Origin of the sequence: Streptomyces niveiscabiei (assembly GCF_033794345.1) — a bacterium.
GTDB lineage: Bacteria > Actinomycetota > Actinomycetes > Streptomycetales > Streptomycetaceae > Streptomyces > Streptomyces niveiscabiei.
On sequence record NZ_JARAYJ010000047.1, the window covers coordinates 1 to 57,671 of the forward strand.

A 57,671-nucleotide genomic window follows, 5' to 3' on the forward strand; every position below is an offset into this window, starting at 1 on the left:
GGACCGTGTCCGTGCCGCACCCCCACACCCTGCGCCGTCTGCTCGTCCAGCTCGACGGCAACGCCCTGGACCGGGCCATCGGCGCCTTCCTCACCGCCCGCGCCACCCCGGCCGGCCCCGGACTGCGGGCGATCGCTGTTGGCGGCAAGGCCCTGCGTGGCTCGCGCACCCACGTCACCGGGCACGTCACCCTGCTCGCAGCGCTGGACCACGCCGGTCACGTCCTGGCCCAGCGCCAGGTCGCCGACAAGAGCAACGCGATCCCCGCCTTCCGGCCCTGCCGGCAGCGTCGACCTGACCGACACGGTCATCACCGCCGACGCGCTGCACACCCAGCACGCTCACGGCACCTTCCTGCGCGAGCGCGGTGCCCACCACATCGCGCAGGCCAAGGCCAACCATCCCGGCCTCTTCGACCGCGTCCGCCGTCTGCCCTGGCGCGAGATCACGCTCGACCACGCGAAGGCCCTGCGGTAGGCGGCGTCTTGACTTCGGATGCCGCCGACCGAGGCTCGCCCGGCACCAGTTACGGACGGTCGGAATGATGGCCGTGCTCCAGATAGAAGCGCCCCGCGTCGGTGATCTTCGCCTGCCACCTCCCCTCCTTCCGGGGCATGGTCACCAGGCCCGGTCCTTGAGCGCGCGAGCCGTGAGGGCGAGCTCGGGGCTGTCTGACGTGACGGGGCCGGTTCCGTCCCCGACTCGGGTGAGGAGTGAGAGTTGCCGATCGTTCAACGGAGATCACCGATGCATGACGATCGTCGTACCGTCTGCGGACTCCCTACGACAAGCCTTGGGTAGACCTCTGGCCCGGAGCCACAGGGAGTCGGGGTCTGAAGATCCCCCTACGTCGGCTCCCAAAACGGGTCCGCACAACAAGTTAGGCCTGTGCTGATCTCTCAGCACAGGCCTAACCTGGTCAAACACTGTCGGGGTGGCGGGATTTGAACCCACGACCTCTTCGTCCCGAACGAAGCGCGCTGCCAAGCTGCGCTACACCCCGATGTCGCTGCGAACCTTCTTGCTGCGGCGACGTCGTTAACTTTAGCCCACGGGCGGCTGGAGACGAAATCCGGTTTTGGGGTGGGGGCGGATGGGGTTGGGGCGGGTGTGGTCGAGGGCGGTGAGGAGGAGGGAGAGGGCGTAGATGGCGAGGCCGAGGAGGAGGGCGTTGGCGAGGGTGTGCCGGTAGCCGTCGGCCGCCGCGTCGAGGAAGGGGTAGAGGTAGCGGCCGGGAGAGCCGGCCGCGAGGAGGTGGCCCCGGGCCAGCGTGAAGCCCAGGTACAGCAGCGGATACACCAGCCACGACGCCGCCTGCCGCAACCGCAGCCGCGCCGGCGGCGTCAGCAGCAGCCAGTCGAGGACGGCCGCGGCCGGGATCGCCGTGTGCAGGAGGTGGGACGCGACCGCGTGCCACCCGCCCGTGCCGCCGGTCAGCGGCGTGGCCTGCGCGTTGTGCGCGAGCAGCAGGTGGTACGTCAGCGCGCCGGTCACCGTGTAGAGGAGCGCCGCCCCCGTCACGGCCCCCGGCAGCGGACGCCGCGCCGTCCACGCGCGCCGCGCCGACAGCGCCGTCACCAGCGCCAGCACCAACGTGCTCTGTACGGAGAACCGGCTCAGTACGGTCAAGGGGTCGCCCAGCGCGACCGCCATCCCCACGCTCCCCGCCGCCGCCCCGGCCAGCAGCAGCCGCAGCACCGCGGCGAGGGGCCGCCGTACCGGCGCGACCACGGCAGCCGCCGGGACGTGCGAGACGTACGAGGGGAAGAGCGCGTGCGTACGGGGGATCGCCGGCAGGTCGGGGATGTCCCGGGGTATCGGAGCGGTCATGCCCCCAAGCTAGGGAAACCGGGCATACGGGGCGATCGGGGTGGGCCGAGTGAGGGACACGGTACGACGAGATGCTGTACGAAAATATGCCAAGCCTTCTCGAAGCCGAAGCCGAAGCCGAAGCCGAAGCCGAAGCCGAAGCCGAAGCCGAAGCCGAAGCCGAAGCCGAAGCCGCCCCCCGCCCCAGAGCCCCCTACTCCCGCCCCACCAACGTCAACAACGTGACCTCCGGCGGACAAGCAAACCTCACCGGCGTATACCGATTAGTCCCACACCCCGCCGACACATGCATGTACGCCGTCCGCTCCCCGACCGTATGCGTCGACAACCCCTTCACCCGCCCCGCATCCAGATCACAGTTGGTCACCAGCGCCCCGTAGAACGGCACGCACAACTGCCCCCCATGCGTATGCCCCGCGAGGATCAGCGGATAGTCATCGGCGGTGAAGGAATCCAGCACCCGCAGATACGGCGCATGCACCACCCCCATCGAGAAGTCCGCGGAGCCGGACGGCCCCCCGGCGACCCGCTCGTACCGGTCCCGCCGGATGTGCGGATCGTCGAGCCCGGTCAGCTCGATGGAGACCCCGTCGATCTTCAGGACGCCCCGCGTGTTCGTGAGGTCGAGCCACCCGGCCCCGTCGAACCCGTCCCGCAGGCTCTCCCAGTCGATGTGGACGACGTCGACGGCGGGCGCGTTGCCGTTCAGCCCGTGCCGGCCGCTGGCCTTCTCGAAGAGGTACTTCGCGGGATTGCGCAGCCGGGGCCCGTAGTAGTCGTTGGACCCGAAGACGTAGGCGCCCGGGAACTCCATCAGCGGCCCGAGCGCGTCCAGCGTCTCGGGGATGCCGTCGGGGTCGGAGAGGTTGTCGCCGGTGTTGATGACGAAGTCGGGCCGCAGCCCGGCGAGCGACCGCAGCCACCGCTGCTTCTTGCGCTGCCCGCCGACCATGTGGATGTCGGAGACCTGGAGCACCCGCAGGGGCCGCATCCCCGGCGGCAGCACCGGTACGGTCACCCGTCGCAGCCGGAACGAACGGGCCTCGAACCCGGCGGAGTAGGCCAGTCCGGCGGCGCCAACCGCCGCGATTCCCAAGGGGACTCCATAACGCGCGCGCATACCCCCATCGTGTCAGACCCGACCGTGACCCTTGACCACACGCCCCCCGCGTAATAGGGAAGCCCCTTTCTTCCCGCACCTGCCACAATCGACGTCATGACCACGCTCAAGTCCAAGCTCCAGGAAGACCTCAACACCGCGATCAAGGCCCGCGACGAGCTGCGCTCCTCGACGCTGCGCCTCACGCTCACCGCGATCACGAAGGAGGAGGTCGCGGGTACGGAGAAGCGCGAGCTCTCCGACGACGAGGTCCTCACGGTGCTCGCCCGCGAGGCGAAGAAGCGCCGGGAGGCGGCGGAGGCGTTCGCGCAGGGCGGCCGGGCGGAGCAGGCGGCGCGGGAGAAGGAGGAGGGCGAGGTCCTCGCCGAGTACCTCCCCAAGCAGCTGAGCGACGAGGAGCTGACGGAGATCGTCACGGCGGCGGTCGCCGAGGCCAAGGCGTCCGGCGCGGAGGGCCCCCGCGCGATGGGCGCGGTCATGAAGCTCGTCAACCCGAAGGTCGCGGGCCTCGCGGAGGGCGGCCGGGTCGCGGCGACGGTCAAGAAGCTCCTGGCAAGCTGACCGACCCCGGCCGCGTTCCAGGGCCGGCACCGGCCGAAACCCCGGCCGCGTTCCCGAGCCGGCACCAGCCGAAACCCCGGCGACCTCACGACAAAGGGCGCCCTCATCCCCGTACCGATCCGTACGCGGATGAGGGCGCCCTTTCGCAGGTCAGTGGCCCGGTGTCAGTTCCTGCCCCCGTTGCCGTTGCCGTTGTTGCCGCGGAACAGGCCCTCGGGGAGGCCCGTGATCGTCGGCGTCGGGAAGTCGCCGTTCGAGCCGCCGTTGTTGGAGCCGCCGGACGCCCCGCCGGCCGAGGTGTTCGCGCCGGTCGTGCCGCCGCCGATCAGGCCGCCGAGGAAACCGCCGTCGTTGTCGCCGTTGTTGTTGTCGTTGCCCCGGCCGTTCCCGTTGCCCCGGCCCTTGCCGCCGTTGTTGCCCCGGTCGAGGCCGCTGCCCGGGATGGTGACCGTCTTGAAGTCGGGGGAGTCCTTGCCGGAGAGGGCGCCGGTCATGGCGTCCTTCCAGATCGGGCCGGGGGTGTCGCCGCCGTAGACGAGGGAGTGGTACTCGCCGCCGATCCAGATGCGCTCCATCTCGACCTTCTGGGTGGCGCTGCCGACCCAGACCGCGCCGGAGAGGTTCGGGGTGTAGCCGACGAACCAGGCGTTCTTGCGGGAGTCGGTGGTACCGGTCTTGCCCGCGTTGGCGCGGTCCTTGAGGCCGGCCGTCTTACCGGTACCGGAGTCGACCACCCCGCTGAGCAGCGTGTTGATCGTGTCGGCGGTCTTCTCGCTCATCGCCCGCGAGCAGGTGGACTTCGGCACGTCGAGGGACTTCTTCGTGTTCCCGACGGTCTGCGTGATCGACTCGATGGCGACCGGCGTGCAGTACATCCCGCGCGAGGCGAACGCGGCGTACGCGCTGGCCATGGTCAGCGGGGAGAGACCGGTGGAACCGAGGGTCATGGACGACGGCACCTCGGGAACCTTGTCGCCGTTGCCCTGCACCACTCCGAGGCCGTCGATCATCTTGGACACCGGGCACATGCCGACGTCCTCCAGCATCTGCACGAAGTACGTGTTGACGGAGAGCTCCATCGCCTTGCGCAGGTCGTACGGGCCGACCTCGGACTCGCTCTCGTTCTCCACCGTGTCGTCCCCGGTGTTGCGCCAGTCCTTGCCGCTGCACGTGGAGACCCGCTCCGGGTACGGCATGTCGAACGGCGCCGGGTACACCTGGTTCGCCGGCTTGCCGTCCTCCAGCGCCGCCGCCGCGAGGAACGGCTTGAACGTCGAACCCGTCGGCCAGCCGAAGTTGGAGCCGCCGTACGCCGAGTCGACCGAGTAGTTGTACTCCGTCTCGTTCTTGCCGTAGCCGTACGGCTTCGACTGGCCCATGCCGAGGATCTTGCCGGTGCCGGGCTCGACGAGGGTGACGGCCGTCGCGACCTTGTCGGACTGGTAGACGTGGTCCTTGATCGAGTCCTGCACGGACTCCTGGGCCTGCGGGTCCAGGGTCGTACGGATCGTCAGGCCGCCCTGGTTCCAGACCTTCGCGCGGTCCTCCTTGGTCTTGCCGAAGACCGGGTCGGTGAGGAAGACCTTCTCGACGTACTTGCAGAAGAACCCGGCGCCCTTGACGGCGGTGATGCAGCCGTTCTTCGGCTGGGTGACCTTCAGGCCCAGCGGCGCGGCCTTCGCCTTGTCGGCGTCCGCCTGTGAGACGTCGCCGAGCTGGGCCATGCGCTGGATCACGACGTTGCGGCGCAGGGTCGCCTGCTTCTCGTCGTTGATCGGGTCGTACAGGCTCGGCGACTGGACGATGCCCGCGAGCAGCGCCGACTCCTGGAGGTTCAGGTCCTTCGCGTGCTTGGAGAAGTACCGCTGGGAGGCGGCCTCCACGCCGTACGCCTGCTGGCCGAAGAACGTGATGTTGAGGTAGTTCTCCAGGATCTTCTTCTTGCCCAGCTCCTCCTCGACCTGGATCGCGTACTTCAGCTCGCGGATCTTGCGGCCGATCGTCTGCTGGGTGGCCTCGGCGACCTTGGTCGGGTCGTCGCCGGCCTCCTCGACGAAGACGTTCTTCACGTACTGCTGGGTCAGCGTCGAGGCGCCCTCCGAGACGCCGCCGCTCTGCGCGTTCTTGTTCAGCGCGCGCAGGATGCCCTTCAGGTCGACCGCGCCGTGCTGGTAGAAGCGCGAGTCCTCGATCGCGACGATCGCCTTCTGCATGTACGGCGAGATGTCCTTGAGGTCGACGACCGTGCGGTCGCGCGAGTACACGGACGCGATCCGGTTGCCCTCGGCGTCCAGGATCGAGGTGCGCTGGCTGAGCGGGGGCGTCTTCAGGTTGGCCGGGAGCTCGTCGAACGACTCCACCGACCCCTTCGCGGCGAGGCCCAGCGCGCCGACGGCCGGCAGGGCGATCCCCGCCAGGACCGCGCCCGACAGGACACTGACACCGAGGAACTTGGCGGCCTGCTGCGTCGTGGACAGACCACCGCCCGAGCGCTTCTTTGGCATGCACGCCAGCCTAATCCGTCGTTCCGGGGCTTCCGGCGGTGCGGGCGGGGGTGAGGCTGTTCGGGGCGGGATTGTGACATGGGGGTGTGACGGCGACGTGTGGTGGTCGTGGGGGGCGCACGACCGGCTCACTCATTCTCCGGACACGCGCGCAGGCATTGGCCTAAGCTGTTCTCACGAGTCACGGCGACAGGGCCTCGTATCAATACGTCCAGCGACCCCGAATCGTTCTGGAAATCCCGGAGTTTTTCTCCGGGGGCGTGCCCGAATCCGCCTCGTGTGTCACGCGGCGTCCGTTGTGACACCAGTGAACCGCCCCCATTCGCCGGGAAAGTCACGTATGTCGCGGGCTCACTCGCTCGGGTGATCTGCCGGATGCGCATAGTCCGTTCGGGCCATTCAAGATTGGGCCCGAAGGGGGTGTTGCGCTGTGCCCACCTTCCGTAACGTCCTCAACTGGCGGCGGTGAATATGCCGCTGCCGCCGTGGGGGAGCCTCGATTCGGGAGAGGACGGCGCCGGTATGGGCTGGGTAACCGACTGGAGTGCGCAGGCTGCCTGCCGCACTACTGATCCGGATGAACTGTTCGTTCAGGGAGCAGCGCAGAACAGGGCCAAGGCGGTGTGCACCGGTTGCCCGGTACGCACGGAATGCCTGGCCGACGCGCTCGACAACCGCGTGGAGTTCGGCGTGTGGGGAGGGATGACGGAGCGTGAACGGCGGGCCCTGCTGCGCCGCCGGCCGACCGTCACCTCCTGGCGCAGGCTCCTGGAGACCGCACGCTCGGAGTACGAGCGCGGCACGCCGGGCGTCGTGAGCGTCGCCGGGGTCGTCGCACTCGACGACGACCGGGTGTACGAGAGCTACGCGGCGGTGGGATAGCCGCCGGAGTACGTGGCCGGAGTACGTGAGCCGGGGGTTCTCGTGGGCCCTGCGGTGAGCGTTCCCCGGTGCGTGGACCTCGCGGTCCGCCTGCCGTTGTCGTCGATGTGCTCTGACGTGCGGTGACGTGCGCTGAATTCCTTCCGAGCCGAGTCGGGGGTTCGATTCTCGGCTCGGGGTTTTCAGCTTTCGCGCGCCGGCTGTGCACGGAGCCGGCGCGACGCCGGTGCCCGCGCCCGGGTACGGGGCCCGCGCCCCGCTGCGCGCCGACGCCCGCGCGTCCGCCCGCCTCAGCCCACGGAGTGCTCCGTGTCCTCCGGCAGCTCCGGGCGGTTCGCCGCGAGGCGTACGCCGATGTCGCGCAGGCCCGCCAGGTCGTGGACGTCACCGGGGAGCGCGGCGACCTCGGCGACCGCGACCTCGGGGTGGAGCGCGGTGAAGCGGTCACGCGTGCGCTGCTCGCGGGAGAGCAGGTGCATACGGTTCGCGTGCAGGCGCAGCAGGCCTGCGGTGAGCCGGTCGATGGAACGCTCCGCGTCGACGCCGGTGGGGGAACCGTCGTCGGAGGCCGGGGCGTCGCCGGAGGCGGTGACGGGATCTGGAGCCGTGGCTGTGGCTGTGGCGTCGGACACGGGGGAATCCGAACTGCCGCGTGGGTCGGGAGAGTTACGTAGGTCAGCCTTCCCGGGGTCCTGATCCACAATGCGGGCGGGGCCAAGATTTTCCGCGCCGGGTTCGGGTGAGCGGAGGGTGTTCGACGGGTCGGCGGCCTGGGGGAGCGCGGCGTCGGTGCCGGTGTCCTGGGGCAGGCCCGCCTCCAGGACCTCCGCCGCGCTCAGCGCCCGCTCCGCCGAGAGGTGGGCCGCGCCGCTGCCGTGCACCCGGTTGAGGACGAGGCCGGCCAGCGGCATGTCCTCGGCGGCGAGGCGCTCGACGAAGTACGCGGCCTCCCGCAGGGCGTCCCGCTCGGGCGCGGCGACGACCAGGAACGCCGTACCGGGGGCCTGGAGGAGTTTGTACGTCGCGTCCGCGCGCGTACGGAAGCCGCCGAACATGGAGTCCATCGCGGCGACGAACGTCTGGACGTCCTTGAGGAGCTGCCCGCCGAGGAGCTTGCCCAGCGCGCCGGTCATCATCGACATGCCGACGTTCAGGAACTTCATCCCCGCGCGTCCGCCGACCTTCGCGGGCGCCAGCAGCACCCGGATCAGCTTGCCGTCCAGGAACGACCCGAGCCGCTTGGGGGCGTCGAGGAAATCCAGCGCGGACCGCGAGGGCGGCGTGTCGACGACGATGAGGTCCCACTCGTCCCGCGAGCGCAGCTGCCCCAGCTTCTCCATCGCCATGTACTCCTGCGTACCGGCGAACCCCGCGGACAGCGACTGGTAGAAGGGGTTCCCCAGGATCGCGGCGGCCCGCTCGGGGTCCGCGTGCGCCTCGACGATCTCGTCGAACGTGCGCTTCATGTCGAGCATCATGGCGTGCAGTTCGCCGCCCCCCTCGACGCCCTTCACCCGCCGGGGGGTGTTGTCGAGGGAGTCGATGCCCATCGACTGCGCGAGCCTGCGCGCGGGGTCGATGGTCAGCACGACCACCTTCCGCCCCCGCTCGGCGGCCCGCAGCCCGAGCGCGGCGGCGGTCGTGGTCTTCCCGACCCCGCCGGAACCGCAGCACACGACGATGCGGGTCTTCGGATCGTCGAGCAGGGGGTCGACGTCCAGGACGCGGACGGAGGAGATCCGGCGGGGGGCGTCGTGGGCGGCGCGGTCGGCCGGTCCGCCCTCGGCGCTCGCCGTACCGCTCGCGGCGCGGTCGGCCGGGTGCGTGCTCATGCGATCCCCTGCTTCCGCAGCTCGGTGGCGAGTTCGTAGAGGCCCGCCAGGTCCATGCCCTCGGAGAGGAGCGGGAGTTCGTGGGCCGGGAGGCCCAGGTCCGCGAGGACCGTGCGCTGGTCCTGCTCCAGGCGGTGGCGCTCCGCGTACTCCGCGGCCTGCGCCAGGAGGGGGGTGACGAGCTTCTCCGCGTTGCCCCCTCGGCGCGCTCCGCCCAGGCCCGCCGAGGACAGGGACCGCGCGACGGAGGAACGCGCGGCGCCGTCCACGAGTTCCAGGCCGGCGGCGTCCAGCACCTCCGGCCGGACCATGTTGACGACGACCCGGCCGACCGGCAGCCGCGCGGCGCGCAGCTCGGCGATGCCGTCGGCGGTCTCCTGGACCGGCATCTCCTCCAGGAGCGTCACCAGATGCACGGCGGTCTCCGGGGACTTCAGCACCCGCATGACGGCCTGCGCCTGATTGTGTATCGGCCCGATCCGCGCGAGCCCGGCGACCTCGTCGTTCACGTTCAGGAACCGCGTCACCCGCCCGGTCGGCGGCGCGTCCATGACGACGTAGTCGTACGCGAACCGCCCGAACTTGTCCTTGCGCCGCACCGCCTCGCACGCTTTGCCGGTCAGCAGGACGTCCCGCAGACCCGGCGCGACCGTCGTCGCGAAGTCGATCGCGCCGAGCTTCTTCAGCGCCCGCCCCGCGCTGCCGAGCTTGTAGAACATCTGGAGGTAGTCCAGCAGGGCCAGTTCGGGGTCGATGGCCAGCGCGTACACCTCCCCGCCCCCGGGCGCGACGGCGATCTTCCGCTCCTCGTACGGAAGCGCCTCCGTCTCGAAGAGCTGCGCGATGCCCTGCCGGCCCTCGACCTCGACGAGAAGCGTCCGCTTCCCTTCCCTCGCGAGGGCCAGCGCGAGGGCCGCGGCGACCGTCGTCTTTCCGGTCCCGCCCTTGCCGCTGACGACCTGGAGCCTGCTCACGTCTTCGAGCGTAACCACTCGGCGCCCGGACCAATCAGCAGGCTGTGGATAACCGGTACGACAGTCGCATGAACCGCTCGTCCCCAGCCTGTGGACAACCCCCTCCCCGCATGCGGATACAGTCGCCCCATGACCAAGTGGGAATACGCGACCGTGCCCCTTCTCGTGCACGCGACCAAGCAGATTCTGGACACCTGGGGCGAGGACGGCTGGGAGCTGGTCCAGGTCGTGCCCGGACCCAACCCCGAGCAGCTGGTGGCCTACCTGAAGCGGGCCAAGGCGTGAGCGCCGTAGAGGACCGGATCGCCGAACTGGGCCTGGCCCTCCCGGACGTCGTCCCGCCGCTCGCCGCCTACCAGCCCGCCGTGCGCACGGGCGCGTACGTCTTCACCTCCGGCCAGCTCCCCCTGGTCGACGGCAAGCTGCCCGTCACCGGCAAGGTCGGCGCCGAGGTCACCGCCGAGGAGGCCAAGGAGCTCGCCGCGCGCTGCGCGCTGAACGGCCTGGCCGCCGTCAAGTCCGTGATCGGCGACCTGGACCGGATCGTCCGCGTCGTGAAGGTCGTCGGGTTCGTCGCCTCAGCCCCGGACTTCACCGGCCAGCCCGGTGTGATCAACGGCACGAGCGAACTGCTCGGCGAGATCCTCGGCGACAAGGGCGTGCACGCGCGCAGCGCGGTCGGCGTCGCGGTGCTCCCGCTGGACGCGCCGGTCGAGGTCGAGTTCCTGGTCGAGGTCCGCGACTGACACCCCACGGCCGGCGGACACCTCCCGGCCGACGGACCCCCCGCGCGCGAGCCGGGGGGTTTGCGCATGTCCGGCGCCCGCCGCCCGCCTCCCTGGCCCCTCTCGAACATTCGCTCCCCACCGGATAGCCTCCGCCCATGGCGAATGGGCAGTGGTTCCCACCGGACTGGCCGGACCGCATCCGCGCGCTCGCGGACGGCACGCTCACCCCGGTCGCCCCCAGACGCGCGGCCACCGTCATGCTCCTCAAGGACACCCCCGCCGGCCCCGCCGTCCACATGCTGCGCCGCCGTACGTCGATGGCGTTCGCCGCGGGCGCGTACGCGTACCCCGGCGGCGGCGTCGACCCCCGGGACGACGACCGCACGGTCCGCTGGGCGGGCCCTTCGCGCGCGTGGTGGGCCGAGCGGCTCGGCACGGACGGGGCGACGGCCCAGGCGATCGTCTGCGCGGCCGTGCGCGAGACGTACGAGGAGGCCGGCGTCCTGCTCGCGGGCCCGGCCGCCGGAACGGTGATCGAGGACACCACCGGCGACGACTGGGAGGCCGACAGAGCGGCCCTGGTGGCCCGTGAGCTGTCGTTCGCGGAGTTCCTGGACAACAGGGGCCTCGTGCTGCGCTCGGACCTCCTGGGGGCCTGGACGCGGTGGATCACCCCCGAGTTCGAACCCCGGCGCTACGACACGTGGTTCTTCGTCGCCGCCCTCCCCAAGGGCCAGCGCACCCGCAACGCCTCCACGGAGGCCGACCGCACGGTCTGGATCCGCCCGGCCGAGGCAGCCGCGTCGTACGACAAGGGCGAGCTGGTGATGATGCCGCCGACCATCGCGACCCTGCGTCAGCTCGCGCCCCACGCGCGCGCCTGCGACGCCCTCGACGCCGCACGCGCGCGCGACCTCACGCCGGTCCTCGCGACCGCCCGCCTCACCGACGGCGAGATCGTCCTGTCCTGGCCGGGCCACGAGGAGTTCACGAAGCGCATCCCGATCCCTGGAGCCCCCGCATGACCCACGCAGGCGCCCTGCCCGGACAGCCGCGCGCAGCGGTCCTCTCCGGGGAGGCCACCCCGCGCGCGGTCAACGTCCTCGCGCCGAACGCCTCCGCGATGACGCTGGACGGCACCAACACGTGGATCGTCGCCGAGCCCGGCTCCGACCTCGCCGTCGTCATCGACCCCGGCCCGCTGGACGACGGCCACCTGCGCGCGGTCATCGACACCGCCGAGCGCGCGGGCCGCCGCATCGCCCTCACCCTCCTCACCCACGGCCACCCCGACCACGCGGAGGGCGCCGCCCGGTTCGCCGAGCTCACGCGTACGCGCGTCCGCGCGCTGGACCCCGCCCTGCGCCTCGGTGACGAGGGCCTCGCGGCCGGCGACGTCATCACGACCGGCGGCCTGGAACTGCGGGTCGTCCCGACGCCCGGCCACACCGCCGACTCCCTCTGCTTCCACCTCCCCGCCGACGGCGCGGTCCTCACCGGCGACACGGTCCTCGGCCGCGGCACGACCGTCGTGGCGCACCCCGACGGCCGCCTCGGCGACTACCTGGACTCCCTGCGCCGCCTCAGATCCCTCACGGTCGACGACGGCGTCCACACCGTCCTCCCCGGTCACGGCCCCGTCCTGGAGGACGCCCAGGGTGCCGTGGAGTTCTACCTGGCCCACCGCGCCCACCGCCTCGCCCAGGTCGAGACAGCCGTCGAGAACGGCCACCGCACCCCCGAGGAGGTCGTCGCCCACGTCTACGCGGACGTCGACCGCTCCCTGTGGCCGGCGGCGCAACTGTCGGTGCGCGCACAGCTGGAGTACCTGCGGGACCACGGACTGATCTAGGGACGCGGGGACTTCACCCCGTGCACGCGCGCGTACTCCTGCGCCAGCCACGGCCCCAGATCGTCCGTGTACTGCGCGAGCGCCTCCGGCGAGTCCGTCGGCTCGTACCCGCGTACGGCCGCCGCCCGGACCTGGTCCCCGCGCGCGGGGTAGTACTCGGCGAACGCCTCCGCCATCTCGTGCAGGTCGCTCGTCCAGCCGTTCCAGCGGGGCATGACGAGGGTGAAGGCGGTGCGGACGAGGTGGCGGGACTGGTGGCGGACCAGGCGCACGCGGGCGCCGGGATCGGTGGCTTCCTCCGCGCGTGTGCGCCAGTGGGGGAGCAGCGTCCCCAGGTCGCCGTTGGTCTCGCGGGCGAGCCGGGAGTCGGGCCGGTAGCCCGGGAGGTACTCGGCGAGGTCGTCGCCCAGGAGCGGGGTGCACAGACAGGCGACGAAGAACCCCATGTCGTAGGTCTCGGCGTCGCTCAGCAGGCGGTCGCGGCCGTACAGGAGAGCACCGGCCCCGTCGATCTCCGGGAACTGCTCATCGAGCCGCTCCCCGAGGTCCCGTACGGCGTCCCAGTCGGCCGGTGACGGGTCCGCGCGCGGGACGATCAGGAGATCCAGGTCGCTGCGTCCCACGCGCGCGGTGCCGCGCGGGATCGAGCCGTACAGGTACGCGCTGTGCAGCCGTGTCCCGAAGAGTTCGAGGATCCCGTCCCTGGCCGCCGCGACGACGGGACGGAACTCGTGCCGCACGCGCGCGAGGGAGCCCTCCCGGGCGATGCGTCCCTGCGCGTCGAGACCTCTGTGGGGGACCGTTTCAGCCATGCGCCCACTGTGGCGCGAGGAACCCCGTCCGGGCAGCTCATTTCGGCCGCGGCCCGGCGGATTCAGCCACGGGGGCCTGTGCGGGCCGCGAACAGCCGTACGGGCCCCGGGAGGCGGGTCGTACCGCGCCAGGCCCTCCAGGGCCCGCTCAGGGCCTCAGCGGGAGCGCTTGGCCAGCCGCTCGACGTCCAGGAGGATCACCGCGCGGGCTTCGAGGCGCAGCCAGCCGCGCTGCGCGAAGTCCGCGAGCGCCTTGTTGACGGTCTCGCGGGACGCGCCGACCAGCTGGGCCAGCTCCTCCTGCGTGAGGTCGTGGACGACGTGGATGCCCTCCTCCGACTGCACGCCGAAGCGGCGCGAGAGGTCGAGCAGCGCCCGCGCGACACGGCCGGGGACGTCGGAGAAGACCAGGTCGGACATCTGGTCGTTGGTCTTGCGCAGGCGCCGCGCGACCGCGCGCAGGAGCGCTCCGGCGACCTCGGGGCGCGCGTTCAGCCAGGGCTGGAGATCGCCGTGGCCGAGACCCAGCAGCTTGACCTCCGTCAGCGCCGTCGCCGTCGCCGTGCGCGGGCCCGGGTCGAACAGCGACAGTTCGCCGATCAGCTCGCCGGGGCCGACCACCGCCAGCATGTTCTCGCGGCCGTCGGGGGAGGTGCGGTGAAGCTTGACCTTGCCCTCGGTGACGACGTAGAGCCGGTCGCCCGGGTCGCCCTCGTGGAACAGGGAGTCACCACGCGCGAGGGTCACCTCACTCATGGAGGCGCGCAGCTCCGCGGCCTGCTCGTCGTCGAGAGCCGCGAAGAGCGGGTTGCGCCGCAGGACGTCGTCCACGAGTTCTCTCCTTGTCGACCTGCTCAGGGGTTCTTGCGCCCCCACGTACCAAGGGGCCCTGGTGCCCATTTTGCCGGACGGTCCAAACAGTGTGATCTGTCACAAGGATGCCGCACACCTGTCCCGGGGTAAGCGGCAGGGGTCCAATCGGGGGCCGCCCACCGGGGGCCGGGGCGGATGTCGGTGCCGGGCTCTAGGCTGGTCGGGAGTCCAAATCGCCGGTGGGAGCGCGGGATGGGGGGAACGGGCGGGCGGTCCCCCCACGGGATTCCGCTGTGGGCGAACAGGACGTCGGGGGGATCTCTGGTGGCGGCACGAAAAGGGCAGACATGACGGAGAAGGCTTCTGTGAAGAAAACGTCCGCAGGCGGGAAAACCGGCGGCGGGAAGACCGAGTCCCGTACGGCGCTCGTGCGCCGGGCCCGCCGGATCAACCGCGAACTCGCCGAGGTCTATCCGTACGCCCACCCCGAACTCGACTTCGAGAACCCTTTCCAGCTCGTCGTCGCGACGGTCCTGTCCGCCCAGACGACCGACCTGCGCGTCAACCAGACCACCCCGGCGCTCTTCGCCAAGTACCCCACGCCCGAGGACCTCGCCGCGGCGAACCCCGAGGAGGTCGAGGAGATCCTCCGCCCCACCGGCTTCTTCCGCGCCAAGACCAAGTCCGTGATCGGCCTCTCCAAGGCGCTCGTCGAGAACTTCGGCGGCGAGGTCCCGGGCCGCCTCGAGGACCTGGTCACCCTCCCCGGCGTCGGCCGCAAGACGGCGTTCGTGGTCCTGGGCAACGCGTACGGCCGTCCCGGCATCACCGTCGACACGCACTTCCAGCGCCTGGTCCGCCGCTTCCGGTGGACGGCGGAGACGGACCCCGAGAAGATCGAGGCCGCGATCGGCGACCTCTTCCCGAAGTCCGACTGGACCGACCTCTCCCACCACGTCATCTGGCACGGCCGCCGCATCTGCCACGCCCGCAAGCCGGCCTGCGGTGCCTGCCCCATCGCCCCCCTCTGCCCCGCGTACGGCGAGGGCGAGACGGACCCCGAGAAGGCCCGCAAGCTCCTCAAGTACGAGAAGGGCGGCTTCCCCGGCCAGCGCCTGAACCCGCCCCGGGCGTACCTGGACGCGGGCGGCAAGGCGGCCCCGCCGCTGGGGAGCGCGTGAGGAGACCCGCGCACCCGGAAGCGGACCCGGAAGGGAACACCGGAAGCGAACCCCGCGTGTCCGGGATGCGGACGCCCACATGATCGGGGCCGAATCCGGGGAGGAGCATCCGCGTGAGGGGAACGATCTCGGGGGTGCCGGGCGTTGGGCAGGGAGAGAGCGGGGGGTGGTGTGGTCGTGCGGCATGTGGAGGGCGACGGGGTGTCGGTGGAGGCCGGTGCAGGTGTCAGTGACGAGGGACTGCCGGAGTGGCTGGAGCCCGTGGCGCGGGCGGTGCGGACGGTCAGGCCGGAGCAGCTGAGCAGGTTCCTGCCGCCGAAGGACGGCGGCGGGCGGCAGTCCGCCGTGCTCATCCTGTTCGGGGAGGGGGAGCGCGGGCCCGAACTGCTGCTGATGGAGCGGGCCGGATCGCTGAGGTCGCACGCGGGACAGCCCTCGTTCCCCGGCGGCGCGCTGGACCCGCAGGACGGCGACCCCCAGGGCGACGGCCCGCTGCGGGCCGCGCTGCGGGAGGCCGAGGAGGAGACGGGGCTCGACCCCGCGGGCGTACAGATCTTCGGCGTGCTCCCCAAGCTGTACATCCCGGTGAGCGGCTTCGTGGTGACGCCCGTGCTGGGCTGGTGGCGCAAACCGAGCCCCGTCGGTGTCGTCGACCCCGCCGAGACGGCCCGCGTCTTCACCGTCCCCGTGGCGGATCTCACCAACCCCGCGCACCGCGCGACGACCGTGCACCCCAGCGGCCACCGGGGCCCGGCATTCCTGGTCGAATCGGCCCTCGTGTGGGGGTTCACGGCGGGCGTGATCGACCGGATCGTCCATTACGCGGGCTGGGAGCTCCCGTGGGACAAGGGCAACGAGGTCCCGCTGGACTGGCGGTCATGACAGGGTGTCCCCCGGACGAGGGACCCCAGGCCGACCCCGGCGGTCGCCCCGTCACAGCGCCGGAACCCCCGGCCGACCCGGAGTGAGGGCGAGTTGAGTAGGCGAGGCGCCGAGCGGTGAACGTGCTGGACATCCTGTTGCTGCTCGCGGCCGTGTGGTTCGCGGTCGTCGGCTACCGCCAGGGCTTCGTCGTCGGCATCCTGTCGGTCGTCGGGTTCCTGGGCGGCGGCCTGGTCGCCGTCTACGTCCTGCCGGTCGTCTGGGACGCCCTGACCGACAGCTCGGAGGTCAGTACGACGGCCGCGGTCGTCGCCGTCGTCGTCGTGATCGTCTGCGCCTCCGTCGGGCAGGCCCTCACCACGCACCTGGGCAGCAAGCTGCGCCGCTACATCACCTGGTCCCCCGCGCGCGTGCTGGACGCGACGGGCGGCGCGCTGGTGAACGTCGCGGCGATGCTGCTGGTGGCCTGGCTGCTGGGCTCGATGCTCGCGCAGACGACGCTGCCGACGCTCGGCAAGGAGGTCCGCGGCTCGAAGGTCCTGCTGGGCGTCTCGGAGACGCTGCCGGTCCAGGCGGACTCCTGGTTCAAGGACTTCACCTCGGTCCTCGCGCAGAACGGCTTCCCGCAGGTCTTCTCCCCGTTCGCGAACGAGCCGATCCGCGAGGTCGACCCCCCGGACCCGGCGCTCGCGGGCAGCCGGGTCGCGGTCGAGGCCAAGCGCTCCATCGTCAAGGTGATGGGGACGGCGGAGAGCTGCGGCAAGGTCCTGGAGGGCACCGGCTTCGTCTTCGGCGAGCGCCGCGTGATGACGAACGCGCACGTCGTGGGCGGCGTCGACGAGCCCACCGTCCAGATAGGCGGTGAGGGCCGCAAGTACGACGCGAAAGTCGTCCTGTACGACTGGAAGCGCGACATCGCCGTCCTGGACGTCCCCGACCTCGACGCGCCCGTGCTGCGCTTCACCACGGACGACGCGGCCAGCGGTGACGGCGCGATCGTCGCCGGCTTCCCCGAGAACGGCGCGTACGACGTACGGGCCGCGCGCATCCGCGGGCGCATCGCGGCGTCCGGCGCCGACATCTACAAGCGCGGCACGGTACGCCGGGACGTGTACTCCCTGTACGCGACGGTCCGTCAGGGCAACTCGGGCGGCCCCCTGCTGACCCCCGAGGGCGAGGTCTACGGCGTCGTCTTCGCGAAGTCCCTCGACGACCCGCAGACGGGGTACGCCCTCACCGCGGACGAGATCCGGCAGGACATCACCGAGGGCCGTACCGCCTCGCAGCAGGTCGACAGCGACAACTGCGCGCTGTAGGCGTCAACGCGGGGGAAGGGCCGGGTCAGCCTCGTGGGTGACGCAGGCGCACCGAGACCCAGCGGGCCCTGCGGCGCAGGATGCGCGGGATGCCCACCCGGAGGTCGCTGCCCGGCAAGTCCGGGTCGCTGCCTCGCTGGTGGGAGCTCAGGCCGTCGGCCGAGCGGCGGTTGCGTGCTGCGTCACTGTAGTCGTGCGTCCAGCCCATACCCCGACGTCTGCCCCCGCCCCAAGGTCGATAACCTCACCGGCGGCGGCCAATCGGCCTATGCGCCGGGCACATGGCCGTTCGTAGGACAAGCGTTCCCGTCCGGATACCGGGCGCATCGGCTCGTACACACACCGATAGTCCAGACCTTTCGGCCATGTCACCGGTCCGGCTCGGGATCCTTCAGCCAGTTGACCAGCTCCGCCGAGAACCCCACCGGGTCCTCCTCGTGCGGGAAGTGGCCGAGCCCGTCGAACAGCCGCCAGCGGTACGGGGCTTCCACGTACTCCGCGCTGCCCGCCGCGCTCCGTGCCCGCGACACCGGGTCGAGGGAGCCGTGCAGATGCAGCGTCGGGACGCGCACCGGGCGCTTCATGCGCCGGTAGAACTGCACCCCGTCGGGCCGCGCGAGGGAGCGCACCAGCCAGCGGTACGGCTCGATGGAGCAGTGCGCGGTGGACGGGATGCACATCGCGCGCCGGTACACCTCCAGCGCCTCCTCGTCCGGCGGCACCGGCCCCGACCACTCCTGGATCAGCTCGCCGACCAGCGCCCCGTCGTCCGCGACGAGCCGCCGCTCGGGCAGCCACGGCCGCTGGAACCCCCAGATGTGGGAACTCGCCGCCGTCTGCTTGACGTCGGCGAGCATCGCGGAGCGCCACCGCCGGGGATGCGGCATCGAGGCGACCGCGAGGCGCCGTACGAGCTTGGGGCGCATCACCGCGGCCGTCCAGGCGAGGTAGCCGCCGAGGTCGTGGCCGACGAGCGCCGCGTCCGGCTCGCCGAGGGAGCGGATGACGCCGGTGATGTCGAGCGCGAGGTTCGCCGGGTCGTAGCCGCGCGGGGTGCGGTCGCTGCCGCCGACGCCGCGCAGGTCGAGCGCGACCGCCCGGAACCCGGCGTCCGCCAGCGCCGTCAGCTGGTGGCGCCACGTCCACCAGAACTGGGGGAAGCCGTGCACCAGCAGGACCAGCGGGCCCTCGCCGGCCTCCGCGATGTGGAAGCGGGCGCCGTTCGCGGCGACGTCGCGATGCGTCCAGGGACCGTCGGGTCGTACCACCGAGGAGGGTGCTGTCGAGGGGTCCGTCATGATGTCGAGCGTGCCACAGCCTCGACGGCCTTCGGGGCTTTGCCCTCGACGAGTTCGGGACGCGGGTGCGGCTTCGCGTTCTGGAGGACGCCGGCGGTCTCCTTCATGGACGCGGCGACCTTCTGCGGGCCCTTGCTCTTCGCGGCCTTCTTCGCCATGGCCACGCCGACCAGCCCGAGCACGACCGCGACCAGCACGTTCGCCGCGAACGACAGCAGGAAGCACACCGCCATGGGCCAGTGGCTCCAGCTGCGGATGCCGTACGCCAGCGCGAAGTTGAGCATCGGCAGCGAGAACAGCAGGACGACGCCGGCGACGGTGAACGCGCCCCCGCTGATCGCCCCCCGCTTCACGTCCCGCTTGAGCTGCGCCTTCGCCAGCGCGATCTCGTCGTGCACCAGCGCGGACATCTCGGCCGTCGCGGAGGCGAACAGCTGTCCGACACTGCGTTCGGCGCCGACCGGGCTGTCGTCGGGTGCGCTCATCGCGTTCTCCCTCGTCCTCTTCACAAGCTCTCGATGTGTACCGTCCCGTCAGATCATGCCGGACGCCCGTCCCCCGCGCCCGTCCCGCCCGGCACTTGTGCGGCCATGTCCCGGGCGATCCGCCGGTGCTCGGCCGCCTTGCGCTCGTGGATCTCCGCCATCCGCAGGTGGTACGCCGGGTCGTCCTGCTCGTACACGTCCGGGATGCCGCTGGCGTCCTCGTCGCGCTCCTCGTCCGCCGCGAGCCGGCGGTACTTCGCGTTGCGCAGCTTCAGCAGGACGGTCGCGCAGCACGCCGAGATCAGCGAGCCGATCAGGACGGCGGCCTTCACCTCGTCCGTGAGCGCCGCGTCCCCGTCGAACGCCAGCTCGCCGATCAGCAGCGACACGGTGAAGCCGATGCCCGCGAGGGACGCCAGCGCGAAGACGTCCGCCCAGGCGAGGTCCTCGCTCAGCGAGGCCCGCGTGAACCGCGCCGTCAGCCACGTCCCCCCGAAGATCCCCAGCGTCTTCCCCACGACCAGACCGAGCACGACACCCAGCGTCTCCGGCTTCCCGAACACGTCCCCGAGCGCCCCGCCCGACACGGTCACCCCCGCACTGAACAGCGCGAACAGGGGTACGGCGAGACCGGCCGACAGCGGCCGTACGAGATGCTCGATCCGCTCGCCCGGCGAACGCCGCTCGCCCTCCCGCGTCGTGCAGCGCAGCATCAGGCCCATCGCGACGCCGGCGACCGTGGCGTGGACGCCGCTGTTGTACATCAGCGCCCAGATGACGACGGCGAGCGGGACGTACACGTACCAGCCCGTCACGCCCTTGCGCAGCAGCACCCGGAACAGGACCAGCCCCGCCACCGCGCCGCCCAGGGCCGCGAAGTTCAGCGAGCCCGTGAAGAACACGGCGATGATCAGGATCGCGAACAGGTCGTCCACGACGGCCAGCGTCAGCAGGAACGCGCGCAGGGAGCTCGGCAGGGACGTCCCGATGACCGCGAGGACGGCCAGCGCGAACGCGATGTCCGTCGCGGTGGGGACGGCCCACCCCACGAGCGAGCCCCCGCCCCCGGCGTTGACGATGGTGTAGACCAATGCCGGTGCCGCCATCCCGCACAGCGCCGCGACGACCGGCAGCGCCGCCGCCCGGGGGTCCTTGAGGTCCCCGGCGACCAGTTCGCGCTTCAGCTCGATGCCGGCGACGAAGAAGAAGACGGCGAGCAGCCCGTCGGCGGCCCAGTGGGCGACGGACAGATCGAGCCCGAGGGCGGACGGGCCGAGGTGGTAGTCGCTGACGTCGGCGTAACTCCCCTTGAGCGCGGGCACGTTGGCCCACACCAGCGCGGCGACGGCAGCCGCGAGCAACAGCACCCCGCCGACGGTCTCGGTCCGCAGCGCGTCCGCCACGAACGTCCGCTCGGACAACGACATCCGCCCGAAGAACTTCCGGGCGTTACGGGGGGCGGTCACGGGGAACCTCCGGTCTCTGGACATGCCGACGGACATGCCGACCAGACTTCCCGGCGCACCTTGACGATCCCCTCCGGGGATCTTGTCGCATCTTTGACGCGACCTTTACCAGGGTACCGAAGGCGGGGGCGGGGAGGCGATCTCGCAGAACGCTCCCGGCACCCTTCTCGGGGCCGGGAGCGTTTCCGCCGGGCGGGGTCAGTCCTCGCTCGGCGCGGCCGGGAGCTTGGCCTGGATGAGGTCCATGACCGTGGAGTCGGTCAGCGTCGTGACGTCGCCCAGTTCACGGTTCTCGGCGACGTCCCGCAGCAGCCGGCGCATGATCTTGCCCGAGCGGGTCTTCGGGAGCTCGGCGACCGGGAGGATGCGCTTCGGCTTGGCGATGGGCCCGAGGGTCGCGCCCACGTGGTCGCGGAGCCCGGAGACCAGGTCCGCGCTCTCCGACGCCGTACCCCGGAGGATGACGAACGCCACGATCGCCTGCCCGGTCGTCTCGTCGGTCGCGCCGACGACCGCCGCCTCGGCGACCGAGGGGTGCGAGACGAGCGCCGACTCCACCTCCGTCGTCGAGATGTTGTGCCCGGACACGAGCATGACGTCGTCCACGCGGCCGAGGAGCCAGATGTCGCCGTCGTCGTCCTTCTTCGCGCCGTCCCCGGCGAAGTACTTGCCCTCGAAGCGGGACCAGTACGTGTCGATGAACCGCTGGTCGTCGCCCCAGATGGTGCGCAGCATGGAGGGCCACGGCTCGGTGAGGACGAGGTAGCCGCCGCCCCCGTTGGGCACCTCGTTGCCCTCGTCGTCGACGACGGTCGCGGAGATCCCCGGCAGCGGCGTCTGCGCGGACCCGGGCTTCGCCTCGGTGACACCGGGCAGCGGCGAGATCATCATCGCGCCGGTCTCGGTCTGCCACCACGTGTCCACGACGGGCGTCTTCTCGGCCCCGATGTTCTTGCGGTACCAGACCCACGCCTCGGGGTTGATGGGCTCGCCCACCGAGCCGAGGACCCGCAGGCTGCTGAGATCGAACTTCGCGGGGATGTCGTCGCCCCACTTCATGAACGTACGGATCGCGGTGGGCGCCGTGTAGAGGATCGACACCTTGTACTTCTGGACGATCTCCCAGAAGCGCCCCTGGTGCGGGGTGTCGGGGGTCCCCTCGTACATGACCTGGGTCGCCCCGTTGGCGAGCGGCCCGTAGACGACGTACGAGTGCCCGGTCACCCAGCCGATGTCGGCGGTGCACCAGTACACGTCGGTCTCGGGCTTGAGGTCGAAGACGGCGTGATGGGTGTACGCCGCCTGGGTGAGGTAGCCGCCGGACGTGTGCAGGATGCCCTTGGGCTTACCCGTGGTACCCGAGGTGTACAGGATGAACAGCGGGTGCTCGGCGTCGAAGGCCTGCGGCGTGTGCTCGGCGGACTGCCGTCCGACGACGTCGTGCCACCACAGGTCGCGGCTGTCGTCCCAGGCGACGTCCTGCCCGGTGCGCCGTACGACGAGGACGTTGCGCACGCCGCCCGCCTTGGCGACCGCGTCGTCCACGGCGGGCTTGAGCGCCGCCGGCTTCCCGCGCCGGTGGCCGCCGTCCGCCGTGATGACGACCTTCGCGTCGGCGTCCTGGATGCGCGTGGCCAGCGCGTCCGCCGAGAAGCCGCCGAAGACCAGCGAGTGCGGGGCGCCGACGCGGGCGCAGGCCAGCATCGCGACCGCCGCCTCGGGGATCATCGGCAGGTAGATCGCGACCCGGTCGCCGGGCTGGACGCCCAGCTCCAGCAGCGCGTTCGCCGCCCTGGAGACCTCGTCCTTCAGCTCGGCGTAGGTGATGGCCCGGCTGTCGCCCGGCTCGCCCTCGAAGTGGATCGCGACCCGGTCGCCCAGGCCGTTCTCGACGTGCCGGTCGACGCAGTTGTACGCGACGTTCAGCGCGCCGTCCGCGAACCACTTCGCGAACGGCGGGTTCGACCAGTCCAGCGTCTCGGTCGGCTCCTCGGCCCAGCTCAGCCGGCGGGCCTGCGCCGCCCAGAAGCCGAGCCTGTCAGCCTTGGCCTGTTCGTACGCCTCGGCCGTGACGTTGGCGGCTGCCGCCAGGTCAGCCGGCGGAGCGAAGCGCCGCTCCTCCCTCAAGAGGTTGGCCAGGCTTTCGTTGCTCACGACATCTCCCTTTCCCAGGGTGTCCGTTGTGTCCCAGGCCACAGCTCATCAGACCCGGGGGGCGATGACAAGGGTCGGCCGATCAATGGTTTAGACCTGTAGGGCTCCAGAACCAGCCGGGTCATCCGTACCCACGGATCTCGGGGAGGGGGAGTTCAGCGGGTGTAACACCTTTCACACTTCGGGGGGTTGGGGTTCGAATTGCCGGTCCGTGGGGAGAGCGGCTCAGACCGGCCGGTCCGTCGTCCCCACGTGGTCGAAGACGCCTTCCGTCAACAGGTACGCCTGCGCCTCCCCCACATGGAAGTACATGCCGTGCAGCTCCAGCGCGCCGGTGCGCAGCGCGCGGGCCACCGACTCGTGCGCGCGCAGGTGGTCCAGCTGCTGGACGACGTTGGTCAGACACAGCTGCTCCACCGCGTCCGCCGGCGCCCGCCCGGCGAGCCTCGCCCACGCGCGGCTGTCGTCGGCCATCCGCTCCAGACTCGGGCGCCCGTGCCGCAGCCACCGCTTGAGCGGGGTCTGCGCGCCGCCCGGTTCGGTGGTCAGCAGCGCCTGCATCGCCCCGCAGCCGGAGTGCCCGCACACGGTGATCGAGCGCACGTTCAGCACGTCCACCGCGTACTCGATCGCCGCCGCCACGGAGTCGTCCCCGCTCTCCTCGCCGGGCATCGGCACGAGGTTCCCGACGTTCCGTACGACGAACAGGTCCCCCGGCCCGCTGGAGGTGATCATCGACGTCACGAGCCGGGAGTCCGCACAGGTCAGGAACAACTGCGCCGGCCGCTGCCCCTCCCTGGCCAGCCGCGCCAGCTCGCCCCTCACTCGCGGGGCGGTGTTGCGCTGGAACGCGCTGATGCCTCGGGCCAGTTGGTGTGCGCTGGGTGGGGGGACGGGGGTGGTGGGGGCGGTGCTTGCGGGGGTGCCGGGGGGTGTGGCGGCGGGGGCCTCGGGGCGGCCGGAGGAGGTGGGGGTGGCTCCGGCGGGGGGTGGTGTGCCGGGGTTCTGGGGCTGGTCGGGGCCGCAGGCGGTGCCGGTGCGGGTGGCTTCGGCGGGGGTGTTCGCGGGGCTGGACCCAGGGTGGCTGGTCCCGGTGGGGGTGTTTGCGGGGCTGGTCCTGGGACGGCCCCTCTCGGCAGGGGTGTTCGCGGGGCTGGACCCGGAGTGGCTGGTCGCGGTGGGTGTGCTTGTGGGGTCGGACCCGGGGTGGCCCCTCTCGGCGGAGCCGTTTTCGTCGCCGGTCTCGGAGTGGCCGGTCTCGGAGTGGCTGGTCTCGGCAGGGGTGCTTGTGGAGGGGCCGGTCCTGGGGTGGCCGTTCTCGGCGTGGGCGCCGGTGCGGCCGGTCCTGGCGCGGGCACCTGCCTGGTCGGCCCCGCCGTCCCCGGGCCCGGAGGCTCCGCCGCCCGATCCTGAGGCCGCTCCCTCCGGAGCCGAGGCTCCGCGCCTCGGCCTTGAGGCCTCACCCTCCGGCCCTGAAGCTTCGCCCCCCGGCCTCAAGCTTCCGCCGCCCGGCCCTGAAGCTTCGCCCCCCGGCCTCAAGCTTCCGCCGCCCGGCCCTGAAGCTTCGCCCCCCGGTCTCAAGCTTCCGCCGCCCGGTCCTGAAGCTTCGCCCCCCGGCCTCAAGCTTCCGCCGCCCGGCCCTGAAGCTTCGCCCCCCGGCCCCGAGCCCCCGCTGCCCACCCCCGAGGCTCCGCTCACCGAACCCCCGGCCCACCGCCAGTCCTCCGGCGGTACGCCGCTCTCGTCGCCCAGGCCCGACGCCCCCGCCACCTCGTGCGGAACCGGCATCAGGCTCCCGCACTGGTGGTTGCGCCACGGCGTCCAGGGCCGGCAGTGGCACTCGGTCGGCGCGGCGGGTGTGCGGCGTCCCGTGAGGTCGGCGGTGCCGCCCTGTGCGGTGTGGGTCTTGTGCCAGTCCTGGAGGGACTCGTACGCCGCGTGGTCCATGAAGGAGCCGTCGAGTTCGATGATCGCGTGCGCGCCCTGGGGGACGAGGTGGAGGGTGCGGCTGAGGCGGGGGACGGCGAGGAAGGTCAGCTGGCCCCGGACGTGGATGTGGTGGACGCCGCCTTCCTCGGCGTGGGTGATGCGCGTGCGCGCGAGGCGGCGCAGGGCGACGGCCACGGCGACGGCGATCCCGAGGAGGACGCCCTCCAGGACGCCCAGGAAGACGACGCCGAGGGTGGTGACCGCGTACACCAGCGCCTCGCGGTGGCGCGTCACCGTACGGATGTGGTGCAGCGACACCATCTGGATGCCGACGGCCATGACCAGCGCGGCGAGCGCGGCCAGCGGGATCAGCTCCAGCACCGGGACCAGCAGCAGCGCGGCGATCACCACGAGAACGCCGTGCAGCATCGTGGAGTTCCGGCTCACCGCGCCCGCGTGCACGTTTGCGGAGCTGCGCACGGCGACCCCGGCGACGGGCAGGCCGCCGAGCGCGCCGGAGACGATGTTCGCGGCGCCCTGGCCGAGGAGTTCGCGGTCGAGGTCGGAGCGGCCCACGCGCGGGGCGGGCGCGGGCGGCAGGGGAGCGGGGCCGCCGCCGGTGACCGGGGTCGTCGCCTGCCGGGCGGCGATCATCTTGTCGACGGCGACCGCGCCCAGCAGCGACTGCACGCTGCACACCAGCGTGATCGTCAGCACGGCGGCGACGATGCCGAGCACCGGCCCTTCGGGGAGTCCGGCGAGCGCGTGGCTGGACCAGGACGGCAGGTCGACCTTGGGGAGCGTGAGGGAGGCGAGCGCGGCGACGGCGGTGGCGCCGGTGACGGCGACGAGCGCGGCGGGGATCTTCCGCAGGAGCCGCCCGAGGCGCCCGGGGATGCGGGGCCACAGCAGCAGGAGCGTCAGCGTGAGCGCGCTGACCGTGACGGCGCCCGGGTGCAGTCCGGCGAGCTGCGCGGGCAGGGCGCGGAGGTTGTCCAGGACGGAGCTCTGCGGACTGCCGCCGAGGACGATGTGCAGCTGCGCGACGGCGATGGTGACGCCGATGCCGGCGAGCATGCCGTGGACGACGGCGGGGCTGACGGCGAGCGCGGTGCGCGCGACGCGCAGGCAGCCGAGGGCGAGCTGGGCGAGTCCGGCGAGGACGGTGATGGCGCAGGTCGTGCGCCAGCCGTAGCGCTGGATGAGGTCGGCGGTGACCACCGTGAGCCCGGCGGCCGGGCCGCTGACCTGCAACGGGGACCCGCCGAGCCGCCCGGCGACCAGCCCGCCGACGGCGGCGGCGACCAGGCCCGCCTGGAGGGGGGCGCCGGTGGCGAGCGCGATGCCGAGGGAGAGGGGCAGCGCGATCAGGAAGACGGCGACCGAGGCGGAGACGTCGGCTCCGGCGAGGCGGAAGCGGCGGCGCGGCGGCGGGCTGTGCGGCCGGTGGCTGCGCGGGGTGTGGTCGTGGGGGTCGATGGCTCGGGTGGGGGCGCAGGCGAACATGGTCCCGTCTCCTCCGGGGCAGCGCGGTCGCGGAACTCGCGGCCGTGGGTCACGGCAATACAGCGGCGGGATGAAGCAACGCTCGGTAAACGGATCGTAATGCAGAGTAAAGTCCAGGAATAGAACTGGCGAGCAAATGGGCTAGTAATTCACTCCTCGGGATGAAGTGGGTATTTGATCGGCTTGTCGTACTAATTCAATTCCGGTCCCGTGCGACCTTGGCGGCGCCGTCGGCTCGCCCCGGCGGCCCACCACCGTCGCGCCGGGAACTCCGGGAAAGAAGGATGCTGATGGCCGCCACCCAGAGGATCGCCGCGTGCGCAGTGCTCGCCGCGGCCGTCGCCACGTCGCTCGCCGGCTGCGCGGGCACCGGCCCGTCCGGCGCCAAGGAGGGGGCGCGGGGCCCGCAGAAGGCGAAGCCGGCCGCCCCGGCGCCGAAGAGCGCCGTACGCCTCATCGGGGACGGGTCCACCGCCTACACCGGGGCCCAGCCCCACCTGCCCCGCCCCGAGCGCCTCGCGCCGGGCGCGAAGCCGCCGCAGTTCGTGGTCTTCTCCTGGGACGGCGCGGGCGAGGACAGTCAGAAGCTGTTCTCGCACTTCCGGGGGGTCGCCAAGGCCAACCACGCGACGATGACGTACTTCCTCAGCGGCGTGTACCTGCTGCCCGAGGAGAAACGTGACCTCTACCGGCCGCCGCAGCACTCGCCGGGCCGCTCCGACATCGGCTTCAACGACGAGCAGGGCATCGCCGACACCGTCAAGCAACTGCGCCTGGCCTGGCTGGAGGGCAACGAGGTCGGCACCCACTTCAACGGCCACTTCTGCGGCAAGGGCGGCGGGGTCGGCGAGTGGTCGGTGGACGACTGGAAGGACGAGATCGCCCAGGCCAAACGATTCGTCAAGACCTGGAAGACCAACACCGGGATGACGAAGGCGGCGCCCCTGCCCTTCGACTACGACAAGGAACTCGTCGGCGCCCGCACGCCCTGCCTCGAAGGCCAGAAGAACTTCCGCAAGGCCGCCCGCGAACTCGGCTTCCGCTACGACACCAGCGGCGTCAACAACCAGCTGTGGCCCGGCAAGAAGGAAGGGCTGTGGGACCTGTCCATGCAGCTCGTGCCCTTCCCCGGACACTCCTACGAGCAGCTCACCATGGACTACAACTTCATGGTCAACCAGTCCGGCACCACCACCCAGGGCGACCCCGGCAAGCACGAGTACTGGGGCGACCAGATGCGCGACGGCCTCCTCAAGGGCTTCCACCGCGCCTACGACGGCAACCGCGCGCCCCTGGTCATCGGCAACCACTTCGAGTCCTGGAACGGCGGCACCTACATGCGCGCCGTCGAGGAGACCATCGAGCGGGTCTGCAACAAGCCCGACGTCCGCTGCGTCTCCTTCCGCCAGCTCTCCGACTGGCTCGACGCCCAGGACCCGAAGGTGCTGGCGAAACTCCGCACCCTCGGCGTCGGCGAGGCCCCGAAGCAGGGCTGGACGGCCTTCCTGAGCGCCCGCCCGGCCCCCGCCCCGAAGGGCGTCCCCGGGGCCCCGGCCGCGACCGTCACGCGGTAACCGCGAGCCCCTCGCCGAGCACGAAGCCGGGGTCGACCTGCGCCGCCAGGTCGGCCCCGGTGCGCGCGTTCCCCCACGACTCGGCGTTCTTCAGGTGGAAGTGCACCATCTGGCGCGTGTACCGCTGCCAGTCGCGGCGGGCGTACGACGCGTCGGCGGCCGACCGCAGCCGCTCCAGGGCCGTACGGTTCGCCTCCTCCAGGGACGCGAACCGGGGCGGGCGGCCCTTCTCCATGGCGCGCACCCAGTCCGAGTGGCCGACGGTCACCAGCAGGTCGTCCCCGACCTCCGCGCGCAGGAAGTCCACGTCGTCCGGGCCCTGCACCTTGTTGCCGACGACCTTCAGCTCGACGCCGAAGTCCCGGGCGTACTCCTTGTACTGGCGGTAGACGGAGACCCCCTTGCGGGTCGGCTCGGCGACGAGGAACGTGATGTCGAAGCGGGTGAACATGCCGGACGCGAAGGAGTCCGAACCTGCCGTCATGTCCACCACGACGTATTCGCCCGGGCCGTCCACCAGATGGTTGAGACACAGCTCGACTGCCCCCGTCTTGGAGTGGTAGCAGGCGACCCCGAGGTCGGCGTCCGTGAACTGGCCCGTGACCATCAAACGGACGGCGCCGCCGTCGAGTTCCACACTCCGGGCACATTTCTCGTAGACCGGGTTGTCCTCGCACACCCGCAGCAGCCGGGAGCCCTCGCCGGGCGGGGTGGTCTTGATCATCGTCTCGGCCGAGGCGATGCGCGGGTTGTCGCCGCGCAGGTAGTCCTTGATCAGCGGCAGGTGCTCGCCCAGCGCGGGCAGGGCCGCGGCCTGGTCCTCGTCGAGGCCGAGCGCGGGCCCCAGGTGCTGGTTGATGTCCGCGTCGACCGCGATCACGGGCGCGCCGAGGGCGGCGAGCTGCCGGACGAACAGGGAGGAGAGCGTCGTCTTGCCGCTACCGCCCTTCCCGACGAAAGCAATTTTCATGTTCACGAAGGGTAGTGGCCCGCTGGCGCTACGTGGCAGGGGTGCGTGAAGAAGACCACTCCTTCGAGGGGCGCGGGCGCGGGGTGGCTACTGTCGTACCCATGAGTACGACCGCCGATCCTCTTGTGGCCCTGGGCGAGCTGCCCGGGGTGGCCGAGTCCGTGGAGTCCGTCCGCAAGGCCGTGGACCGGGTCTACGGCCACCGCGTCATGCGCCGCCGCAGCACCGCCGTCACCTCCGAGGCCGCCCTGCGCGGCGCGCGCGGGTCGGCCGCGCTGGCCGGTGCGGACTGGGCGCTCGAAGAGGTGCGGCGGCGCTCCGACTTCGGCGCCGACGAACAGGCGCGCGTGGTGGGCGCCGCGCTGAGGCTGAGCGCCGAGGCGGGCCAGCTGCTGTCCGTGTGGCGGCAGTCGCCGCTGCGCGTGCTCGCGCGCCTGCACCTGGTCGCCGCGGCCGAGCAGAGCGGCGAGACCGGGCGCCCCCGGCAGGACGGCGAGCCCGTCGACGAACCCCTCGTCGAACTCCCCCTGCCGAGCGCCGCCGAGGTCTCCGCGCGCCTGGAGGGCCTCTCCGGGCTGATCGTCGCCGGCAGCTCCGCGCCCGCGCTGGTGAGCGCCGCCGTCGTCCACGGCGAACTCCTCGCGCTGCGGCCGTTCACCTCCCACAACGGGCTCGTCGCGCGCGCCGCCGCGCGCATCGTCCTGATCGGCACCGGCCTCGACCCCAAGTCGATCTGCCCCGCCGAGGTGGGACACGCGGAGCTGGGGCGGGCCGCCTACCTCGCGGCCCTGGAGGGGTACGTCTCCGGGACGCCCGAGGGGGTCGGGGCGTGGATCACGCACTGCGGGCAGGCGGTGGAGCTGGGGGCGCGGGAGTCGACGGCGGTGTGCGAGGCGCTCCAGCGCGGGGCGGCTTGATCTGCGGGCGCCCGCGCGGGGGCGTGCGTTTGCCGGCGGGTGCTCTCGCGCGCGGGCGCGGGCAATAGCGCAGGCAATAAAGTGCGGCGGTACGACATCCGTACCGCCGCTGGCATGTTCACCGGGTTACCAAGCGTCCTCGAAATGTTGCCCATCAGGTCGGGAGCTTCGCCCGTCACCTGGTGCGGCTGGCCCGTAATCGACGGGTCGACGTCGCGTGGGTGCCCTGTTCACATGCTCGGTCCGTGGGGCCATGTGCGTCAGTCAGGTGATCCTCTCGGATGTCCTTCGGTCTCGCGGGCCGTGTCTTCCTTTGTACTCCCGGACCCGGGAGAGCGAAAGTCCTGACCGCGATTCTTTGCTTTTGGCCGCAAACGGGGGCATTGGGTCAGGTCAGCGGGGGCCGCTTCCGGTTGACGTACCAGACGAGCCCGGCCGTCGCCGCCGCCGCGCCCACGGCCGCCGCCGCGACCAGCGCCGGGCGGGGGGCGAACGAGGGGATGCGCTGCTTGAGCCGTACCGGGCGGTGGAAGTCGAGAATCTGCCACCCGCGCGCGAGCGCCTCGCGGCGCAGGGCGCGGTCGGGGTTCACCGCGTGCGGGTGCCCGACCGACTCCAGCATCGGCAGGTCCGTCGCGGAGTCGCTGTACGCGTAGCAGCGCTCCAGGTCGTAGCCCTCGGACTCGGCCAGCTCCCTGATCGCCTCCGCCTTCGTCGGGCCGTAGGCGTAGTACTCGACCTCGCCGGTGTAGCAGCCGTCGTCGCCCACGACCATCCGGGTCGCCACCACCCGGTCGGCGCCCAGGAGTTCGCCGATCGGTTCGACGACCTCGGCGCCCGAGGTGGAGACGATGACGACGTCCCGGCCGGCCGTGTGGTGCTCCTCGATGAGGGAGGCGGCCTCGTCGTAGATGATCGGGTCGATCAGGTCGTGCAGGGTCTCGGCGACGATCTCCTTCACCTGCTCGACGTTCCAGCCGCGCACCAGCGCGGAGAGGTACTCGCGGGTGCGTTCCATCTGCTCGTGGTCCATACCGCCCACGAGGAAGACGAACTGGGCATATGCGGTGCGCAAGGCCGCCCTGCGGTTGATCAGGCCGCCTTGGTAGAAGGACTTGCCGAAGGTGAGAGTGCTCGACTTGGCAATGACCGTCTTGTCCAGGTCGAAGAAGGCCGCAGTCCGGGGAGAGGAGTGGTTTTCCACGTCCCTGAGCATAGGTGCAGCCCATTCGGCGTAAGGTGAGGCGTGTGGGTTTGCCTGAGAGGGCTCTCGGGTACACCATGGAAGTCACGGATCGTTCGCGACCGTGCTAACCCGGCCCGACTCCTCCCCCCCCGAGTAGGGCCGTGGAGACGACCCCCACTCTCCCCCCCGGTGGGGGTCGTCGCATGTCCGGGTGGGTTTTCCCCTTCTTCCCGCGGTGATCGCGCCGTACGAGGCGGCTCCGGCCGCCTCTTTCGCATGCCCGCAGAGCATCACCGAGCGTAGTCGTGATGATGCTCTGCGGAGATCGCCCAGGTGGGGCGAGGGAGTCCGAGGGGGCGGGGGTGGTGACTTCGCGGGAGTGAGGGCGGGGGTTTTGCCGACAGTCCGTCGGGATTTCCGGGTGGGGAAGTCGGCCGGAAGTCGGACCGGCAGTTGGAGCGGAAGTCGGACCGGAAGTCAGCGGAAGTCGGGGGGCTCACCGGTTCGGGTGACGGAGATATCCACAGGCCGTCCTCCATCCACAGTTTTCGACCAAGATCCACACGATTTCCCGGGCCGCCGCATCGTGATTCCACCGCGTCGGGCAGGGCCGAGTTCGGGGCCCGTTCCGCTTTTCGGACGCGGGGGTGGCCGGTTTCCGTCCGGCCGCCGATGTCGGTCGATTGCGAGAAGGGGGAGGAAACCGTGTCCGGATCCGTCACACACGACCCGCCGTCCACAGCTCCGGGGCGGCCGGGCAGGCCGCTCATCGTCACCGAGGACGCGTGCCTGCTGGACGACCTGCTGCGGCTGTGCGCCGCCGCCGGCGCGACACCCGAGGTGCATCCCGCGCTGCCGCAGCGCCGGGGCGTCTGGGAGTCCGCGCCGCTGATCCTCGTCGGCGACGACGCCGCCCGGCGCGTACGGCACTCCGCGCGCCGCAGGGGCGTCGTGCTCGTCGGGCGCGACCAGGACGACCCCGACGTGTGGCGGCTCGCCGTCGAGATCGGGGCCGACCACGTGCTGGTGCTGCCCGACGGGGAGCAGTGGCTCGTCGACCGGATCGCCGACGTCGCCGAGGGCGTGGGGCGGCCCGCCCTCACGGTCGGCGTCATCGGCGGGCGCGGGGGCGCCGGCGCCTCCACGCTCGCCTGCGCCCTCGCGGTGACCTCCGCGCGGGAAGGGCTGCGCACGCTCCTCGTCGACGCCGACCCGCTCGGCGGCGGGCTCGACGTCCTGCTCGGCGGGGAGACCGCGAAGGGGCTGCGCTGGCCCGCCTTCGCCGCCTCCCGGGGGCGGGTCGGCGGGGGCGCGCTGGAGGAGTCGCTGCCCGAGCTGCACGCGCTGCGGGTGCTCAGCTGGGACCGCGGGGACTGCGTCGCGGTCCCGCCGCAGGCCGTCCGCGCGGTCCTCGCCGCCGCGCGGCGCCGGGGCGGGACCGTCGTCGTCGACCTGCCCCGCCGCTTCGACGACGGCGTCGCCGAGGCGCTCGCCCAGGTCGACCTGGGGCTCCTGGTCGTCCCCGCGGAACTCCGCGCCGTCGCCGCGGCCGGACGCGTCGCCTCGGCCGTCGGCATGGTCCTGCGGGACCTCCGCGTCGCCGTCCGCGCGCCGTGCGTACCCGGCCTCGACGACCACGAGGTCTCCCGGCTCCTTCGGCTCCCGCTGGCCGGCGAAGTCCCGCTGGACCCGGCGCTGTTGAAGGCGGACACGGGGCGCAGGCCGCCGGGGGCGGCGGCCCGGGGGCCGCTGGGGCGGTTCTGCAAGGAGTTCTGGGAGCGGGCGTTGGTGGAGGGCGGTGGGGGTGAGCGGGGGGTTCAGGGGGCGGTGAGGTGAGGGGGCGGGGGCGGCTTGGCGGGGGGTGGTCGCGGCTACGCGCGCCGGGTGCGGCTCGGCGGGCGCGGTCGGGCCGGGTTCGGGGGCGTCTGTAGCGCGGCGTTCGGGAGTTGTTCGGGTGCGTGTGCGTGTGCGTGTGCGTGTGCGTGTGCGGGTTCGTGTTCGTGTTCGTCGAGAGGAGAGCGTTGTGAGTGTCGAGTTGTTGGACGGGGTGCGGCAGTGGCTGGCCGTCAGCGGAGGTGAGCCGACGCCGGCCCGGGTGGCTCAGGCCCTGCGGGAGCAGGGGCGGGTGCTGGGGGATGCCGAGGTGCTCGGGGCGGCCGATCGGCTGCGGTCGGAGCTGGTGGGGAGCGGGCCGCTGGAGCCGTTGTTGGGGGACGGGTCGGTGACCGATGTGCTGGTGTCCGCGCCTGATCGGGTCTGGGTGGACCGGGGCGGCGGGCTGGAGCTGACCGGGGTCGCGTTCTCCGATGCCGCCGCCGTCCGGCGGCTCGCCCAGCGGCTCGCCGCTGTCGCGGGGCGGCGGCTCGACGACGCCAGGCCCTGGGTGGACGCGCGGCTGCCGGACGGGACGCGGCTGCACGCGGTGCTGCCGCCCGTCGCCGTGGGGTGCACGTGCCTGTCGCTGCGGGTCGTGCGGCCCAAGGCGTTCACGCTGGACGAGCTGGTGGCCGCCGGGACCGTGCCGCCGGGCGGGGACCGGGTGCTGCGGGCGCTCATGCGGGCGCGGCTGTCGTTCCTCGTCAGCGGCGGTACGGGCACCGGCAAGACGACGCTGCTGAGCGCCCTGCTGGGGCTGGTCGGGCCGGGCGAGCGGATCGTGCTCGCGGAGGACTCGGCCGAGCTGAGGCCCGATCACCCGCACGTCGTACGGCTGGAGAGCCGGCCCGCGAACCAGGAGGGTGCCGGGCTGGTCACGCTGGAGGACCTCGTACGGCAGGCGCTGCGGATGCGGCCGGACCGGCTGGTCGTCGGGGAGGTGCGCGGGGCCGAGGTCCTGGACCTGCTCGCGGCCCTCAACACCGGCCACGAGGGCGGCTGCGGGACGGTCCATGCCAACGCCGCGTCCGGCGTGCCCGCCCGCCTCGAAGCGCTCGGCACCGCCGCCGGGCTCGACCGGGCCGCGCTGCACAGCCAGGTGGCGGCGGCCCTGTCGGTCGTCCTGCACCTCGTGCGCGACGGGAGCGGGCGGCGCAGGATCGCCGAGGTGCACGTCCTGGAGCGCGACCCCGCAGGGCTCGTACGGACCGTGCCCGCGCTGCGGTGGGGCGCCGAGGCGTTCGTCCGGGAGACCGGGTGGGCGCGGCTGCGCGAGCTGCTCGGGGGTGAGGGGGCGTGACGTCGGCGTACGAACTGTCCCTGGGCGCGGCCGTCGCCTGCGCCGGGGTCGTGTTCTGGACGGTCGGGGAGCAGCGGCAAGGGGTCCGGCGGGCTCGGCTGATGCTCGCCGGGGGCGGGGTCGTCGTGGACGGCGGGTGGGACGCCGGGCTGGAGTGGCGGCGCGTGCGGGAGCGGTGGCGGGCCGAGTGGTGGGCGCCCGTCGCCGGGGTCGCCTTCGGGGTGTTCGGGGCGTCTCTGCTGCCCGTGCTCGCCGGGGTCGCCGCGGTGCCGCTCGTACGGAGGCTGCGGCTGGCCGCCGAGGCCCGGCGGGAGCGTGAGGGCCGGGTCGACGCGGTGATCGGGCTGTGCGCGGCCCTCGCCGGGGAGGTGCGGGCGGGGCGGCAGCCCGGGGAGGCGCTGTCGCTGGCCGCGCGGGAGTCCGCCGGGCTCGACGAGGCTCGGGCGGGGGTGCTGGCCGCCGCGCGGTTCGGCGGGGATGTGCCGGCCGCCCTCGCGGTCGCCGCTCGGCAGCCCGGCGCGGAGGGGTTGCTGGGGGTCGCCGCGTGCTGGCGGGTCGCCGTCGACCAAGGGGCTGGGCTGGCCGCCGGGCTCGATCGGGTGGAGGAGGCGTTGCGCGCGGAGCGGGACCAACGGGCGGATCTGCGGGCCCAGTTGGCTGGGCCTCGGGCCACCGCGGTGATGTTGGCGGGGTTGCCGGTGGTGGGGCTGGGGCTGGGGGCGGCGGTCGGGGCGGATCCGTTGGGGGTGTTGTTGCACTCCGGGGTGGGGGTGGGGTGCCTGGTGGTGGGCGGGGTGCTGGAGGCGGCGGGGGTGTGGTGGGTGGCTCGGATCGTTCGGGGGGCTGAGGTGGGGTGAGGGGCGTGGGCGGGGGCGGGGTGGCGGTGCGGGGCTTTGGCGCGGGCGTGAGGGCGGGGTTCGGTTCGGGAGGTGACGAGGCGGGAGGTCGGTTCGGGGCGGAGGTTCAGGAAGGGACGAGTTGGGAGGTCTGTTCGGGGCGTGGAGGTTCGGGAGGCGAGGGGATCGGTCTGCGAGGGCGAGCGGTGTTCGGAGGGTTTCGGAGAGAGGTGGCGTGACGTGTCGGGTGTGCCGGGTTTCGATCGGTTCAGGGTGTCTGGAGAGGTGGTGGAGCGGTGAGTCAGGAAGTTGTCCACAGGCTGGGGGTGGCTCTGGGGGTGCTGGTGGCGCTCGGGTGGGGGCTGCGGGGCGTGGAGAAGGTTCGGCGGGAGCGGAGGGTTCGGAGGCGGCTCGCGGAGCTGATGGCTCTGCGGATGGTGGCCGAGGCGAGTGTGCCGAGGGTGCGGGTGTGGGAGCTGGGGCGGCGGTGGGGGCCCGAGATGGGGGTCGTGGGGGCCACCTGGGTGCTTGTCGGTGGCGGGCTCGGGGGCGTGCTCGGGGTGGTGGGGGCGGTTGCGGTGTGGCGGTGGCGGCGGGCGCGGGAGCGGGGTGCCGGGGAGCGGGGTGAGGTGGTCGATGCCGTGGCCGCGGCTCGGCAACTTCCCCTGGCCGCGGATCTGTTGGCCGCTTGCGTTGCCGCCGGGGCCGGGCCTGTCGTCGCGGCTCAGGCCGTGGGGGAGGCGCTTGGCGGGCCTGTCGGGGAGGGGCTTGCGCGGGGGGCCGCCGAGGTGCGGCTCGGGGGTGAACCCGGGGATGCGTGGGGGCGGTTGGCCCGGGTGCCGGGGGCGGAGGGGCTGGCTCGGGTTCTTGAGCGGGCCGATGTGTCCGGGTTGCCCGCGGCTGGGCCTGTGGCGCGGATCGCCGCGGATGCCCGGGCCGAGCGGTTGCGGGCGGCCACGGCTCGGGCTCGGCGGGCCGGGGTGTGGGTCACGGCTCCGGTGGGGCTGTGCTTTCTGCCGGCGTTCGTGGTGCTGGGGGTGGTGCCGGTGATGGTGGGGCTGGCGGGAGGGGTGATGGGTGGGTGAGGGCTGGGGAGTGAGGGCGGAGTGCGTGGTCGAGAGCGGTGTGAAGCGATGAGAGATGGACTGTTGGAGGTCGGGATGTATCAGGTCGGGATGGGTCGGGTCGGTGTGAGCCGGGCCGGAGCGGTTCGAGTGGGCGCGAGTCGGGTCGGTGTGAGCCGGGGCGGCACGAACCAGGTCGGCGTGAGTCGGGGCGCAGCAAGGCGGGTCGGGGTGCGTTCTGTCGGGAAGGGGCAGGGGGCGGTGTGGCGGGCCGTGCGGGCTCGGGTGCGTGGGTGGGGTTGTCGGGTGCGTGCTCGGAGGGGTGGGCGGGATGCCGGCATGGCGACTTCTGAGTACGCCGTCGGGATCTTGGTCGCCGTCGCGTTCGCGATGGCCTTCTACAAGGTCGTGACCAGTGCTGCCGTGTCCGGGCAGTTGGCGTCGATCGTTTCGAGGGCGCTCAGTGCGGCGGTGTGAGGGGGATCGGGGGTTCGTCACCGCCGAGGCGGCTGTGGTGTTGCCGGTGCTGGTCGCGTTTGCGATGGCGTTGGTCTGGGGGCTGCTGTCGGTCGTCGTGCAGATCCGGTGTGTGGATGCGGCGAGTGCCGGGGCGCGGGCCGCTGCGCGGGAGGAGAGCGAGGAGGTGGTCGTCCGGGTCGTCCGGGCGACCGCCCCTCGGGGGGCGCGGGTGTCTGTCGGGCGGGAGGGGGATCAGGTTCGGGTGGTCGTCGTCGCCAAGCCGGTGGGGTTCGGGGGGGTGCCGTTCGAGGTGCGGGAGGAGGCTGTCGCGGTGGCTGAGGGGGTGGAGCGGTGAGAGGGGGGTCTCGGGATCGGGGGTCTGCGAGTGTGTGGGGAGTTGTGGTGGTCGCCGTGCTGTGTGCCGTGTTCGGGGCGGTGCTGGCGTTGGGGCAGGCCGTCGTCGTACGGCATCGGGCGACCGGTGGGGCGGACCTTGCGGCGTTGGCGGGGGCGGGGAGGGTGCTGGAGGGGGAGGAGGTGGCCTGCGAGCGGGCTCGGGGGGTGGCTCGGGCTCAGGGCGGGCGGGTGGTGCGGTGTGCTGTGGCGGGGGATGTCGTGGATCTGACGGTGGCGGTGGGCGTGGGGCCGTTCGAGGCGGAGGGGCGGGCTCGGGCGGGGGTTGTGGGGCCGGGGGAAGGGGGGTGAGGGCGGTGGGCCGGTGCGGGTTCGTCGTGGCTGGTCGCGCCCACGCGGCGGTAGCCGCACATCCAGCCCCGCGCCCCTGGGGGAGGTGGCTGTTCCCGGCGTTGATTTGGTGCCGGAGGTTTATGTTCCTGCCGCGCCACCCACCCCCTTCACGCCCCGCGCAGCAGCTCCCCCAGCAGTCGTATCGCCCCCCTCTTGTGCAACGGCTCGTTGCCGTTGCCGCACTTGGGGGACTGGATGCAGGAGGGGCAGCCGGCGTCGCAGGGGCAGGACTTGATGGCTTCCAGGGTTGCCGTGAGCCAGGTCCGCGCCGTGTGGAAGGCGCGTTCGGAGAAGCCCGCGCCGCCGGGGTGGCCGTCGTAGACGAAGACCGTCGGCAGCAGGGTGTCGGGGTGCAGGGGGATGGAGACGCCGCCGATGTCCCAGCGGTCGCAGGTCGCGAAGAGGGGGAGCATGCCGATGGAGGCGTGTTCGGCGGCGTGGAGGGCGCCGCCGAGGATCTCCGGGGGGATGGCGGCGTCGTCCAGCTGGGACTCCGTCACCGTCCACCACACCGCGCGCGTACGGAGTTTGCGGGGCGGGAGGTCCAGCTTCGTCTCGCCCAGGACCTCGCCCGTCAGAACCCGGCGGCGCAGGAACGACACCACCTGGTTGGTCACCTCGACGGAGCCGTAGTGCAGCGTCCCCTCGCCCCAGGGGATCTCGGCGTCGACGGACAGGACCGCGACAGCCGTCGTATCGCGGGCGATCGTCGAGTAGGGCGGGCTGGCCTCCTCGACCAACGCCGTGGAGTCGTCGAGATCCAGCGCGCGCACGAGATACGTACGGCCCTGATGCAGATGCACGGCCCCTTCGTGGACGCTCGTGTGCGCGGACCCGGCGTCGACGGTGCCCAGCAGCCGCCCCGTACCCGCCTCGACGATCTGGACCGGCGTACCCCCCTCGCCCCGGATGTCGGCGAGGTCGGCGGCCCGTTCCCGGCGGGTCCAGTGCCACGCCTTGGTGCGCCGGCGCAGCAGCCGCGCGGCCTCCAGCTGGGGGAGGAGGTCCTTGGTCGAGGGGCCGAACAGCTCGAAGTCGTCCTCGGTGAGCGGAAGTTCGGAGGCCGCCGCGCACAGGTGAGGGGCGAGGACGTACGGGTTGTCGGGGTCGAGGACCGTCGACTCGACGGGCTGGTCGAACAGCGCCTCGGGATGGTGGACGAGGAACGTGTCCAGCGGATCGTCCCGCGCGACGAGGACCGCGAGCGCCCCCTCGCCGCCCCGCCCCGCGCGCCCGGCCTGCTGCCACAGGGAGGCGCGGGTGCCGGGGTACCCGGCGATGAGGACCGCGTCGAGCCCGGAGACGTCCACGCCCAGCTCCAGCGCGGTCGTCGCGGCCAGCCCCAGCAACTCACCGGAGTGCAGCGCCTGTTCGAGCGCCCGCCGCTCCTCGGGCAGGTACCCGCCCCGGTACGCGGCCACCCGCCGCGCGAGCGACCGGTCGACCTCGGCCAGCCGCTCCTGCGCGATGACGGAGATCAGCTCGGCCCCGCGCCGGGAGCGCACGAAGGCGACCGTGCGCGCCCCCTGGACCGCGAGGTCGGTCAGCAGGTCGGCGGTCTCGGCGATCGCTGTACGCCGCACCGGGGCGCCCTTCTCGCCGTGCAGTTCGGTCAGCGGCGGCTCCCAGAGGGCGAAGACCAGCTCGCCGCGCGGGGAGGCGTCGTCGGCGACCTCGACGACCGGCAGGCCGGTCAGGCGCCCGGCGGTGACCGCGGGCTGCGCCGCGGTCGCGGAGGCCAGCAGGAACACCGGGGAGGAGCCGTACCGCGCGCACAGCCGCCGCAGCCGGCGCAGGACTTGTGCGACGTGGGAGCCGAACACGCCCCGGTAGGTGTGGCATTCGTCCACCACGACGTACTTCAGGGACTTCAGGAACGAGGACCAGCGCGGGTGCGAGGGGAGGATGCCGCGGTGCAGCATGTCGGGGTTGGTGAGGACGTACGTGCCGTACTGGCGGACCCACTCCCGCTCCTCGACCGGAGTGTCACCGTCGTACACGGCAGGACGCACCGCGGTGCCGAGAGGTTGTGAAAGTTCCTTCACGGATCGGAGCTGATCCGCCGCCAGCGCCTTCGTCGGAGCGAGGTACAGGGCTGTCGCGCCGCGGCCGTTGGGGGCCTCTGAGCCGTCCAGGAGGGCCGACAGGACGGGTACGAGATAAGCCAGCGACTTGCCCGAGGCGGTGCCTGTGGCGACGATCACCGACTCGCCGTCCAGGGCGTGTTCGGCGGCCAGCGCCTGGTGCGCCCAGGGGTCCTCGATGCCGTACTCCCGTACGGCCGCGATCACTTCCGCGCGGATCCGGTGCGGCCAGACGGCATGACGTCCCGCCCTCGGGGGCAAGTGCTCCGTATGGGTGATGCGCGAGGCGCGGTCGGACCCCGCGGCGAGGCTGTGCAGCAGCGCCTGCGGCGAGGGTCGATCGGATCGGTGATTCTTGGCCATCGGCACCGAGTGTGTCACCGGCGTGACGGACAATGGAGCGAAGGCGTCGTGCACGCCTGCCGGTAAGTGATTGAATGCCATCGCGGCTGGCGAACCGTCCAGGGGCTCCTGCCTAGGTGTCCCGAGGGGCGACCGCTCGATAGCAAGGTGCTGGAGGATCCGTGGACCTGTCCCTGTCGACCGAGACCATCGGCGATCGCACGATCGTCAAGGTCGGTGGCGAAATCGACGTATATACCGCGCCCAAGCTGCGCGAGCAGCTGGTCGAGCTGGTGAACGACGGGAATTTCCACCTCGTCGTGGACATGGAGGGCGTGGACTTCCTCGACTCCACCGGGCTCGGCGTGCTGGTCGGCGGCCTCAAGCGTGTGCGCGCCCACGAGGGCTCGCTGCGCCTGGTCTGCAACCAGGAGCGCATTCTGAAGATCTTCCGGATCACGGGGCTCACCAAGGTGTTCCCGATCCACACCTCGGTCGCGGAAGCCGTCGAGGCCACCGACTGACCTCCGCCCACCAGCGGTACGACGAACTGAACAACCGGGGGGACCGGGCCGCCGTTCACCGGCGGCCCGGCCTTCCCACAAGCACGCCCGTAGTTCCGAGGGGGACGCATGGCCACCGTTGAACTCCGCTTCAGCGCGCTGCCCGAGCACGTCAGGACCGCCCGACTGGTGGCGGCAGCGGTGGCGCGCAGGGCCGGAGTGGACGAGGCCGTACTCGACGAGGTCCGGCTCGCCGTCGGCGAGGCCTGTACGCGCGCGGTGGGGCTCCACCAGAGCGCGGGCCTCACCGCGCCCGTCAAGGTCGCGCTGATCGAGGAGGAGAAGCAGTTCTCCATCGAGGTCGGCGACGAGGCGCCGGTCGCCCACCCCGGCGTGGGGGCGTCGGGCGGCGCGGAGACCGAGGAGGACGACATGGGCCTCGCGGTCATCAGCGGGCTCGTGGACGACGTCCAGGTCACGCCGGGTCTCATCCGGATGACGTGGCCGACGACACCGGCGTAATACAGCGGCAGTACCCGAAGGGCCCCCGAGTGGGGCCCTTCGGCATGTGCGGGCACGCTCATTAACACTTACAGTGGTTTCGTCAAAAGAATCTTAATGCCCCCGCCGCATTACTTGACGCGACGGCGAATTCTGCATGCCGCGCACTGTATTGATCGGGTTCCGGTACCTACAATCCGTCCACATCTCAGGAGCTCAGCCCAAACGTCAAGGAGGACGAATGGCGGAGCTGACCGACGGAAATCGTGTCCTGGTGGCGGTGATCGCCCTCGTGGCCCTCGCCGCCCTGGTGGTCGCGGGTGTGCTGCTGCGCCAGGTACTGGCGGCGGGCGAGGGCACCGACAGCATGAAGAAGATCGCGGCGGCGGTCCAGGAAGGCGCGAACGCGTATCTCGCCAGGCAGTTGCGTACGCTCGGCGTATTCGCGGTGATCGTGTTCTTCCTGTTGATGTTGCTGCCTGCCGACGACTGGAATCAACGGGCCGGAAGGTCGGCTTTCTTTCTGATCGGCGCGGCGTTCTCGGCGGCCACCGGCTATATCGGCATGTGGCTCGCGGTGCGCAGCAATGTCCGGGTCGCCGCGGCGGCCAGAGAAGCCACTCCGGCCGAGGGGGAGCCGGAAAAGGATCTCACCGCCGTCTCGCACAAAGCGATGAAGATCGCATTCCGTACGGGCGGCGTGGTCGGCATGTTCACCGTCGGCCTCGGCCTGTTCGGCGCCTCCTGCGTCGTCCTCGTCTACGCGGCCGACGCCCCCAAGGTCCTGGAGGGCTTCGGCCTCGGCGCCGCCCTGATCGCCATGTTCATGAGGGTCGGCGGCGGCATCTTCACCAAGGCCGCCGACGTCGGCGCCGACCTGGTCGGCAAGGTCGAGAAGGGCATCCCGGAGGACGACCCCCGCAACGCCGCGACGATCGCCGACAACGTGGGCGACAACGTCGGCGACTGCGCGGGCATGGCCGCCGACCTCTTCGAGTCGTACGCCGTGACGCTGGTCGCCGCGCTGATCCTCGGCAAGGCCGCCTTCGGCGACGCGGGGCTCGCGTTCCCGCTGCTCGTCCCGGCGATCGGGGTGATCACCGCCATGATCGGCATCTTCGCGGTGGCCCCCCGCCGCGCCGACCGCAGCGGCATGAGCGCCATCAACCGCGGCTTCTTCATCTCCGCCGTGATCTCCCTCGCACTCGTCGCCGTCGCCGTCTTCGTCTACCTGCCGGGCTCGTACGGCGACCTGGACGGCGTCACCGACACCGCGATCAGCGGCCGGGGCGGCGACCCGCGCGTCCTCGCGCTGGTCGCCGTGGCGATCGGGATCGTGCTGGCCGCGCTCATCCAGCAGCTCACCGGGTACTTCACGGAGACGACCCGCAGGCCCGTGCGGGACATCGGCAAGACGTCCCTCACGGGCCCCGCGACGGTCGTCCTGGCCGGGATCTCCATCGGCCTCGAATCGGCCGTCTACACCGCCCTCCTGATCGGCCTGGGGGTCTACGGCGCGTTCCTGCTCGGCGGTACGTCGATCATGCTCGCCCTGTTCGCGGTCGCGCTGGCCGGGACGGGGCTGCTGACGACCGTCGGCGTCATCGTCGCCATGGACACCTTCGGGCCCGTCTCCGACAACGCGCAGGGCATCGCGGAGATGTCCGGCGACGTCCAGGGCGCGGGCGCGCAGGTGCTCACCGACCTCGACGCCGTCGGCAACACCACCAAGGCCATCACCAAGGGCATCGCCATCGCCACCGCCGTACTCGCCGCCTCGGCGCTCTTCGGGTCGTACCGGGACGCCATCACCACGGGCGCGCGGGACGTCGGGGAGCAGCTCAGCGGGGAGGGGGCGCCGATGAGTCTGATGATGGACATATCGCAGCCCAACAACCTCGTCGGGCTGATCGCGGGCGCGGCCGTCGTGTTCCTGTTCTCCGGGCTCGCCATCAACGCGGTGTCCCGGTCGGCGGGCGCGGTCGTCTTCGAGGTGCGCCGGCAGTTCCGGGAGAAGCCCGGGATCATGGACTACACGGAGAAACCCGAGTACGGCCGGGTCGTCGACATCTGCACGAAGGACGCGCTCAGGGAGCTGACGACGCCGGGTCTGCTCGCCGTCATGGCGCCCATCTTCGTCGGGTTCACGCTCGGCGTCGGCGCGCTCGGCGCGTACCTCGCGGGGGCCATCGGCACCGGCACGCTGATGGCCGTCTTCCTGGCCAACTCCGGGGGCGCCTGGGACAACGCCAAGAAGCTCGTCGAGGACGGCCACCACGGCGGCAAGGGCAGCGAGGCGCACGCCGCGACCGTCATCGGCGACACGGTCGGCGACCCCTTCAAGGATACCGCCGGGCCCGCCATCAACCCGCTGCTGAAGGTCATGAACCTCGTCTCCCTGCTGATCGCCCCCGCCGTGATCAAGTTCTCGTACGGCGCGGACGAGAGCGTCGGGATACGGGTGCTGATCGCGGTGCTGTCCCTCGCGGTGATCGTGGGCGCGGTGTACGTGTCCAAGCGGCGCGGGATCGCGGTGGGGGACGAGGAGGAGTCCGGCGACGCGGAGGGCGCGCATCCCAGGGCGGCCGTTTCGTAAGTTCTGTACAGAACGTCGTCCTATAGGGCGGGCGGTTCGCTCGTGGGCCGCCCGCCCTTGTGCGCCGTGAGGCTTCTCTCTCGGGAACGCGCGGCGAGGGTGGGGGACAAACCTTCCGATAGCGCCTCATAGGGGCCACTCTCCCGGTGGTGCGCGTCCGGTCGGCGTGTATGTTTCCGTGGCCGAGAGCCATGGAAGGGACCGATCCGGTGAACAAGAAGCTCGCGACCGCACTGTCCGGCGGTGCGGTCCTGATACTGGCGCTGACGGGATGCAGCGGTGAGAAGAACGAGGTGAACAAGGACCTCGTCGCCTGGGCCGGGAAGCTCTGCTCCGACATCCCCGCGCTCAAGGCCAAGATCGACACGGCCAGCGCCTCCATCGAGAAGGTCTCCACCAACGGCCTCCCCCCGAAGGAGGTCCAGCAGACGCTGTCCCAGGCGTTCCAGCAGCAGGCCGACGGCTACAAGGGGCTCGCCGACGCCATCAGCTCCGCCGGGGCGCCTCCCGGCGTCGAGGACGGCGCCACGAAGCAGCGCAACGCCGTCACGGTGCTCACCTCGCTGTCCACGTCGTACGCCGGGCTCAAGACCAAGACGGACGCCCTCGACACGAAGAGCGAGGCGAAGTTCTCCGTCGGGCTCGACGCGGTGGCCGCCGACCTGAAGACCCTCAAGACCAGCGACACGGCGCTGACGGACCTGGAGACCGGGGACGTCAAGCGGGCCATGGTGAAACAGGACACCTGCAAGCAGACGGCGGCCCCGTCGGCCCCGGCGGAGCCCTCGGCGGCACCCTCGGCCCCGGCGGCCTCGCCGTCGCCGTCGGGCTCCGCGACGGGTGCGGCCAAGGGATAGCCCCCACGCGCGCGTACGGCCGGCTTTGTCGGGCGGGGACGCCAGCCGCCGGTGCATAGCCCCCCCACGCGCGCGCGTACGGCCGACCGCGAGCCGCGCTCGCGCGTGCGTACGGGGGACAATGTGCGGGTGAGTGAAGTCACCCCCTCCCCGCTGCCCTCGTCCGACCACGTCGATGTGACCGTCCGGCTGCGGGAGGCCCTGCTCGCGGCCTCCTTCACCGCCGACGGGCTGCTCGACCTGCTGGGCGCCCCCGCGTACACGGCGCTGGCCCGCAGCGAGACGGTGCCCGCGCTGCGCGCGACACGCGGCGACACGCCGCTGGAGGCCCTCGTACGGCTCTTCCTGTTGCAGCGGACCGTGCCGTACGCGCGCGTGGCCGGCGTTCTGCCGGTGGACGCGTGCGTGGAGAGCGGCTGGCTGACGCGCGCGGGCGACGAGGTCGCGGCCACCGTCGACGTACGCCCCTACGGCGGGCCCGACGGCGAGGACTGGTTCGTCGTGTCCGACCTCGGGTGCGCGGTCGGCGGGGCGGGCGGGATCGGCAAGCGCGACGAGGCCGTCGTCCTCGGCGTCGGCGGCGCCTCCACGACGCTCGCCGGGATCACCGTCCGCACGCCCGTGGGCGCCGCGCTCGACCTCGGCACCGGCTCCGGCATCCAGGCCCTGCACGCCGCCCGGCACGCCACGCGCGTGACGGCCACCGACCTCAACCCGCGCGCGCTGCACATCACCGCCCTCACGCTCGCCCTGTCCGGCGCACCGGCGGCCGACCTGCGCGCGGGCTCGCTGTACGAGCCGCTGCGCGACGGCGAGTCGTACGACCTGATCGTCTCCAACCCGCCCTTCGTGATCTCCCCGGGCGCGCGCCTGACGTACCGGGACGGCGGCATGGGCGGCGACGACCTGTGCCGCGCGCTCGTCCAGGGCGCGGGCGCGCGGCTGAACGAGGGCGGGTACGCGCAGTTCCTCGCCAACTGGCAGCACGTCGAGGGCGAGGACTGGCAGGACCGGCTGCGCTCGTGGATCCCGCGCGGGTGCGACGCGTGGGTCGTCCAGCGCGAGGTCCAGGACGTCACCCAGTACGCCGAGCTGTGGCTGCGCGACGCCGGGGACCACCGGGACGACCCGGCCGCCTACGAGGCGCGGTACGACGCCTGGCTCGACGAGTTCGAGGCGCGCAAGGTGAAGGCCGTCGGGTTCGGGTGGATCACCCTGCGCAAGGCGTCCGCCGCCGAGCCGTCCGTCACCGTCGAGGAGTGGCCGCACCCCGTCGAGCAGCCCCTCGGGGACGCCGTCCGCGCCCACTTCGACCGCGTCGACTACCTCCGCGGCCACGACGACGCCGCCCTCCTCACCGCCCGCTTCGCGCTGGCCCCCGAGGTCGTCCAGGAACAGGTCGGGCTGCCCGGCGCCGAGGACCCCGAACACGTCGTCCTGCGCCAGCACCGCGGCATGCGCCGGGCCACCAAGGTCGACACCGTCGGCGCCGGCTTCGCGGGCGTGTGCGACGGCTCGCTGACCGCGGGCGTGATCCTCGACGCGATCGCCCAGCTCGTCGGCGAGGACCCGGTCGTCCTGCGCGACCGCACGCCCGCGCAGATCCGGCTGCTGGTGGAGCAGGGGTTCCTGGAGCCGGTGGACGAGGGCTGAGGCGGGGCGCCCGACCTCGGTCGCGGCCCGCGCGCGGAAGTCGGCCGGAAAGGCACCCGCGCGCGGGTGGTGCGTACCCGGCGCGCGGGGCGGTGCGCCGGGGGTCCGTCCGGGGCCGGGGGGAGCGGCGGGGCGGTGTTCACCTGAGGTTCGCCGGGGTGCCGTCCGGGCGTGGCAGGGTCCGGCGCAGCCGCACGCGCGTGCGGGGCGACGAGGGGGCGTGGACGGGCATGGAGAGTGGGCCGGCGATCTTCGCGGGGGCGGTGTTCGCGCTGTTCGGGGGCGGGTTGTTGGTGTGGACGACCGTACGCGCGCGCCAGCGGCAGCCGGTCGCCCAGGGGGTCGGGCAAGGGGTCGCGGTGACGTTCGCCACGGCCGCCGCCGTGGCGTCGCTGGCCGTCGCGGCGTGGTGCCTCACGCGGGTCTGAGCGCGCGTCCGGGGCGGCGCGGGGACACCGCGCGCGGGAGCGCCGTACCGGTCGGCGGTGCGGTGCGGCGCCGACCGTCCTGAATACGTCGGTCGGTACTCCGGGCGGCAGGAATGGCGGTAGTCGGGTTACCGTTCGAGTGGCCGTTGCGGGCTTTTCCCGTTTGACACGGGGGCGGGATGTACCGTCACACTCCGCAGCGTCACCATGACTGTGCCCCGGGACGAAGCCTGGGGAGGCCCCCAGCGTCGATCCGGAGAGAAGAGCGAAGTTGTCCCCGACAAGCGAGACCGCGAAGGGCGGCAGGCGACTCGTCATCGTCGAGTCGCCCGCCAAGGCGAAGACGATCAAGGGCTATCTCGGCCCCGGATACATCGTCGAGGCCAGCGTCGGGCACATCCGCGACCTTCCGAGCGGCGCCGCCGAGGTGCCGGAGAAGTACACCGGCGAGGTGCGCCGCCTCGGCGTGGACGTCGAGCACGACTTCCAGCCCATCTATGTGATCAACGCCGACAAGCGCGCGCAGGTCAAGAAGTTGAAGGACCTCCTCAAGGAGTCCGACGAACTCTTCCTCGCCACCGACGAGGACCGCGAGGGCGAGGCCATCGCGTGGCACCTCCAGCAGGTCCTCAAGCCGACGATCCCGGTCAAGCGGATGGTCTTCCACGAGATCACCAAGGACGCGATCCGGGCCGCCGTCGCGAACCCGCGCCAGCTCAACCAGAAGCTCGTCGACGCCCAGGAGACCCGCCGCATCCTCGACCGCCTCTACGGCTACGAGGTCTCGCCGGTCCTGTGGAAGAAGGTCATGCCGAAGCTGTCGGCGGGCCGCGTCCAGTCGGTGGCGACACGACTCGTGGTCGAGCGGGAACGCGAGCGCATCGCTTTTCGTTCTGCTGAGTACTGGGACTTGACGGGGACCTTCGCGACCGGCCGCGCCGGGGACTCGTCGGACCCGTCGTCGCTGGTCGCCCGCCTCCAGACCGTCGACGGCAGGCGGGTCGCGCAGGGCCGCGACTTCGACTCCCTGGGACAACTCAAGAGCGAGCAGATCCTCCACCTCGACGAGAGCAGCGCCCGCGCCCTGGCCGCCGCCCTGGAGCAGACCCGGTTCGCCGTCCGCTCGGTCGAGTCCAAGCCGTACCGCCGCTCGCCGTACGCCCCCTTCCGTACGACGACCCTCCAGCAGGAGGCCAGCCGCAAGCTCGGCTTCGGCGCGAAGGCGACCATGCAGGTGGCGCAGAAGCTGTACGAGAACGGCTTCATCACCTACATGCGTACGGACTCCACGACCCTCAGCGACACCGCCGTGTCCGCCGCCCGCGCGCAGGTCACCCAGCTGTACGGCGCCGACTACCTGCCCTCCGCCCCGCGCACGTACGCCGGGAAGGTCAAGAACGCGCAGGAGGCGCACGAGGCGATCCGTCCCTCGGGTGATCGTTTCCGCACCCCCGCGGAGACCGGCCTGACCGGCGACCAGTTCCGCCTCTACGAGCTGATCTGGAAGCGCACGGTCGCCTCCCAGATGAAGGACGCCACCGGCAACAGCGTCACCGTCAAGATCGGCGGCACCGCCGCGGACGGCCGGGACGTCGAGTTCACCGCCTCCGGCAAGACGATCACCTTCCACGGCTTCCTGAAGGCGTACGTCGAGGGCGCGGACGACCCGAACGCCGAACTGGACGACCGCGAGCGGCGCCTGCCGCAGGTCACCGAGGGCGACCCGCTGACCGCCGAGGAGATCACGGTCGACGGGCACGCGACCAAGCCGCCCGCGCGCTACACCGAGGCGTCCCTCGTCAAGGAGCTCGAAGAGCGCGAGATCGGCCGCCCGTCCACGTACGCGTCGATCATCGGCACCATCCTCGACCGCGGCTACGTCTTCAAGAAGGGCACCGCGCTCGTCCCGTCGTTCCTGTCCTTCGCCGTCGTCAACCTCCTGGAGAAGCACTTCGGGCGGCTCGTCGACTACGACTTCACCGCCAAGATGGAGGACGACCTCGACGCCATCGCGCGCGGCGAGGCGCAGTCCGTGCCGTGGCTCAAGCGGTTCTACTTCGGCGAGGGCACCGGCGGCGCGGGCGGCGCGGCCGACGCGGGCAACGGCGACGGGGACCACCTCGGCGGGCTCAAGGAGCTGGTGACCGACCTCGGCGCGATCGACGCCCGCGAGGTGTCCTCGTTCCCCGTCGGCAGCGGGATCGTCCTGCGGGTCGGCCGGTACGGGCCGTACATCGAGCGCGGGGAGAAGGACAGCGAGGGCCACCAGCGCGCGGACATCCCCGAGGACCTCGCGCCCGACGAGCTGTCCGTCGAGATGGCGGAGGAACTGCTGGCCAAGCCCAGCGGCGACTTCGAGCTGGGCACCGACCCCGTCTCCGGGCACCAGATCATCGCGCGGGACGGCCGGTACGGGCCGTACGTCACCGAGGTGCTGCCCGAGGGGACGCCGAAGACCGGGAAGAACGCGGTCAAGCCGCGCACCGCCTCGCTGTTCAAGTCGATGTCCCTCGACACCGTCACCCTCGACGACGCGCTCAAGCTGATGTCCCTCCCGCGCGTGGTGGGCGCCGACGCGGAGGGCGTCGAGATCACCGCGCAGAACGGGCGCTACGGGCCGTACCTCAAGAAGGGCACCGACTCGCGGTCCCTCCAGACCGAGGACCAGCTCTTCACGATCACCCTCGAAGAAGCGCTGGAGATCTACTCCCAGCCCAAGCAGCGCGGGCGCGCCGCCGCCAAGCCGCCGCTGAAGGAGCTCGGCGCGGACCCCGTCAGCGGCAAGCCCGTCGTCGTCAAGGACGGCCGGTTCGGGCCGTACGTCACCGACGGCGAGACCAACGCGACGCTCCGCTCCGGCGACAGCGTCGAGGAGATCACGCCCGAGCGCGGCTTCGAACTCCTCGCGGAGAAGCGGGCGAAGGGCCCGGCGAAGAAGACCGCGAAGAAGGCACCCGCCAAGAAGGCCCCGGCGAAGAAGGCGGCGGCCACGAAGACGGCCGCCGCGAAGAAGACCGCCGCCAAGAAGACGACCACGGCGAAGAAGACGACGGCCGCGGCGAAGAAGAGCACGGCTTCCCGGGCGTCCGCGGAGGACTGAGCGAACGACGGAGCCCCGTGCCACGCCCTCTCGGCGCGGCACGGGGCTCTGCCGTTCGCGGGTGCGGGGGAGTGGTGGGGGTCGGGTGCGGGTTCGGTGGGGGCGCCGGCGCCTGCCCGCGCCGTCGGAGTGCCGCCGCACCCACCGGACCCGCGGCCGGGCGGAGCGGGGGGCGGCCGGGCGGGACGGGCCGTATGGGGTGGTGTGTCGGTGGGGGCGGATAGGCTGAAAGCATGACGCGAGCCGAGCAGCCGACGGGCCTTCACCCGGCAGAGAATGACGCCCTGGTGGTGGACTCACGCGAGCGCGCCGTGCGGGCGTTGCTCAGGCAGCCGCAGTTGCGGCGGTTGTGGAGTGCGCAGCTGGTGGGCGGAGCGGGGGATGCCCTCGCCGTCCTGGTGCTGGTGTTCCTCACGCTCCAGGCCGTCGTCTCCCAGGAGGCCCTGGGCGGCGGGTACCGGGGGGCGGCGCTGTCCGTCGCGCTCGTGCTCGGCGTGCGCGCGGTGGCCACCGTCCTGTTCGGGGCCGTCCTGCTCGGCCCGCTGACCTCGCTCACCTCTCCCGACGGCCCGCTGGACCGCCGCTGGACGATGGCCGGTGCGGACGGCGTGCGCGCGGTGCTGCTGATCGTCGCGCCCCTGTGGATCGACTGGACGCCGGGCAACGCGCTGGTGCTGCTGCTGGCGACGGTCTTCGTGACCGGCATCGCCGAGCGGCTGTGGACGATCGCGCGCGAGGGCGCCGCGCCCGCGCTGCTGCCGGCGCCGCCGCCGGAGGGCGCGACCGTACGGCCGCTCCCGGACCACATGGACGCCCTGCGCCGCCTGTCGCTGCGCACCGGCTTCGCGGCGATCCCGCTCGCCGGCGCCGTCCTGATCGCGGCCGGACTGGTGAACGTCCTGCTGGGCGCCGGAGTCGCCTGGTTCGACCAGCACCAGGCGGCGCTCGCGTCGTACGTCGCGGCGGGCCTGTTCGCCGCGTCCCTGTCGGTCGTCTCCGCGCTGGAGCTGCCCAAGCTGCGCACCCCGCGCGCGCGGTCCCCGCTGGAGGGCCTGCGCCGCCCGCGCGCGGGCACCGGTGCCGAGACCGGCCGTACCGGCGCGATCCCGCTGCTGGTGACGGCGTGCGGCGTCGTCGCGGGCGCGGTCGCCGCCGCCGTGGCCGTCGCCGTCCTCCAGGCCGTCGACCTGGGCGGCGGCCCGATCTCGTACGGCCTGCTCGTCCTCGGCCTGACCGGCGGGGTCGTCGTCGGTATCCGTACGGCGCCCAGGATCCTGCCCGCGCTGTCGCGCCGCCGCCTGCTGGCGCTGGCCATCGCGGTCACCGGTGTGTCGCTGCTGGCCGCCGGGCTCGTCCCGGACAACGCGACCGTCCTGCTGCTCGCCGCCCTCGCGGGCGTGGGCGCGGGGGTCGCCGCGAACACCGGGCACGCGCTGCTCGACCAGGAGACCGAGGACGGCCGCCGCGCGCGGGTCACCGAGCACCTCCACGCGGTCGTCCGGGTCTTCGTCGGGTTCGCCGCGCTGGTCGCGCCCCTCGTGGCCGCGCTGATCGGCCCGCACCGCCTGGAGAGCGGCCGGTTCGTGTTCGCGCACGGCGGCGCCGCGTTCACGCTGATGCTGGTCGGCGCGCTGCTGCTGCCGGTCGCCGCGCTGGTCCTCGCCAAGGTCGACGACCGCTCCGGCGTCCCCCTGCGCCAGGACCTGCGCGACGCCCTGCTCGGCGGCTCCGAGCCCGCGACCGCGCCCGCCGCGACCGGCTTCTTCATCGCCCTGGAGGGCGGCGACGGCGCCGGCAAGTCCACCCAGGCCGAGGCGCTCGCCGAGTGGATAAGGGCTAAGGGCCACGAGGTCGTCCTCACCCGCGAGCCCGGCGCCACGCCGGTCGGCAAGCGGCTGCGCTCGATCCTCCTCGACGTCTCCTCGGCCGGCCTCTCGCACCGCGCGGAGGCGCTGCTGTACGCCGCCGACCGCGCCGAGCACGTCGACACCGTCGTACGGCCCGCCCTGGAGCGCGGCGCCGTCGTCATCACCGACCGGTACGTCGACTCCTCCGTCGCCTACCAGGGCGCCGGGCGCGACCTGTCGCCGGTCGAGATCGCGCGCATCTCGCGCTGGGCCACCGACGGGCTCGTCCCGCATCTGACCGTCCTGCTCGACGTCTCGCCGGAGACCGCGCGCGAGCGGTTCACCGAGGCGCCGGACCGGCTGGAGTCGGAGCCCGCCGAGTTCCACGCGCGCGTGCGGTCCGGTTTCCTCACCCTCGCCGCCGCCGACCCCGGCCGCTACCTCGTCGTCGACGCGGGCCAGGAGGCCGAGGCCGTCACCACCGTCGTCCGCGCGCGGCTCGACCAGCTGCTGCCGCTCTCCGAGGCCGAGATCAAGGCCCAGGAGGAGGCGCGCAGGAAGGCCGAGGAGGAGGCCCGGCGCAAGGCCGAGGAAGAGGCCGCCCGCAAGGCCGAGGAGGAGCGCCTGGAGCGCGAGCGCCAGGAGCAGCTCGCCAAGCTCCGCGCCGAGGAGGAGGAGCGCAAGCGGCGCGAGCTGGAGGAGGCGCAGCGGCGCGAGGCCGAACGGCAGGCCGAGGAGGCGCGCGTGCGCGCGGAGGAAGCGCGCAAGCGGGCCGAGGAGGAGCGGGTGCGGCTCCTCGCGGAGGAGAAGGCGCGCGCCGAGGAAGAGGCGCGGCGGGCCGCCGAGGCGGAGCGGCGTCGTCAGCAGGCCGAGGAGGAGGCGCGGCTGCGGGCCGAGGCCGAGGCCCGGCGTGTCGAGAAGCAGCGGCGCGCGGAGGAGGCGTTGCTGCGGGCCGAGGAGGCGCGGCGCGCTGCCGAGGAGGCGGCTGCCGCGGCTGCGGCGGGGCCCCGGACGCCGCCGCACGGGACGCCGGTCGCGGGTGGGGGCTGGCCCGAGGTCGGCGGCGAGCCCGGTACCGGTGCCGGTGCGGTGAGCTGGCCCGCCGCGCGCGGGGGCGCCGAGGGTGCTTCCGAGGGGCGGGACGTGCGGACCGAGTCCGGGGAGTCGGCGGCCTGGCCCGTGGCGCGCGGGGGTGCCGGTTCCCGTGGCGCGAGGAAGGGCGGGTGGCCCGAGGCTTCGGAGGCGGTCACCGTGCCCACGCCCGCGGTGACGCCGCAGGACGCCGGGCGCGGGCGGGACGTCGAGGAGACCGCCGTACTGCCGCCCGTGCGGCTCGTGAAGGACGAGGCGCCCGGGGCCGGTGAGGTGACGGCCGAGCTGCCTCAGCCGTCCGCCTCCTCGCGGCCGTCCTGGGCTGTCGGCGCCGACGCGGAGGAGACGGCCGTCCTGCCGCCGGTCCCCGGCTCTCCGGCGGGGGAGCGGCCCGCCGACCGGGTGCCGCCGGGATTCTTCCGGGACGAGCGCGAGGACCGTACGCGGGAGCTGCCCCAGGTCGACGAGAGCGGGGCGCCGCGCAGGCGGCCCCGGTCCGACTGGGCCGAGGAGACGCCGCTGGACGATCTGCCGTCGCTGGCCGATGAGTTGCTGGGGTCGCGGCGGGACGAGGACGAGGGGCGCCGGAGGTAGGCAGGCGCGTCACGGGGTGCCGCATCTGTCGCATGGCGGGTGCGGCACCCCTGTGGCTTGTCGCGCGGCTCCCCGCGCCCCTTGAGGGCGTTGCCGGGCCGTCGCTCTCGGGGCCCTGCCTTCGATCTCGTTGCCGGGACTCCGTTGTCAGTGGGCTCCCGCACAATGGAACCCGCAGTGCCGAGCGGGACGAGACGGAAGGTGGCCGGCCAGGTGAGTGTGTGGGACGACCTCGTCGGGCAGGAGCGGGTCAGCGAGCAGCTGGGGGCCGCCGCCCGGGATGCCGACGCGTTCGTCACGGCGGCGGTGAGCGGCGAGGCGCCGCCCGAGGCGTCCAAGATGACGCACGCCTGGCTGTTCACCGGGCCTCCCGGGGCCGGGCGTACGCAGGTGGCGCGGGCGTTCGCCGCGGCGTTGCAGTGCGTCAGCCCGGACCGGGCGCTCGGGGGCGCGCCGGGGTGCGGGTTCTGCGACGGATGCCATACGGCGCTGATCGGGACGCACGCGGACGTGACGACCGTCGCCGCGGTCGGGACGCAGATCCTCGCGGAGGACATGCGGGACACGGTCAGGAAGTCGTTCACGTCCCCGGCGACCGGCCGCTGGCAGATCATCCTCGTCGAGGACGCGGAACGGCTGAACGAGAAGTCGGCGAACGCGGTCCTGAAAGCCGTCGAGGAACCGGCGCCGCGCACCGTCTGGCTGCTGTGCGCGCCGTCCCTCGAAGACGTCCTGCCGACGATCCGCTCCCGCTGCCGGCACCTCAACCTGGGCACGCCGTCCGTCGCCGCCGTCGCCGACATGCTGGTCCGGCGCGAGGGCATCGCGCCGGACGTCGCGGCCTCCGCCGCCCGCGCGACGCAGGGGCACGTCGACCGCGCGCGGCGCCTCGCGACCGACCCGGCCGCGCGGGAGCGGCGCGCGTCCGTGCTGAAGCTGCCGCTGCGGGTCGGCGAGATCGGCGGGGCGCTGAAGGCCGCGCAGGAACTCGTCGACGCGGCGGCCGAGGATGCGAAGGTGCTCGCCGAGGAGGTCGACGGGAAGGAGACCGAGGAGCTGAAGGCGGCGCTCGGCGCGACCCAGGGCAGCCGGATGCCGCGCGGCACCGCCGGGGTGATGAAGGACCTGGAGGACAAGCAGAAGCGCCGCCGGACCCGTACCCAGCGCGACAGCCTCGACCTCGCGCTCACCGACCTCACGGCCTTCTACCGCGACGTCCTCGCGCTCCAGCTCGGCACCCGCGTCGCCCTCGCCAACGCGGACGCCGAGGACACGCTGGAGCGGCTCGCCCGGGAGGGGTCCCCGGAGGCGACGCTGCGGCGGATCGAGGCGATCGGGGCGTGCCGGGTGGCGCTGGACCGGAACGTGGCGCCGCTGCTGGCGGTGGAGGCGATGACGATGGCGCTGCGGGCGGGGTGAGGGTGGGGCGCGGGCCGGGTGCGCCGTGCGCGGGGTGAGGCTGGGGCGCGTGCCGTGCGCGCCGTGCGCGGAGCGGGTGGGGGTGTGGGTCTGTGCGCCGTGGCTGGAGCGGGCGGGGGTGCCGTCTGGCCCGGGGGGTGCCGCCGATCGCCGTGATGTCACTGTGAGTTGATGGGTCGTCACTCGTACGGGGTGGATCTCGGACGAACCGTGTTCATTTCGTCGCTCAGCGTTACTCTCGGTGTATGAGCCTCAGTCGTCCCCGCCGCCTCCGGACCCCCGCCGCCCTCATCGCGTCGCTCGCCTCGGCGGCGCTGCTGCTGGGCGGCTGCTCCACAGGCGGTGCCGCCTCGGTGGCCGACGCCGCGCGGGCCGAGCTGGTGGCGCTGCCGAAGGCCACGCCGGCCGAACTGTCGTCGTACTACGGGCAGAAGCTGCGCTGGCGCAGCTGCGGGGTGCCGGGCTTCGAGTGCGCGACGATGAAGGCGCCGCTGGACTACGCGAAGCCGGCCCAGGGGGACGTCCGGCTCGCGGTGGCCCGGAAGAAGGCGACGGGGCCGGGTGAGCGGCTGGGCTCCCTGCTGGTCAACCCCGGCGGCCCGGGCGGCTCGGCGGTCGGCTACCTCCAGCAGTACGCCGGCCTCGGCTACCCGGCGCAGGTGCGCGCGCGGTACGACATGGTCGCCGTCGACCCGCGCGGGGTCGCCCGCAGCGAACCCGTGGAGTGTCTCGACGGGCGCGCGATGGACGCGTACACGCAGACCGACACGACCCCCGACGACCAGCGCGAGACGGACGCGCTGGTCGCGGCGTACCAGAGGTTCGCGGAGGGCTGCGGCGCCGACTCCCCCGAGCTCCTGCGGCACGTGTCGACCGTCGAGGCCGCGCGCGACATGGACATCCTGCGCGCGGCGCTGGGCGACCCGAAGCTGACGTACGTGGGCGCGTCGTACGGCACGTTCCTCGGCGCCACGTACGCGGGCCTGTTCCCCGGCCGCGTCGGCCGCCTCGTCCTCGACGGCGCGATGGACCCCTCCCTGACCGCCCGCCGGATGAACCTCGACCAGACCGCCGGCTTCGAGACCGCGTTCCAGTCGTTCGCGAAGGACTGCGTACGGCACCCCGACTGCCCCCTCAGCGGCACGCCCGCGCAGGTCGGCGCGGGCCTCAAGGCGTTCTTCCGGCGCCTCGACGCCCACCCGATCCCCGCGGGCGACGCGGACGGCCGCAGGCTCGGCGAGGCCCTCGCGACGACCGGCGTGATCGCCGCGATGTACGACGAGAGCACGTGGGAACAGCTCCGCGAGGCCCTCTCGTCCGCGATCCGCGAGAACGACGGCGCCGGTCTCCTCGTCCTCGCCGACAGCTACTACGAACGCGACTCCGCCGGCCGCTACGCCAACCTCATGTTCGCCAACGCGGCGGTGAACTGCCTCGACCTGCCCTCCGCGTACGCCACGCCCGACGAGGTGCGCGCGGCCCTCCCCGCCTTCGAGAAGGCGTCCCCCGTCTTCGGTGAGGGCATGGGCTGGGCGTCCCTGACCTGCGCGTACTGGCCGGTGCGCGCGACCGGAGCCCCGCACCGCATCACCGCGCAGGGCTCCGCGCCGATCCTCGTCGTCGGCACGGTCCGCGATCCCGCGACGCCCTACCGCTGGGCCGAGGCCCTCGCGGGCCAGCTCTCCGCCGGGCACCTCCTCACGTACGACGGCGACGGGCACACGGCGTACGGGCGGGGCAGTTCCTGCATCGACTCGGCGATCAACGCGTACCTCCTCGCGGGCACCGTCCCGCCCCCGGGCAAGCGCTGCTCCTGACCCCGTCAGGGGTGGTCGGAGCACCCTTCGAAACTGTGTAGACTTACCTCCGTTGCTGATCGCACCATGGTGTGGACAGCGCGCCGCCTTAGCTCAGATGGCCAGAGCAACGCACTCGTAATGCGTAGGTCTCGGGTTCGAATCCCGAAGGCGGCTCCATGATGAACCCCAGGTCGGGCCCTTGACCTGGGGTTTCTTTATTTCCGCGCGAGGTGGTCCGGTGCCGGACGTACTTTCTGACCTGCGTATCGGAAATGCGTCGGTCGGAGGTTCGGGGTTTCGGTTAGCGGCGGTTCGAGGGCATCTGAACGCGAGCTGACCTGCTATTTTCTTGGATTTGCTGATGCGGGGTCAGCTGTGGTCGGTGCTGGAGTGCGCCAGGGGAGCGCATCGGTGCAGGAGGCGTGCGGTGGGCCGTGGTGCGCGGTGTCGGGTTATCCGGTGAGTGCGTTGATGTTGTCGTTGTCGGGAACGAACAGCATCTGGAGCATCGGGCGGGATAGGTCTCGGCGGTGGCCAGGTCGAGCGGCCTCTGGTGGGTGTCGGCCTGACTGACGTCCCCGCACAACAGCACGTTCGACGCAGCGGCATTGAGGTGGCGACGGATCAGGGCACCGGCCGAGGGATGGCGGCCTGGTCGGCGTAGGGTACGCGCCCGTTTCGGCGCCCGCCCACACAGCTCCACCTCGTCCTGCGCACTGCGACCGCGCCCGCCCACCCTGCTTCGTCCAGGTGACGAGCGATCCTCGGTGAGCCGTAGGTGCCGCCCGAGGCGGTCAACAGTCCCTAGATCTCTTCGCGTCAGCAGTAGGGCCGACTCCGGCCCGCACTTCGAGCAGATTCTCCGGGCAGGGACCTGTTGGCACGCAGCGCCCGACACCCACGGCGGACACTTCACCCGGGTCGGCAGCGACACAGCCAACGCCCCGCCGCCAAGACCAGCCACAAGGCCGACGTCGCGGTCCACGGCGAGGACGGCGACGGTCGCGAGGCGCTGATCGCTACCGGCGAAGCGAGGTGGAATGACGTGATGAGGGTTGGCCACGTGGAACGTCTTGGTTACATCTGCTCGCTCCTGACGGTGCGAGGCTCCGCCTCCGAGGCGACCCGGCTCTACTGCTTCAGCGGCACGGCCTCACCGATGAACTGCACCATCTCGCGAACGACGCCCCGACGACCCAACTGATCGACCTGCACCGCCTCTACCACGGAGAGTAACCGCTGATCTCTCTGGCTAAGGTCTGGGCACCTGGACCGCAGGGCAAAGGCCGCTGGCGGTGTGCCGAGACGCCCCGCCGGTCGGCCTCTTGACGATGGTGGTTGGGAACGACGTCCGGGCACCGTCCGTGCGAAACATGTGAGTTCGATCTCGGCTCACGATGAACGGGGCAGCTCCAGAGCCTGGCAGGGGCGTACGGCGACCATTCCGTTCCGGACGTCCGGCCCGCCGAGTTCGATCCTATGCCCCCGGATTGCCAGGTCGAGCCTGTGTGAATGGGGGCAGCGGACCGGGGGCCCTGCCTGGGGGAGAGCCGGCAACGCAAGTCCGCCTGGGGAACCGATCTCACGCTCAACCACGCCCTGACTCAGGCGTCTGCCGTACGGCAGCCAGGGTGACGTCGCCGTTGGCTGTACCTGCCAGGAGCCACGGCCCGTCGAAGGCCAGGCATGTGATGGCACCGTGCAGCACAAGGTGACCGACCCGTTGCCGGGCGGCGAGGTCGTGCACCGTGACCGTGCCGTTCCTGTGCCCAGTCGCCAGGTAGCGGCCGTCTCTGGTGAGGG

Annotated in this window: 46 protein-coding genes and 2 tRNA genes (1 of these 48 running past the window's edge); 30 read left to right on the forward strand and 18 right to left on the reverse strand. The window is 72.4% G+C overall.

The genetic code is table 11. The features are described 5' to 3' along the window. Positions 1 to 156: 156 nt before the first annotated feature. Positions 157 to 477 (forward strand): hypothetical protein, encoded by a 321-nt coding sequence (locus tag PV682_RS38635; RefSeq protein ID WP_319736841.1) that lies wholly within the window; start codon positions 157 to 159, stop codon positions 475 to 477. 452 nt (positions 478 to 929) lie between these two features. Here the strand turns inward: PV682_RS38635 and PV682_RS38640 are convergent. The 3 genes from PV682_RS38640 to PV682_RS38650 form a co-directional block, all read right to left on the reverse strand. Next, positions 930 to 1,003: transfer RNA gene (locus PV682_RS38640), tRNA-Pro, on the reverse strand. A 41-nt stretch (positions 1,004 to 1,044) separates the two neighbouring features. Next, positions 1,045 to 1,830, reverse strand: coding sequence for a Pr6Pr family membrane protein (locus PV682_RS38645; protein WP_319736843.1), 786 nt, complete (start codon positions 1,828 to 1,830; stop codon positions 1,045 to 1,047). Positions 1,831 to 2,023: 193 nt separating this feature from the next. After that, positions 2,024 to 2,950 (reverse strand): metallophosphoesterase, encoded by a 927-nt coding sequence (locus PV682_RS38650; protein WP_112476072.1) that lies wholly within the window; start codon positions 2,948 to 2,950, stop codon positions 2,024 to 2,026. Positions 2,951 to 3,046: 96 nt separating this feature from the next. Here PV682_RS38650 and PV682_RS38655 point away from each other — a divergent pair, with 96 nt between their 5' ends. Further along, entirely contained in the window at positions 3,047 to 3,511 is a 465-nt protein-coding gene (locus PV682_RS38655) for a GatB/YqeY domain-containing protein (RefSeq protein ID WP_319736846.1), read from the forward strand. Positions 3,512 to 3,675: 164 nt separating this feature from the next. On the opposite strand, the gene PV682_RS38660 is transcribed toward PV682_RS38655, so the two are convergent. Beyond that, a complete protein-coding gene (locus PV682_RS38660; protein ID WP_319736848.1) occupies positions 3,676 to 6,015 on the reverse strand; it encodes a transglycosylase domain-containing protein in 2,340 nt (779 codons plus the stop codon). A gap of 522 nt (positions 6,016 to 6,537) precedes the next feature. Between PV682_RS38660 and PV682_RS38665 the strand changes: the two genes are divergently transcribed. Next, on the forward strand, positions 6,538 to 6,897 hold the full coding sequence (locus PV682_RS38665) for a WhiB family transcriptional regulator (protein ID WP_055721889.1): 360 nt from the start codon (positions 6,538 to 6,540) through the stop codon (positions 6,895 to 6,897). A 290-nt stretch (positions 6,898 to 7,187) separates the two neighbouring features. On the opposite strand, the gene PV682_RS38670 is transcribed toward PV682_RS38665, so the two are convergent. Next, entirely contained in the window at positions 7,188 to 8,729 is a 1,542-nt protein-coding gene (locus PV682_RS38670) for an ArsA family ATPase (RefSeq protein ID WP_319736851.1), read from the reverse strand. Next, entirely contained in the window at positions 8,726 to 9,703 is a 978-nt protein-coding gene (locus PV682_RS38675) for an ArsA family ATPase (protein ID WP_319736854.1), read from the reverse strand. Before PV682_RS38675 ends, PV682_RS38670 begins: the two co-directional genes overlap by 4 nt. Before the next feature lie 129 nt (positions 9,704 to 9,832). On the opposite strand from PV682_RS38675, the gene PV682_RS38680 reads away from it, so the two are divergent. The 4 genes from PV682_RS38680 to PV682_RS38695 all read left to right on the forward strand — a co-directional run bounded on the left by PV682_RS38680 (position 9,833) and on the right by PV682_RS38695 (position 12,283). After that, the gene (locus PV682_RS38680) at positions 9,833 to 9,988 is read left to right on the forward strand and encodes a DUF4177 domain-containing protein (RefSeq protein WP_010350935.1); all 156 of its coding nucleotides are present in this window, start codon (positions 9,833 to 9,835) and stop codon (positions 9,986 to 9,988) included. Beyond that, a complete protein-coding gene (locus PV682_RS38685; RefSeq protein ID WP_319736856.1) occupies positions 9,985 to 10,449 on the forward strand; it encodes a RidA family protein in 465 nt (154 codons plus the stop codon). The genes PV682_RS38680 and PV682_RS38685 overlap by 4 nt, the downstream gene beginning before the upstream one ends. Before the next feature lie 137 nt (positions 10,450 to 10,586). Continuing rightward, complete coding sequence (locus tag PV682_RS38690; RefSeq protein WP_319736857.1) at positions 10,587 to 11,456, forward strand: NUDIX hydrolase; 870 nt, start codon at positions 10,587 to 10,589, stop codon at positions 11,454 to 11,456. Beyond that, complete coding sequence (locus PV682_RS38695) at positions 11,453 to 12,283, forward strand: MBL fold metallo-hydrolase (protein ID WP_319736858.1); 831 nt, start codon at positions 11,453 to 11,455, stop codon at positions 12,281 to 12,283. Before PV682_RS38690 ends, PV682_RS38695 begins: the two co-directional genes overlap by 4 nt. Here PV682_RS38695 and PV682_RS38700 read toward each other — a convergent pair. Beyond that, positions 12,280 to 13,095: a nucleotidyltransferase domain-containing protein gene (locus PV682_RS38700; protein ID WP_319736859.1), complete on the reverse strand. Its 816-nt coding sequence runs from the start codon at positions 13,093 to 13,095 to the stop codon at positions 12,280 to 12,282. The two genes, PV682_RS38695 and PV682_RS38700, sit on opposite strands and share 4 nt — an antisense overlap. 156 nt (positions 13,096 to 13,251) lie before the next feature. Further along, on the reverse strand, positions 13,252 to 13,926 hold the full coding sequence (locus PV682_RS38705) for a Crp/Fnr family transcriptional regulator (RefSeq protein WP_010350941.1): 675 nt from the start codon (positions 13,924 to 13,926) through the stop codon (positions 13,252 to 13,254). 329 nt (positions 13,927 to 14,255) lie between these two features. Here PV682_RS38705 and nth point away from each other — a divergent pair, with 329 nt between their 5' ends. From nth to PV682_RS38720, 3 genes are all read left to right on the forward strand, one after another. Then, entirely contained in the window at positions 14,256 to 15,089 is an 834-nt protein-coding gene (gene nth / locus PV682_RS38710; protein ID WP_319736860.1) for an endonuclease III, read from the forward strand. Positions 15,090 to 15,266: 177 nt separating this feature from the next. Next, the gene (locus PV682_RS38715) at positions 15,267 to 15,971 is read left to right on the forward strand and encodes an NUDIX hydrolase (RefSeq protein WP_319736861.1); all 705 of its coding nucleotides are present in this window, start codon (positions 15,267 to 15,269) and stop codon (positions 15,969 to 15,971) included. Between the two features lie 116 nt (positions 15,972 to 16,087). Then, positions 16,088 to 17,287: a MarP family serine protease gene (locus tag PV682_RS38720; protein WP_319736862.1), complete on the forward strand. Its 1,200-nt coding sequence runs from the start codon at positions 16,088 to 16,090 to the stop codon at positions 17,285 to 17,287. 25 nt (positions 17,288 to 17,312) lie between these two features. Here PV682_RS38720 and PV682_RS38725 read toward each other — a convergent pair whose 3' ends face one another. The 6 genes from PV682_RS38725 to PV682_RS38750 form a co-directional block, all read right to left on the reverse strand. Beyond that, complete coding sequence (locus PV682_RS38725; protein WP_079056939.1) at positions 17,313 to 17,495, reverse strand: hypothetical protein; 183 nt, start codon at positions 17,493 to 17,495, stop codon at positions 17,313 to 17,315. A gap of 160 nt (positions 17,496 to 17,655) precedes the next feature. Then, positions 17,656 to 18,585, reverse strand: a complete 930-nt coding sequence (locus PV682_RS38730) for an alpha/beta fold hydrolase (protein ID WP_319736863.1) — start codon at positions 18,583 to 18,585, stop codon at positions 17,656 to 17,658. Continuing rightward, positions 18,582 to 19,070: a phage holin family protein gene (locus tag PV682_RS38735; protein ID WP_319736864.1), complete on the reverse strand. Its 489-nt coding sequence runs from the start codon at positions 19,068 to 19,070 to the stop codon at positions 18,582 to 18,584. Before PV682_RS38735 ends, PV682_RS38730 begins: the two co-directional genes overlap by 4 nt. Before the next feature lie 53 nt (positions 19,071 to 19,123). Then, entirely contained in the window at positions 19,124 to 20,536 is a 1,413-nt protein-coding gene (gene nhaA / locus PV682_RS38740) for a Na+/H+ antiporter NhaA (protein WP_319736866.1), read from the reverse strand. A gap of 198 nt (positions 20,537 to 20,734) precedes the next feature. Then, positions 20,735 to 22,690 (reverse strand): acetate--CoA ligase, encoded by a 1,956-nt coding sequence (acs, locus tag PV682_RS38745; RefSeq protein WP_319736867.1) that lies wholly within the window; start codon positions 22,688 to 22,690, stop codon positions 20,735 to 20,737. Between the two features lie 225 nt (positions 22,691 to 22,915). After that, the gene (locus PV682_RS38750) at positions 22,916 to 26,125 is read right to left on the reverse strand and encodes a SulP family inorganic anion transporter (protein WP_319736868.1); all 3,210 of its coding nucleotides are present in this window, start codon (positions 26,123 to 26,125) and stop codon (positions 22,916 to 22,918) included. Between the two features lie 290 nt (positions 26,126 to 26,415). On the opposite strand from PV682_RS38750, the gene PV682_RS38755 reads away from it, so the two are divergent. Beyond that, complete coding sequence (locus PV682_RS38755; protein WP_319736869.1) at positions 26,416 to 27,699, forward strand: polysaccharide deacetylase family protein; 1,284 nt, start codon at positions 26,416 to 26,418, stop codon at positions 27,697 to 27,699. Here PV682_RS38755 and PV682_RS38760 read toward each other — a convergent pair. Next, the gene (locus tag PV682_RS38760) at positions 27,689 to 28,669 is read right to left on the reverse strand and encodes an ATP-binding protein (protein WP_319736872.1); all 981 of its coding nucleotides are present in this window, start codon (positions 28,667 to 28,669) and stop codon (positions 27,689 to 27,691) included. The two genes, PV682_RS38755 and PV682_RS38760, sit on opposite strands and share 11 nt — an antisense overlap. 101 nt (positions 28,670 to 28,770) lie before the next feature. On the opposite strand from PV682_RS38760, the gene PV682_RS38765 reads away from it, so the two are divergent. Beyond that, on the forward strand, positions 28,771 to 29,586 hold the full coding sequence (locus tag PV682_RS38765; RefSeq protein WP_319736873.1) for a Fic family protein: 816 nt from the start codon (positions 28,771 to 28,773) through the stop codon (positions 29,584 to 29,586). Between the two features lie 388 nt (positions 29,587 to 29,974). On the opposite strand, the gene PV682_RS38770 is transcribed toward PV682_RS38765, so the two are convergent. Beyond that, positions 29,975 to 30,802: an HAD family hydrolase gene (locus tag PV682_RS38770; protein ID WP_319736875.1), complete on the reverse strand. Its 828-nt coding sequence runs from the start codon at positions 30,800 to 30,802 to the stop codon at positions 29,975 to 29,977. Between the two features lie 675 nt (positions 30,803 to 31,477). Here PV682_RS38770 and ssd point away from each other — a divergent pair. The 7 genes from ssd (at position 31,478) to PV682_RS38805 (ending at position 37,011) form a co-directional block, all read left to right on the forward strand. Next, complete coding sequence (gene ssd / locus PV682_RS38775; protein ID WP_319736876.1) at positions 31,478 to 32,608, forward strand: septum site-determining protein Ssd; 1,131 nt, start codon at positions 31,478 to 31,480, stop codon at positions 32,606 to 32,608. Between the two features lie 187 nt (positions 32,609 to 32,795). Beyond that, complete coding sequence (locus PV682_RS38780) at positions 32,796 to 33,947, forward strand: TadA family conjugal transfer-associated ATPase (protein ID WP_319736877.1); 1,152 nt, start codon at positions 32,796 to 32,798, stop codon at positions 33,945 to 33,947. Beyond that, positions 33,944 to 34,804 carry a type II secretion system F family protein gene (locus PV682_RS38785; protein ID WP_319736879.1) on the forward strand — a complete coding sequence of 287 codons (861 nt, stop codon included), beginning with the start codon at positions 33,944 to 33,946 and terminating at the stop codon, positions 34,802 to 34,804. Before PV682_RS38780 ends, PV682_RS38785 begins: the two co-directional genes overlap by 4 nt. Before the next feature lie 275 nt (positions 34,805 to 35,079). Beyond that, complete coding sequence (locus PV682_RS38790) at positions 35,080 to 35,868, forward strand: type II secretion system F family protein (RefSeq protein ID WP_319736880.1); 789 nt, start codon at positions 35,080 to 35,082, stop codon at positions 35,866 to 35,868. 318 nt (positions 35,869 to 36,186) lie between these two features. Further along, positions 36,187 to 36,324 (forward strand): DUF4244 domain-containing protein, encoded by a 138-nt coding sequence (locus PV682_RS44465; RefSeq protein ID WP_346426909.1) that lies wholly within the window; start codon positions 36,187 to 36,189, stop codon positions 36,322 to 36,324. Beyond that, on the forward strand, positions 36,311 to 36,661 hold the full coding sequence (locus PV682_RS38800; RefSeq protein ID WP_319736881.1) for a TadE family type IV pilus minor pilin: 351 nt from the start codon (positions 36,311 to 36,313) through the stop codon (positions 36,659 to 36,661). The genes PV682_RS44465 and PV682_RS38800 overlap by 14 nt, the downstream gene beginning before the upstream one ends. Beyond that, positions 36,658 to 37,011, forward strand: a complete 354-nt coding sequence (locus tag PV682_RS38805; RefSeq protein ID WP_319736882.1) for an Rv3654c family TadE-like protein — start codon at positions 36,658 to 36,660, stop codon at positions 37,009 to 37,011. Before PV682_RS38800 ends, PV682_RS38805 begins: the two co-directional genes overlap by 4 nt. A gap of 149 nt (positions 37,012 to 37,160) precedes the next feature. On the opposite strand, the gene PV682_RS38810 is transcribed toward PV682_RS38805, so the two are convergent. After that, entirely contained in the window at positions 37,161 to 39,581 is a 2,421-nt protein-coding gene (locus tag PV682_RS38810; RefSeq protein WP_319736884.1) for a DEAD/DEAH box helicase, read from the reverse strand. A gap of 80 nt (positions 39,582 to 39,661) precedes the next feature. On the opposite strand from PV682_RS38810, the gene PV682_RS38815 reads away from it, so the two are divergent. The 11 genes from PV682_RS38815 (at position 39,662) to PV682_RS38865 (ending at position 56,045) form a co-directional block, all read left to right on the forward strand. After that, a complete protein-coding gene (locus PV682_RS38815) occupies positions 39,662 to 40,003 on the forward strand; it encodes an STAS domain-containing protein (protein ID WP_055721907.1) in 342 nt (113 codons plus the stop codon). A 108-nt stretch (positions 40,004 to 40,111) separates the two neighbouring features. Further along, positions 40,112 to 40,504 (forward strand): ATP-binding protein, encoded by a 393-nt coding sequence (locus tag PV682_RS38820; RefSeq protein WP_319736887.1) that lies wholly within the window; start codon positions 40,112 to 40,114, stop codon positions 40,502 to 40,504. Between the two features lie 220 nt (positions 40,505 to 40,724). After that, positions 40,725 to 43,079 (forward strand): sodium-translocating pyrophosphatase, encoded by a 2,355-nt coding sequence (locus PV682_RS38825; RefSeq protein WP_319736888.1) that lies wholly within the window; start codon positions 40,725 to 40,727, stop codon positions 43,077 to 43,079. A 209-nt stretch (positions 43,080 to 43,288) separates the two neighbouring features. Then, entirely contained in the window at positions 43,289 to 43,936 is a 648-nt protein-coding gene (locus PV682_RS38830) for a hypothetical protein (protein WP_055721910.1), read from the forward strand. A gap of 129 nt (positions 43,937 to 44,065) precedes the next feature. Further along, positions 44,066 to 45,589 (forward strand): DUF7059 domain-containing protein, encoded by a 1,524-nt coding sequence (locus PV682_RS38835; RefSeq protein ID WP_319736890.1) that lies wholly within the window; start codon positions 44,066 to 44,068, stop codon positions 45,587 to 45,589. Positions 45,590 to 45,819: 230 nt separating this feature from the next. Further along, a complete protein-coding gene (locus PV682_RS38840; protein WP_029184428.1) occupies positions 45,820 to 46,017 on the forward strand; it encodes a hypothetical protein in 198 nt (65 codons plus the stop codon). Positions 46,018 to 46,288: 271 nt separating this feature from the next. Further along, a complete protein-coding gene (topA, locus tag PV682_RS38845) occupies positions 46,289 to 49,117 on the forward strand; it encodes a type I DNA topoisomerase (protein WP_319736893.1) in 2,829 nt (942 codons plus the stop codon). 233 nt (positions 49,118 to 49,350) lie between these two features. Next, positions 49,351 to 52,650 carry a dTMP kinase gene (gene tmk / locus PV682_RS38850; protein ID WP_319736895.1) on the forward strand — a complete coding sequence of 1,100 codons (3,300 nt, stop codon included), beginning with the start codon at positions 49,351 to 49,353 and terminating at the stop codon, positions 52,648 to 52,650. Positions 52,651 to 52,863: 213 nt separating this feature from the next. Beyond that, entirely contained in the window at positions 52,864 to 54,069 is a 1,206-nt protein-coding gene (locus PV682_RS38855; protein ID WP_109364731.1) for a DNA polymerase III subunit delta', read from the forward strand. Between the two features lie 245 nt (positions 54,070 to 54,314). Then, positions 54,315 to 55,886: an alpha/beta hydrolase gene (locus PV682_RS38860; RefSeq protein ID WP_319736898.1), complete on the forward strand. Its 1,572-nt coding sequence runs from the start codon at positions 54,315 to 54,317 to the stop codon at positions 55,884 to 55,886. An 82-nt stretch (positions 55,887 to 55,968) separates the two neighbouring features. Continuing rightward, a tRNA-Thr gene (locus tag PV682_RS38865) sits at positions 55,969 to 56,045 on the forward strand. A 1,411-nt stretch (positions 56,046 to 57,456) separates the two neighbouring features. Here PV682_RS38865 and PV682_RS38870 read toward each other — a convergent pair. After that, on the reverse strand, positions 57,457 to 57,671 hold the 3' portion of the coding sequence (locus PV682_RS38870) for a P-loop domain-containing protein (RefSeq protein WP_319736899.1). 2,995 nt of this gene lie beyond the right edge of the window; the window shows 215 of its 3,210 coding nt (coding positions 2,996–3,210); its start codon lies beyond the right edge, outside the window; its stop codon occupies positions 57,457 to 57,459.

Coding starts and splice junctions, on each gene's coding strand:
- PV682_RS38645 (WP_319736843.1), bottom strand. CDS start 1,830: ATGACCGCTCCGATACCCCGGGACATCCCCGACCTGCCGGCGATCCCC.
- PV682_RS38650 (WP_112476072.1), bottom strand. CDS start 2,950: ATGCGCGCGCGTTATGGAGTCCCCTTGGGAATCGCGGCGGTTGGCGCC.
- PV682_RS38655 (WP_319736846.1), top strand. CDS start 3,047: ATGACCACGCTCAAGTCCAAGCTCCAGGAAGACCTCAACACCGCGATC.
- PV682_RS38660 (WP_319736848.1), bottom strand. CDS start 6,015: ATGCCAAAGAAGCGCTCGGGCGGTGGTCTGTCCACGACGCAGCAGGCC.
- PV682_RS38665 (WP_055721889.1), top strand. CDS start 6,538: ATGGGCTGGGTAACCGACTGGAGTGCGCAGGCTGCCTGCCGCACTACT.
- PV682_RS38670 (WP_319736851.1), bottom strand. CDS start 8,729: ATGAGCACGCACCCGGCCGACCGCGCCGCGAGCGGTACGGCGAGCGCC.
- PV682_RS38680 (WP_010350935.1), top strand. CDS start 9,833: ATGACCAAGTGGGAATACGCGACCGTGCCCCTTCTCGTGCACGCGACC.
- PV682_RS38690 (WP_319736857.1), top strand. CDS start 10,587: ATGGCGAATGGGCAGTGGTTCCCACCGGACTGGCCGGACCGCATCCGC.
- PV682_RS38695 (WP_319736858.1), top strand. CDS start 11,453: ATGACCCACGCAGGCGCCCTGCCCGGACAGCCGCGCGCAGCGGTCCTC.
- PV682_RS38700 (WP_319736859.1), bottom strand. CDS start 13,095: ATGGCTGAAACGGTCCCCCACAGAGGTCTCGACGCGCAGGGACGCATC.
- nth (WP_319736860.1), top strand. CDS start 14,256: ATGACGGAGAAGGCTTCTGTGAAGAAAACGTCCGCAGGCGGGAAAACC.
- PV682_RS38725 (WP_079056939.1), bottom strand. CDS start 17,495: ATGGGCTGGACGCACGACTACAGTGACGCAGCACGCAACCGCCGCTCG.
- PV682_RS38730 (WP_319736863.1), bottom strand. CDS start 18,585: ATGACGGACCCCTCGACAGCACCCTCCTCGGTGGTACGACCCGACGGT.
- PV682_RS38735 (WP_319736864.1), bottom strand. CDS start 19,070: ATGAGCGCACCCGACGACAGCCCGGTCGGCGCCGAACGCAGTGTCGGA.
- PV682_RS38750 (WP_319736868.1), bottom strand. CDS start 26,125: ATGTTCGCCTGCGCCCCCACCCGAGCCATCGACCCCCACGACCACACC.
- PV682_RS38755 (WP_319736869.1), top strand. CDS start 26,416: ATGGCCGCCACCCAGAGGATCGCCGCGTGCGCAGTGCTCGCCGCGGCC.
- PV682_RS38760 (WP_319736872.1), bottom strand. CDS start 28,669: ATGAAAATTGCTTTCGTCGGGAAGGGCGGTAGCGGCAAGACGACGCTC.
- PV682_RS38765 (WP_319736873.1), top strand. CDS start 28,771: ATGAGTACGACCGCCGATCCTCTTGTGGCCCTGGGCGAGCTGCCCGGG.
- PV682_RS38770 (WP_319736875.1), bottom strand. CDS start 30,802: ATGCTCAGGGACGTGGAAAACCACTCCTCTCCCCGGACTGCGGCCTTC.
- PV682_RS44465 (WP_346426909.1), top strand. CDS start 36,187: ATGGCGACTTCTGAGTACGCCGTCGGGATCTTGGTCGCCGTCGCGTTC.
- PV682_RS38810 (WP_319736884.1), bottom strand. CDS start 39,581: ATGGCATTCAATCACTTACCGGCAGGCGTGCACGACGCCTTCGCTCCA.
- PV682_RS38820 (WP_319736887.1), top strand. CDS start 40,112: ATGGCCACCGTTGAACTCCGCTTCAGCGCGCTGCCCGAGCACGTCAGG.
- PV682_RS38825 (WP_319736888.1), top strand. CDS start 40,725: ATGGCGGAGCTGACCGACGGAAATCGTGTCCTGGTGGCGGTGATCGCC.
- PV682_RS38840 (WP_029184428.1), top strand. CDS start 45,820: ATGGAGAGTGGGCCGGCGATCTTCGCGGGGGCGGTGTTCGCGCTGTTC.
- tmk (WP_319736895.1), top strand. CDS start 49,351: ATGACGCGAGCCGAGCAGCCGACGGGCCTTCACCCGGCAGAGAATGAC.
- PV682_RS38860 (WP_319736898.1), top strand. CDS start 54,315: ATGAGCCTCAGTCGTCCCCGCCGCCTCCGGACCCCCGCCGCCCTCATC.